Origin of the sequence: Candidatus Poriferisocius sp. (assembly GCF_965214065.1) — a bacterium.
In the GTDB taxonomy this organism is placed as follows: domain Bacteria; phylum Actinomycetota; class Acidimicrobiia; order Acidimicrobiales; family Bin134; genus Poriferisocius.
In genome coordinates this window covers 856036-911674 of record NZ_CBDCAT010000028.1, presented here as the reverse complement: position 1 = coordinate 911674, position 55639 = coordinate 856036, and the positions used below count along the sequence as shown (strand labels likewise).

At 64.0% G+C, this 55639-nt stretch carries 62 protein-coding genes (3 of these 62 only partly in view); 10 read left to right on the top strand and 52 right to left on the bottom strand.

All coding sequences use genetic code 11. The features are described from left to right. A protein-coding gene (gene rfbB / locus ACOOGG_RS15675; RefSeq protein ID WP_420436710.1) for a dTDP-glucose 4,6-dehydratase crosses the window boundary here: on the bottom strand, window position 1 shows a 1-nt sliver of it. Its footprint begins 962 nt before the window's first position; a 1-nt sliver of its 963-nt coding sequence is all that appears in the window; only part of the start codon is in view: it crosses the left edge, with 1 base visible at window position 1; its stop codon lies beyond the left edge, outside the window. Continuing rightward, a protein-coding gene (locus ACOOGG_RS15670; RefSeq protein ID WP_420436708.1) for a dTDP-4-dehydrorhamnose 3,5-epimerase family protein crosses the window boundary here: on the bottom strand, window positions 1-570 show its 5' portion. 3 nt of this gene lie to the left of the window's left edge; the window shows 570 of its 573 coding nt (coding positions 1-570); its start codon is at window positions 568-570; its stop codon lies beyond the left edge, outside the window. The genes rfbB and ACOOGG_RS15670 overlap by 4 nt, the downstream gene beginning before the upstream one ends. Before the next feature lie 5 nt (window positions 571-575). Then, window positions 576-1658 carry a glucose-1-phosphate thymidylyltransferase gene (locus tag ACOOGG_RS15665; protein WP_420436706.1) on the bottom strand — a complete coding sequence of 361 codons (1083 nt, stop codon included), beginning with the start codon at window positions 1656-1658 and terminating at the stop codon, window positions 576-578. A gap of 213 nt (window positions 1659-1871) precedes the next feature. After that, window positions 1872-3716 carry a hypothetical protein gene (locus ACOOGG_RS15660; RefSeq protein ID WP_420436704.1) on the bottom strand — a complete coding sequence of 615 codons (1845 nt, stop codon included), beginning with the start codon at window positions 3714-3716 and terminating at the stop codon, window positions 1872-1874. An 85-nt stretch (window positions 3717-3801) separates the two neighbouring features. Continuing rightward, entirely contained in the window at window positions 3802-4047 is a 246-nt protein-coding gene (locus tag ACOOGG_RS15655; RefSeq protein ID WP_420436702.1) for a NifU family protein, read from the bottom strand. Continuing rightward, on the bottom strand, window positions 4047-4862 hold the full coding sequence (locus ACOOGG_RS15650; protein ID WP_420436700.1) for an SDR family NAD(P)-dependent oxidoreductase: 816 nt from the start codon (window positions 4860-4862) through the stop codon (window positions 4047-4049). Before ACOOGG_RS15650 ends, ACOOGG_RS15655 begins: the two co-directional genes overlap by 1 nt. Before the next feature lie 12 nt (window positions 4863-4874). Next, complete coding sequence (locus tag ACOOGG_RS15645; RefSeq protein WP_420436698.1) at window positions 4875-5945, bottom strand: zinc-dependent alcohol dehydrogenase; 1071 nt, start codon at window positions 5943-5945, stop codon at window positions 4875-4877. 31 nt (window positions 5946-5976) lie between these two features. Further along, a complete protein-coding gene (locus tag ACOOGG_RS15640; RefSeq protein ID WP_420436696.1) occupies window positions 5977-7179 on the bottom strand; it encodes a thiolase family protein in 1203 nt (400 codons plus the stop codon). A 34-nt stretch (window positions 7180-7213) separates the two neighbouring features. Next, window positions 7214-7603, bottom strand: a complete 390-nt coding sequence (locus tag ACOOGG_RS15635) for a Zn-ribbon domain-containing OB-fold protein (RefSeq protein ID WP_420436694.1) — start codon at window positions 7601-7603, stop codon at window positions 7214-7216. Window positions 7604-7671: 68 nt separating this feature from the next. Beyond that, a complete protein-coding gene (locus tag ACOOGG_RS15630) occupies window positions 7672-8160 on the bottom strand; it encodes a nuclear transport factor 2 family protein (protein WP_420436692.1) in 489 nt (162 codons plus the stop codon). Further along, on the bottom strand, window positions 8157-8717 hold the full coding sequence (locus ACOOGG_RS15625; protein WP_420436690.1) for a nitroreductase family protein: 561 nt from the start codon (window positions 8715-8717) through the stop codon (window positions 8157-8159). The genes ACOOGG_RS15630 and ACOOGG_RS15625 overlap by 4 nt, the downstream gene beginning before the upstream one ends. A 26-nt stretch (window positions 8718-8743) precedes the next feature. After that, window positions 8744-9412: a hypothetical protein gene (locus ACOOGG_RS15620; RefSeq protein ID WP_420436688.1), complete on the bottom strand. Its 669-nt coding sequence runs from the start codon at window positions 9410-9412 to the stop codon at window positions 8744-8746. Window positions 9413-9565: 153 nt separating this feature from the next. Next, complete coding sequence (gene dnaE / locus ACOOGG_RS15615) at window positions 9566-13093, bottom strand: DNA polymerase III subunit alpha (RefSeq protein WP_420436686.1); 3528 nt, start codon at window positions 13091-13093, stop codon at window positions 9566-9568. Between the two features lie 150 nt (window positions 13094-13243). Further along, window positions 13244-13747: a proteasome activator gene (locus ACOOGG_RS15610; RefSeq protein WP_420436684.1), complete on the bottom strand. Its 504-nt coding sequence runs from the start codon at window positions 13745-13747 to the stop codon at window positions 13244-13246. A 44-nt stretch (window positions 13748-13791) separates the two neighbouring features. Beyond that, the gene (locus tag ACOOGG_RS15605) at window positions 13792-14979 is read right to left on the bottom strand and encodes an alkaline phosphatase family protein (RefSeq protein ID WP_420436682.1); all 1188 of its coding nucleotides are present in this window, start codon (window positions 14977-14979) and stop codon (window positions 13792-13794) included. A 61-nt stretch (window positions 14980-15040) separates the two neighbouring features. Between ACOOGG_RS15605 and ACOOGG_RS15600 the strand changes: the two genes are divergently transcribed. After that, window positions 15041-15484: an RrF2 family transcriptional regulator gene (locus ACOOGG_RS15600; protein ID WP_420436680.1), complete on the top strand. Its 444-nt coding sequence runs from the start codon at window positions 15041-15043 to the stop codon at window positions 15482-15484. A 50-nt stretch (window positions 15485-15534) separates the two neighbouring features. Here the strand turns inward: ACOOGG_RS15600 and ACOOGG_RS15595 are convergent, their stop codons facing one another. From ACOOGG_RS15595 to ACOOGG_RS15585, 3 genes are read right to left on the bottom strand one after another with little or no spacing between them, the layout of a single operon-like run. Further along, complete coding sequence (locus ACOOGG_RS15595) at window positions 15535-16488, bottom strand: RluA family pseudouridine synthase (RefSeq protein WP_420436678.1); 954 nt, start codon at window positions 16486-16488, stop codon at window positions 15535-15537. Next, complete coding sequence (lspA, locus tag ACOOGG_RS15590) at window positions 16469-17029, bottom strand: signal peptidase II (RefSeq protein WP_420436676.1); 561 nt, start codon at window positions 17027-17029, stop codon at window positions 16469-16471. Before lspA ends, ACOOGG_RS15595 begins: the two co-directional genes overlap by 20 nt. Further along, a complete protein-coding gene (locus ACOOGG_RS15585) occupies window positions 17019-17477 on the bottom strand; it encodes a molecular chaperone DnaK (protein ID WP_420436674.1) in 459 nt (152 codons plus the stop codon). The genes lspA and ACOOGG_RS15585 overlap by 11 nt, the downstream gene beginning before the upstream one ends. 109 nt (window positions 17478-17586) lie before the next feature. Between ACOOGG_RS15585 and ileS the strand changes: the two genes are divergently transcribed. Then, window positions 17587-20772 carry an isoleucine--tRNA ligase gene (gene ileS / locus ACOOGG_RS15580; protein ID WP_420436672.1) on the top strand — a complete coding sequence of 1062 codons (3186 nt, stop codon included), beginning with the start codon at window positions 17587-17589 and terminating at the stop codon, window positions 20770-20772. Window positions 20773-20786: 14 nt separating this feature from the next. Here ileS and ACOOGG_RS15575 read toward each other — a convergent pair whose 3' ends face one another. The 18 genes from ACOOGG_RS15575 to ACOOGG_RS15490 all read right to left on the bottom strand — a co-directional run bounded on the left by ACOOGG_RS15575 (window position 20787) and on the right by ACOOGG_RS15490 (window position 38256). After that, entirely contained in the window at window positions 20787-21305 is a 519-nt protein-coding gene (locus tag ACOOGG_RS15575; protein WP_420436670.1) for a cell division protein SepF, read from the bottom strand. A gap of 115 nt (window positions 21306-21420) precedes the next feature. Continuing rightward, window positions 21421-22080 (bottom strand): YggS family pyridoxal phosphate-dependent enzyme, encoded by a 660-nt coding sequence (locus ACOOGG_RS15570; protein WP_420436668.1) that lies wholly within the window; start codon window positions 22078-22080, stop codon window positions 21421-21423. Between the two features lie 30 nt (window positions 22081-22110). Beyond that, window positions 22111-23196: a cell division protein FtsZ gene (ftsZ, locus tag ACOOGG_RS15565; RefSeq protein ID WP_420436666.1), complete on the bottom strand. Its 1086-nt coding sequence runs from the start codon at window positions 23194-23196 to the stop codon at window positions 22111-22113. 106 nt (window positions 23197-23302) lie between these two features. Continuing rightward, a complete protein-coding gene (locus ACOOGG_RS15560; RefSeq protein ID WP_420436664.1) occupies window positions 23303-24106 on the bottom strand; it encodes a cell division protein FtsQ/DivIB in 804 nt (267 codons plus the stop codon). Window position 24107: 1 nt separating this feature from the next. After that, on the bottom strand, window positions 24108-25055 hold the full coding sequence (gene murB / locus ACOOGG_RS15555) for a UDP-N-acetylmuramate dehydrogenase (protein WP_420436662.1): 948 nt from the start codon (window positions 25053-25055) through the stop codon (window positions 24108-24110). Further along, window positions 25052-26473 (bottom strand): UDP-N-acetylmuramate--L-alanine ligase, encoded by a 1422-nt coding sequence (gene murC, locus ACOOGG_RS15550; RefSeq protein ID WP_420436660.1) that lies wholly within the window; start codon window positions 26471-26473, stop codon window positions 25052-25054. Before murC ends, murB begins: the two co-directional genes overlap by 4 nt. Next, a complete protein-coding gene (murG, locus tag ACOOGG_RS15545) occupies window positions 26430-27563 on the bottom strand; it encodes an undecaprenyldiphospho-muramoylpentapeptide beta-N-acetylglucosaminyltransferase (protein ID WP_420436658.1) in 1134 nt (377 codons plus the stop codon). Before murG ends, murC begins: the two co-directional genes overlap by 44 nt. 59 nt (window positions 27564-27622) lie before the next feature. Continuing rightward, a complete protein-coding gene (ftsW, locus tag ACOOGG_RS15540) occupies window positions 27623-28789 on the bottom strand; it encodes a putative lipid II flippase FtsW (protein ID WP_420436656.1) in 1167 nt (388 codons plus the stop codon). Further along, window positions 28786-30108, bottom strand: coding sequence for a UDP-N-acetylmuramoyl-L-alanine--D-glutamate ligase (murD, locus tag ACOOGG_RS15535; RefSeq protein ID WP_420436654.1), 1323 nt, complete (start codon window positions 30106-30108; stop codon window positions 28786-28788). Before murD ends, ftsW begins: the two co-directional genes overlap by 4 nt. After that, the gene (gene mraY / locus ACOOGG_RS15530) at window positions 30105-31136 is read right to left on the bottom strand and encodes a phospho-N-acetylmuramoyl-pentapeptide-transferase (RefSeq protein ID WP_420436652.1); all 1032 of its coding nucleotides are present in this window, start codon (window positions 31134-31136) and stop codon (window positions 30105-30107) included. The genes murD and mraY overlap by 4 nt, the downstream gene beginning before the upstream one ends. Before the next feature lie 37 nt (window positions 31137-31173). Then, window positions 31174-32592, bottom strand: coding sequence for a UDP-N-acetylmuramoyl-L-alanyl-D-glutamate--2,6-diaminopimelate ligase (locus ACOOGG_RS15525; RefSeq protein ID WP_420436650.1), 1419 nt, complete (start codon window positions 32590-32592; stop codon window positions 31174-31176). After that, window positions 32589-34613 carry a peptidoglycan D,D-transpeptidase FtsI family protein gene (locus tag ACOOGG_RS15520; protein WP_420436648.1) on the bottom strand — a complete coding sequence of 675 codons (2025 nt, stop codon included), beginning with the start codon at window positions 34611-34613 and terminating at the stop codon, window positions 32589-32591. Before ACOOGG_RS15520 ends, ACOOGG_RS15525 begins: the two co-directional genes overlap by 4 nt. Continuing rightward, complete coding sequence (locus ACOOGG_RS15515) at window positions 34610-34891, bottom strand: hypothetical protein (RefSeq protein ID WP_420436646.1); 282 nt, start codon at window positions 34889-34891, stop codon at window positions 34610-34612. The genes ACOOGG_RS15520 and ACOOGG_RS15515 overlap by 4 nt, the downstream gene beginning before the upstream one ends. A gap of 98 nt (window positions 34892-34989) precedes the next feature. Further along, window positions 34990-35970: a 16S rRNA (cytosine(1402)-N(4))-methyltransferase RsmH gene (gene rsmH / locus ACOOGG_RS15510; RefSeq protein ID WP_420436644.1), complete on the bottom strand. Its 981-nt coding sequence runs from the start codon at window positions 35968-35970 to the stop codon at window positions 34990-34992. Window positions 35971-36235: 265 nt separating this feature from the next. Beyond that, a complete protein-coding gene (locus ACOOGG_RS15505) occupies window positions 36236-36643 on the bottom strand; it encodes a division/cell wall cluster transcriptional repressor MraZ (protein WP_420436642.1) in 408 nt (135 codons plus the stop codon). 173 nt (window positions 36644-36816) lie between these two features. Next, the gene (locus tag ACOOGG_RS15500) at window positions 36817-37485 is read right to left on the bottom strand and encodes a lipoyl protein ligase domain-containing protein (RefSeq protein ID WP_420436640.1); all 669 of its coding nucleotides are present in this window, start codon (window positions 37483-37485) and stop codon (window positions 36817-36819) included. A 13-nt stretch (window positions 37486-37498) separates the two neighbouring features. Continuing rightward, on the bottom strand, window positions 37499-38008 hold the full coding sequence (locus ACOOGG_RS15495; protein ID WP_420436638.1) for an HNH endonuclease: 510 nt from the start codon (window positions 38006-38008) through the stop codon (window positions 37499-37501). Window positions 38009-38049: 41 nt separating this feature from the next. Next, window positions 38050-38256 carry a hypothetical protein gene (locus ACOOGG_RS15490; protein WP_420436636.1) on the bottom strand — a complete coding sequence of 69 codons (207 nt, stop codon included), beginning with the start codon at window positions 38254-38256 and terminating at the stop codon, window positions 38050-38052. A 45-nt stretch (window positions 38257-38301) separates the two neighbouring features. On the opposite strand from ACOOGG_RS15490, the gene ACOOGG_RS15485 reads away from it, so the two are divergent. Both ACOOGG_RS15485 and ACOOGG_RS15480 read left to right on the top strand, forming a co-directional pair. Further along, window positions 38302-38877 carry an HhH-GPD-type base excision DNA repair protein gene (locus ACOOGG_RS15485; protein ID WP_420436634.1) on the top strand — a complete coding sequence of 192 codons (576 nt, stop codon included), beginning with the start codon at window positions 38302-38304 and terminating at the stop codon, window positions 38875-38877. Between the two features lie 411 nt (window positions 38878-39288). After that, window positions 39289-40224, top strand: a complete 936-nt coding sequence (locus ACOOGG_RS15480) for a hypothetical protein (RefSeq protein ID WP_420436632.1) — start codon at window positions 39289-39291, stop codon at window positions 40222-40224. 15 nt (window positions 40225-40239) lie between these two features. Here ACOOGG_RS15480 and ACOOGG_RS15475 read toward each other — a convergent pair whose 3' ends face one another. The 6 genes from ACOOGG_RS15475 to ACOOGG_RS15450 all read right to left on the bottom strand — a co-directional run bounded on the left by ACOOGG_RS15475 (window position 40240) and on the right by ACOOGG_RS15450 (window position 43497). Continuing rightward, on the bottom strand, window positions 40240-40500 hold the full coding sequence (locus ACOOGG_RS15475) for a DUF4160 domain-containing protein (protein WP_420436630.1): 261 nt from the start codon (window positions 40498-40500) through the stop codon (window positions 40240-40242). 11 nt (window positions 40501-40511) lie between these two features. Then, window positions 40512-40805, bottom strand: coding sequence for a DUF2442 domain-containing protein (locus ACOOGG_RS15470; RefSeq protein WP_420436628.1), 294 nt, complete (start codon window positions 40803-40805; stop codon window positions 40512-40514). Window positions 40806-40993: 188 nt separating this feature from the next. Next, window positions 40994-41590 carry an alpha/beta hydrolase family protein gene (locus tag ACOOGG_RS15465; protein WP_420436626.1) on the bottom strand — a complete coding sequence of 199 codons (597 nt, stop codon included), beginning with the start codon at window positions 41588-41590 and terminating at the stop codon, window positions 40994-40996. Between the two features lie 65 nt (window positions 41591-41655). Continuing rightward, the gene (locus ACOOGG_RS15460; RefSeq protein WP_420436624.1) at window positions 41656-41847 is read right to left on the bottom strand and encodes a hypothetical protein; all 192 of its coding nucleotides are present in this window, start codon (window positions 41845-41847) and stop codon (window positions 41656-41658) included. Window positions 41848-41867: 20 nt separating this feature from the next. Continuing rightward, window positions 41868-42320, bottom strand: a complete 453-nt coding sequence (locus tag ACOOGG_RS15455; protein WP_420436622.1) for a hypothetical protein — start codon at window positions 42318-42320, stop codon at window positions 41868-41870. A 61-nt stretch (window positions 42321-42381) separates the two neighbouring features. Next, a complete protein-coding gene (locus tag ACOOGG_RS15450) occupies window positions 42382-43497 on the bottom strand; it encodes an acyl-CoA dehydrogenase family protein (RefSeq protein ID WP_420436620.1) in 1116 nt (371 codons plus the stop codon). Between the two features lie 113 nt (window positions 43498-43610). Between ACOOGG_RS15450 and ACOOGG_RS15445 the strand changes: the two genes are divergently transcribed. The 4 genes from ACOOGG_RS15445 to sufU all read left to right on the top strand — a co-directional run bounded on the left by ACOOGG_RS15445 (window position 43611) and on the right by sufU (window position 46808). Then, on the top strand, window positions 43611-44219 hold the full coding sequence (locus tag ACOOGG_RS15445; RefSeq protein WP_420436618.1) for an MBL fold metallo-hydrolase: 609 nt from the start codon (window positions 43611-43613) through the stop codon (window positions 44217-44219). A gap of 71 nt (window positions 44220-44290) precedes the next feature. Further along, window positions 44291-45049 carry a Fe-S cluster assembly ATPase SufC gene (gene sufC, locus ACOOGG_RS15440; RefSeq protein WP_420436616.1) on the top strand — a complete coding sequence of 253 codons (759 nt, stop codon included), beginning with the start codon at window positions 44291-44293 and terminating at the stop codon, window positions 45047-45049. Further along, entirely contained in the window at window positions 45040-46272 is a 1233-nt protein-coding gene (locus ACOOGG_RS15435; RefSeq protein ID WP_420436614.1) for a SufS family cysteine desulfurase, read from the top strand. Before sufC (ACOOGG_RS15440) ends, ACOOGG_RS15435 begins: the two co-directional genes overlap by 10 nt. A gap of 65 nt (window positions 46273-46337) precedes the next feature. After that, a complete protein-coding gene (sufU, locus tag ACOOGG_RS15430; RefSeq protein ID WP_420436612.1) occupies window positions 46338-46808 on the top strand; it encodes a Fe-S cluster assembly sulfur transfer protein SufU in 471 nt (156 codons plus the stop codon). Between the two features lie 150 nt (window positions 46809-46958). Here the strand turns inward: sufU and ACOOGG_RS15425 are convergent, their stop codons facing one another. The 10 genes from ACOOGG_RS15425 to ACOOGG_RS15380 all read right to left on the bottom strand — a co-directional run bounded on the left by ACOOGG_RS15425 (window position 46959) and on the right by ACOOGG_RS15380 (window position 54814). After that, complete coding sequence (locus tag ACOOGG_RS15425; RefSeq protein WP_420436610.1) at window positions 46959-47258, bottom strand: 4a-hydroxytetrahydrobiopterin dehydratase; 300 nt, start codon at window positions 47256-47258, stop codon at window positions 46959-46961. Next, the gene (gene sufC, locus ACOOGG_RS15420; protein ID WP_420436608.1) at window positions 47249-48043 is read right to left on the bottom strand and encodes a Fe-S cluster assembly ATPase SufC; all 795 of its coding nucleotides are present in this window, start codon (window positions 48041-48043) and stop codon (window positions 47249-47251) included. Before sufC (ACOOGG_RS15420) ends, ACOOGG_RS15425 begins: the two co-directional genes overlap by 10 nt. Then, complete coding sequence (locus ACOOGG_RS15415) at window positions 48036-48377, bottom strand: non-heme iron oxygenase ferredoxin subunit (RefSeq protein WP_420436606.1); 342 nt, start codon at window positions 48375-48377, stop codon at window positions 48036-48038. The genes sufC (ACOOGG_RS15420) and ACOOGG_RS15415 overlap by 8 nt, the downstream gene beginning before the upstream one ends. Window positions 48378-48382: 5 nt before the next feature. Beyond that, the gene (gene sufD, locus ACOOGG_RS15410; protein ID WP_420436604.1) at window positions 48383-49645 is read right to left on the bottom strand and encodes a Fe-S cluster assembly protein SufD; all 1263 of its coding nucleotides are present in this window, start codon (window positions 49643-49645) and stop codon (window positions 48383-48385) included. After that, complete coding sequence (locus ACOOGG_RS15405) at window positions 49642-50013, bottom strand: hypothetical protein (protein ID WP_420436602.1); 372 nt, start codon at window positions 50011-50013, stop codon at window positions 49642-49644. Before ACOOGG_RS15405 ends, sufD begins: the two co-directional genes overlap by 4 nt. Beyond that, window positions 50013-51416: a Fe-S cluster assembly protein SufB gene (gene sufB, locus ACOOGG_RS15400; protein WP_420436600.1), complete on the bottom strand. Its 1404-nt coding sequence runs from the start codon at window positions 51414-51416 to the stop codon at window positions 50013-50015. Before sufB ends, ACOOGG_RS15405 begins: the two co-directional genes overlap by 1 nt. A 52-nt stretch (window positions 51417-51468) precedes the next feature. Then, the gene (locus ACOOGG_RS15395; protein ID WP_420436598.1) at window positions 51469-51987 is read right to left on the bottom strand and encodes a gamma carbonic anhydrase family protein; all 519 of its coding nucleotides are present in this window, start codon (window positions 51985-51987) and stop codon (window positions 51469-51471) included. Between the two features lie 6 nt (window positions 51988-51993). Then, window positions 51994-52491 carry a flavin reductase family protein gene (locus ACOOGG_RS15390; protein WP_420436596.1) on the bottom strand — a complete coding sequence of 166 codons (498 nt, stop codon included), beginning with the start codon at window positions 52489-52491 and terminating at the stop codon, window positions 51994-51996. A 65-nt stretch (window positions 52492-52556) separates the two neighbouring features. Then, window positions 52557-53942 (bottom strand): CapA family protein, encoded by a 1386-nt coding sequence (locus ACOOGG_RS15385; RefSeq protein ID WP_420436594.1) that lies wholly within the window; start codon window positions 53940-53942, stop codon window positions 52557-52559. Window positions 53943-54013: 71 nt separating this feature from the next. Continuing rightward, entirely contained in the window at window positions 54014-54814 is an 801-nt protein-coding gene (locus ACOOGG_RS15380; RefSeq protein ID WP_420436592.1) for a hypothetical protein, read from the bottom strand. Window positions 54815-54856: 42 nt separating this feature from the next. Here ACOOGG_RS15380 and ACOOGG_RS15375 point away from each other — a divergent pair, with 42 nt between their 5' ends. Next, window positions 54857-55345, top strand: coding sequence for a hypothetical protein (locus ACOOGG_RS15375; RefSeq protein WP_420436590.1), 489 nt, complete (start codon window positions 54857-54859; stop codon window positions 55343-55345). A gap of 27 nt (window positions 55346-55372) precedes the next feature. Beyond that, window positions 55373-55639: the 5' end (the start) of a fumarate hydratase gene (locus ACOOGG_RS15370; protein WP_420437627.1), read on the top strand. It continues 1368 nt past the right edge of the window; only the first 267 of its 1635 coding nucleotides appear in the window; it begins with the start codon at window positions 55373-55375; its stop codon lies off the right edge, out of view.

Sequence of the window (55639 nt, the reverse complement as noted above, 5' to 3'; positions counted from 1 at the left end):
TCTTGAGTCCGACCGCTCGAACCGGGGTATCAGGTGGTCGGGTATGTCCGAACGGCGGGGGTTGAACTGGTCCCGCACCGACAAGACGGGGATGTCCACCCCCCACTCGGCGCCGACCTCCGGGTCGTCCCAGGCCACTCCGAGTTCGTCGTCTGGATTGTAGTAGCCGTCCACTAGGTAGGTGATGGTCATGTCCGACAATGCGGCAAACCCGTGGGCCACTCCGGGCGGAATGTACACCCCCCGGTGGTGGTTGACTCCGTCGGCTTCGGTGCCTAGGGGCAGCGCCACGGTGTGCCCGTCGGTGGGCGAGCCAGATCGAAGGTCGTGAAGCACCACTCGGGCCTGTCCGACCGGCACATACCAGTAGTCCGCCTGATGGAGGTGGTAGTGCAGGCCCACCACAGAGCCAGCCCGTCGGTCGCCCCGATTGGCCTGGATCATCTCCCGGACCCCGGGAATCCACTCCCGCCGGTAGGTCTCTACAAACACACCCCGTTCGTCACCGTGGACATCGGGGGACACGATGAATGCGCCGGAAATCGCCTCACAGGGGACTATTTCGGCCACAACTCCTAGCCCAGTTCCAGATGGGAATGGTCGCCCAGCATGAGTCGGGAAGCCTGGCGGCGCTCCGGCGAGCGAGTCACCTGCACGTGCTGTCCGATCAAGGAGTCGGTTATTCGGCTTGTCCCCTCAATGCGGCAGCCTTCGAGGACTACCGAGTGATCCAGTTCGGCGTCGTTGATCACGCATTCTTCGCCGATGGAGGTGTAGGGCCCGATGAAGGTGTTCTCAATTAGGGTGTTCGCTCCAATGACCGCTGGTCCTCGCACTGTGGAATTGACGATCTTGGCCCCTTCTGACACAACCACCCGCCCCTCGACCCTGGAGGCATCGTCTACCGCGCCCTCCACCCGCCGAACCATGGTGTCGAGCACCAACCGATTGCACTCCAGCAGTGGATCTTTTTTGCCGGTGTCAATCCACCAGCCATCAAGAAGCTGGTGGCTCACCCGGTAGCCGTTTTGGATGAGCCAGTCGATGGCATCGGTGATCTCCAGTTCGCCTCGGGTCGATGGCTCGATGGCCGCCACCGCCTCATGGATTGCGGAGTCGAATATGTACACCCCCACCAGAGCCAGATTGGAGGGCGGGTCGGCAGGCTTCTCCACCAGGTTGACCACGTCGCCTTCGGGACCGAGCTCAGCCACTCCGAACGACGATGGATTGTCAACAGGGGTGAGCAGGATCTGCGCTTGGCTCAGGCTGGCGCCCTTTTCCCGACCCTGTTCAAACTGCTCGACGAACTGGCCCACCCCCTGCTCCAGCATGTTGTCGCCCAGATACATGACGAAGCAGTCGTCACCCAAGAAACCTCGGGCCACCAGCACGCAGTGGGCCAGCCCCAATGGAGCATCCTGGCGGATGTAGGTCACTCTTACCCCGAAGCGCGACCCGTCACCCACTGCGTCTTGGATCTCCTGCCAGGTGTCACCTACCACGATGGCCATGTCGGTAATCCCCGCGTCGGCCATATCCTCGATGCCGTAGAACAGCACCGGCTTGTTGGCGATGGGTACCAACTGCTTCGCCCGAGTGTGGGTCAGCGGGCGCAACCTCGTCCCCGCGCCCCCCGACAAGATGAGTCCCTTCATGCGCTGCCCAGTGTATGCACCATGGCGACATGTCCTTGGCCTGAGGGGATCGGCGACTCGGTCCCGCCACGGTCCTGGCGGCTTCCAAGTCCTCTACCTTTTCCGCATACGGTCCTGGCGGCTTCCAAGTCCTCTACCTTTTCCGCATACGGTCCTGGCGGCTTCCAAGTCCTCTACCTTTTCCGCATTCGGCATTGCCCGGGTTCTGATCTCTCAGGGCTTGGTCCGGCAGGTCTTCTCCGACACGCCTTCCACATTCCAACCGTGGGCGTTGCCTGCCTGCACATACAGCACCGCCTCCTTGTTTGGTTTGACGCCGTCGTTGGTGTGAGAGAGCGATGGGGTCTCAAACCACGGGTGGGCCTCATCCGATCGGATGCGATACCGAGTGGCGCTGTCCACCGGTGTCCAAGTCCAGGTATACGACGAGGAGGTAGCGACGCAGGAAATACTCGGATGACCAGCCGGGGCGGTACGGCAGGCTCTGCTGCCGGATGGCCCTGCGTCCCAGCCGTCGGCATTGCCGGCCTGCACATGCAGCACCGCTTCGGTATTGGGCTGCTGACTGGTCAAGGTCAGTGTATTTCCCTTGTGCACCTCCCAAGACCAGCCGTCAAGACTCACGCGATATGAGGATGCGCCTTCCGCTTCGTTCCACCGCCAGAAGTAGGACGTCGAAGTGGTCGAGCACCACACCCCCAGAGCGGTATCGCTGTCCGGGGGCACGGCAACCGCACGTTCGGGTCCGTGGAGCAAGACGCCGTACAGCATCGCTCCCGCCGTGGCCAGCGCCAGCGTTCCCACCAGCACCTTGGCCAAGACATTCCGGCTCAGCACCGGAGCGGCCGCCACCGCGGCAAAGGGCAAGATGGCCAGACCGTACCGACCTGGAATCGGCGCGTCGCGCGACAGAGTCCAGTAATTCGCCAGCATGGTCAGCAGCCCCATGCCCACCATGGCCGCGAACACGCCGCCCACCAAGGCGCGATGAGCCGACTTGGCCGCAGTGAAGGCCACCGCCGCCCCGAGCAACACCAGCAACCCGATGTCGGCGATCCCGGTCAGCGGCACAAGAGCGCTGCGGGGCAGAACATCGGGAATCCACTGGTCGCGAAATGGTGTAATCACGGCCCGGAGGTGATCATCCAGCGAATCCCAGCGGAAGCGGTCGAAGCGCTCGGAGGCATACAGGGGCAGATCTTCCTCATCGTCCAGCTTGCGGAAGTCCTGCCACAATCGCCAGCCCAGCACCGACGACGTCGCCGCGGCCGAAGACACGCCGGCTACCAGCAGACGTTCCCGAACCAGGTCTCGCTTCTGCCATACCCGGAACCCCAGATACACGACGAGGACGCCCACCGCCGCCGAGTTCGTCAACCTCAGCCAGACGGCAACCGCCGAAGCCATCGGCACCGCCCACCACGACCACCGCCCCGTCTCGTACTTCAACAGTGCCAACATCACCAACCCACCTCCCAATAGCGCGGTGGCGTCGGGGTTCACAAACGCCGACGCATGAACCACCATGGGCGACACCCCCAGCAGACCGACCAACGCCGCCCGGGCCCCCATTCCCACATTCGCCAATCCCAGCGCATACCACACCAGCGCCAGTCCCGCAGACAGCCACACTGCTCCCACCAGCCGATACGCCACTAGGGAGCTGTGCACCCCGGGAAGGCGCAACACCGCGTCCCCGGCCAAGCCAGTGGCCGCGTAGTACACGGGGGGGTGGAGGTACGCCGAGTTGTACCCGTTTGAATGCGAGCGGGTCGGGTCGGGCTGTGGATCGCCGCACCCGGGCAGCACCGGTGCGCCAGCCTCCCAACCGGGCAGATCAATCCCCCGACAGGCCACCACCTTCGTGGCCTCCAGCCCATATTGCTCACCGATCCGGACGCCAGCCGACGGCGCTTTCAGCGCATAATCGAAATGCTGGGGCTCATCCACCCGCGAGAACTGCGGGTGGTCCCTTACCTGCAATACGGCAATCCCGGCCGCCACCGCTATGACACAAGCCAATACCGCCACACTGGCGATCTTGGCCGAGGCGAACATGCCTCAGACCCGTCTGGTCAGGGCATCTAGATCGGCCACTGCGAAGTCGGACTCGAGAGTGCTCCCCGGGCCATTGGCAGCCGTCTCAGCCATCTCGAGGATCGTCGATGGTGACGGCGCTCACATCGGCCAGACGGGTGCTCACCATATCGAGGGCAATCTGCTCGAGGAACTCCCTGGGCATGACGCACTCCCGGCATTCGGCACCCTCAAGGATGAGGCGCAGTGACACCGTCCCCGCGCCAGCGGATACCAACTCCACGTCACCGCCATCGAGAGCCACTATGGATCGCAATTCGCCGACGGCCTCGTCTAACAGAGCTTGATCCATCACGGTGCCTCCTCGCTGGCGTCTTGTCCGAGGTTGGGGGGTCGGGTTCGAGATAAGAATGCCCCGGCGTCGGCCAGAATGAGCTGGCCGGTGGTGCAGCGGGCCAAGTCCGAAGCCAGGTACACCGACAGGCGGCCCAGCTCTTCGGGCAGGGTCTCCCGGCGCAGTGGCGTGGCGGCCACGATGGCCTCGTAGTGGTCGGCGGGGAAGGCTTCTCTTATCAATTCGGTGGGGGTGGTGCCAGGGGCGATGGCGTTTACCCGGATGTTGTGGGGGCCGAGTTCCACCGCCATTGACCAGGTGAGGTGGTTTATAGCCGCTTTGGCCGCGGCGTAGCTCGACATCATGGGCGACGGCCGGGTGGTCTCCCCTGAGCTGACATTGATGATCACCCCACCACCCTGCTCCATCATCACCAGGGCCTCGGCCCGGGCGCACAAGGCGGTCAGAATCAGATTTTGATCGACGAGATCCCGCCAAAAGGCGCCATCCATATCCACAAACCGAGTGGGGGAACGCCCTGCCATCATGCCGACGTTGTTCACCGCGATGTCCAGCCGCCCTCCCCAGGTCTCCGCATCGGCTACAAGTTGATCGATAGCGGCGTCGTCTCGCAGGTCGGCGACGAACGCCTTTGCAGTGCCCCCCTCGTCTGCGATGAGCGCCACCGTCTGTTTGGCAGTGTCGCCACGAACGTCGTTCACCGCTACTGAGGCGCCAGCCTGGGCCATCCAGCAGGCGATCTCCCGGCCGATGCCAGCACCCGACCCGGTGACCAGCGCCACCTTGCCGGAATGGTCGATCTCTACGCTCATCCTCGATTGGCTCTAGCCGTGCCGGAGCCCGACCCGTACGGCGTCGTGGTCGGCGGTGCGCTGGAGCAGGGCCATGGCATCGTCGATCTCATCCATGCCGAACACCTCGCCCAATAGCGGGCCGGTGGGGAACTCCCCAGTGTTCAAGATGTCCACCGCTTCCCTCATGGAGGTGGGGGTGGAGCCGCTGCCCCCCTGGATGGTGAGGCCCTTGTAAACGATCAGATCGGTGATCAGCTCCACCGAGGCCAGGTTCTTGAGCCCAGCCAGCAGCACCTTGCCCCCCGAGCGAACCAGCTCCACGCACAGCGGCACGGTGACGGTGGTCTCGGCGGCCAAGTCCACCGCCATGTCGGCCATGGCCCCGCCGGTGATCTCGCTCACCAGCGCCACAGGGTCGGTGGCGGTCACGTCGATGGTCACATCGGCGCCCAATTCCCGGGCCACCTCAAGGCGCAAACCGTCGGCGCCGGTACCGGTGACGATCACCGTCTCCGCGCCCCGGCGCTTGGCCTCTGCGGCGCACACCAGACCCATGTGGCCGGGTCCCTGCACCACCACGGTGTCGCCTTCAGCCACCGGCAGCAGCCCGAACCAGTTGCACACGCTGGCCAGCGGCTCGAACAGGGTCAGCTCGGCGGCATCAATATCGTCGGTCAGCTTCAGCAGGTGGGTTCCGGGCACAACGCCCATGTACTCCCCGTAGCCGCCCCAAAGCCCGTGGTCGTCTTCGAGGCCCAGGGTGTACCCATACACCTCGCCCAGGCCGAACGGGTTGTCCTCTGAGATCGGGGCCCGAACAACGAGATCCACCGCCACTCGGTCGCCCACCGCCACGCCCAAGTTGGCATCGTCGGCCAGCGCATGCACCCGCCCTACGATCTCATGGCCGGGCACCAGCGGCGCCTTCTCCCCGGGGACGTGCTTGTGGCCTTGGAGCTGGGACACGTCGCTGCCGCACATGCCCACGGCCTCCACCTTGAGCACCCCTCCTCCGGGCGGGGGCTCAGGCACAGGAAAATCGTCTCGTCGCAGATAGGTGCCGTCGCCGTTGAAGACCACGCCCCGACAGGTGCTGCTCATGGTGGTGGCCTCCTTCCGAGACGGCCTGAGATCAACTGATCCCGCTCTTCTCCAGAATGTGAACACCGCAGCTGGAGCCGAGGCCGATCACGTGGGCCAATCCCACGCTGGCCCCCTCCACCTGGCGGTCGCCAGCCTCGCCCCGCAGGTGGGTGGCCACCTCATAGACGTTGGCCACGCCGGTGGCGCCGATGGGATGGCCCTTGGAGATGAGGCCGCCGGAAACGTTCACCGGGGTCTGGCCATCGCGCCACGGGGCGCCCCGGTCGATGAAGTCGCCTGCTCCGCCAGGCTCACACAGCCCCAGATTGTCGTAGTGGATGAGCTCTGCGGTGGCGAAGCAGTCGTGCAACTCCACCAGGCTCAGATCCTCAGGACCCACCCCGGCCTGCTCGTATGCCGCCTGGGCCGCGTTGCGGGTGAGGGTGTTCACGTCGGGCTGCATGGCACCCGATTCCACGTAGGGATCGGTGGTCAGCACCGAGGCGGTGATCTTCACCGCCCGGGACTGCTGCTCTCGGCTCAAAGAAGCGAAGCGCTCCTCCCCCACCAATACACAAGCGGCGGCCCCGTCGCCGGTGGGGCAGCACATCAGCAGGGTGTTGGGGTACGACTGCATGGGCGAGCCCATGACCTCTTCGAGGGTGAACTCCTTCTGGTACTGGGCCAGCGGGTTCAGCGTGGAATGGGCGTGGTTCTTCTGAGCCACCTTGGCAAACTGCTCGAAGCCCACCCCGTCGTGGTCGTTGGCGTACTCCATGCCGGCCTGGGCGAATACCCCCGGCATAGTGTCAGTGCCCAAGATGCCATCGATGGGCATCACCGCGCCGTAGCGGCCTGACGGCTCGTACACGTTCTTTTCCTTGCGGGCGCCGCCGGCCAGAAGGCCCATCTTGCCCATCTGCTCCACGCCGATGGCCAGGCCCATGTCGGCCTCTCCAGCCCGGATGGCCATGATCACCGTGCGCAGGGCGGTGGCCCCGGTGGCGCAGGCGTTGGACACGTTGTACACCGGAATGCCGGTCTGGCCGATCTGCTTCTGAACCTGCTGGCCCATGCCGGCGTTGGCCTGGAACAGGGTCCCACAGGCCAGAAGGTCCATGTCGGTGATGGCCACCCCGCCGTCGTCCAGCGCACCCAGCGCCGCAGTGGAGGCCAAATCCACCGCATCCTGTTCGGGATAGCGCCCGAATGCCGTCATGTGCGTTCCGAGAACCCAAATGTCTTGTGCCATTGTTGGCCTCCTGTCGGTTGATTGGGTCAGATTGTCATGCCGGGGCGTAGCCGAATGCGACCGCCTCTTGGCCGTCGTCGTCGGTGCCCACGACATAGGTGTCGAGCTTCACCTTCATGCCGAGCGAGATCTTGGACGGATCAGGCTCGATGTTGATGAGGTTGGAGCGAACCGAGGTGCCGTCGTCGGTGAGCACTATGGCCGAGACGTAGGGCGTGGGGATGGTGGGGGCGGCCCGGTACACGATGCTGAAGGTCCGCAGCGTGCCGGTGTCGCTCACCCGAACCGCGTTGAATTCTCGGTGGCCGCAATGGGCGCAAGCGTTGCGCCGACCGAAGAAACGAGCACCGCAATTGGCGCATTCGCTGGCTTGCAGATGGGGCTCATCGCCCAAGACGAGATAGTCCACAAGTGGGATTTGCACGACGGGCAGACTACCTCAGCACTCGATGCAGCGGCCCAACTGCGCCGGGCGGGCGGGCCGAGAACGGACTATTGGGGGATGTCGAAGCCCTCGGGAAAGCCGCCGTCCATGTAGCCGGATGTCTCCACCTTCTTGACGATGCGAAATCCGTCGGGGGTCCGGGAAACGGTGTCGTGGTACCAGCCGCCCACGTAGAACAAGTGCAACTGAGATCCATTGGGGTCGAACTTGCCGTCTTCGTCAACGGGCATGCCCATCGGATTGTGGAACAGCGTTGTGCACTGGGCGGTGCTGCCGTCCCAACTGCGGATGTAGGTCTTGCCCACCATGTGCTGGGTCATGGGGAAGATGGACAGGGCCATCTGGAGCCAGCCCTTGACCGTGGGATAGTCGGCGTTGGCATCGTCCACGCCGGGGGCCGACGAGGAGTAGTCCAGATGGGCGTCGGGAGTGAATACCGTGTCCAGGAGGTCCCAGTCCTTCTCATCAATAGCGATGGTGTAGCGGACGATGGTGTCCTCGATGGCCAGGCGGTCGACGGGATCAGGCATGTTCATGGCGGGGAACCGTAGTAGATGACCTCATCCAAAGACCTACGGGGGCGGGTACTGGAAGTGCTGGGACGGTCTTGGGCGGGATAGCCCAGGGCCACGGTTCCCACTATGCGGCGGCCTTCCGGGATGCCGAGGCCCTCGACAACGGCCTCCTCATGCTCAAATGCTCCAAAGAAGCAGGAGCCCAAATCGGCTGCTGATGCTCCCAGCAGGAGACTGTGTACGGCCATACCGACGTCTACCCACCAATAGGGGACGGGCCAGGCTTCGGGGCCTTCTCCGAGGGCGGTGTGGGACTTGTCGGCCTCGGAATAGCGGTGGATGTACCGCCCGGGCTCCGTGAGCACCACCACCAGCACGGGGGCAGCCAGCAGCCCGGGCCAACCGAACTCGGCTCGCCGCTCGGGAGAGAGTGTCAGTTGCCAGTAGTGCTCAGGATCGGCGACCACACAGAACTCCACGGCTTGGGTGTTGCCCGCCGACGGAGACCGTCGGGCCTGATCGAGCAGCTCGGTCACCAAGCCATCGGGGAGCGGATCAGGGAGAAAATTGCGGCACATGGGCCGCCGAATGGGAGGTGAGTTGCTCAGGCGTACTTGAGCAGGTCTTCGGCCATGATCCAGCCGAAGGCGATCATGGTGTCGCCACCGCCGCGGTCCACTTTGTCGAACAGGGCAACCACGTCGGGGTCGATGCTGTCAGGCTTGGCCGTCTCGTAGTCGAGCAAACAGGCCTGGTTGTCGTCGCCCACCACCCGGAAGTCACGGTCGAGATACCGAGAGGCGCTTATGCTGAACCGCTTGGCCAGCCGGCGTCCCCAGGCCCGCTCCTCGCCTGAGGCCTTGTGCCCGGGCCGGGGAACGATGTCCACCAAGGGTTTGAAGGTGTCAAACCCACCGGGGTTGTCGAACTGGGTGCCCATCAGCACGTCTTCGTCCGGGAAGGCCATCAGCGCTCGATGAAGCTGGGCCTCGGTCAATTGTCGAAGAACGGTGCTGCGCTTGGAAGTGCGGGCCACCGACGCCAGCCCCACCAGCACGCTCGGCGTTCCACCGATGCGCTCCAGGGTGGAGAAGGAGAACCCCCGGAGCTTCCCGTTCTCCCGAGCGGTGGAGATCAGCACCCACTCTTCGGTTTGCTTGGAGAGCAACCCCACTGAAAACGGGTTAGGGCCGTCAGCGCACATATCTGCCATCTCGGCCAGCTCAGCGTCGGTGACCGCTGTGCAGTCCTTGGTTTCGACGTCGATAGCCATGTGCTGATCGTCCTCCTCGCTCGCTGATTTCCCACAGATTCCCCCCGTGGGTACCCCTATAGTCCATCAATCACCCAGGTAGGCGTGCAAACCCGCAGGAACACGAGGGTATTGCCGATGGCTTGGACGGCGGCAAAATGCCAGCTTGTCGGGCTACACGGCGATTGCGTTCTCGCCCAGCATCTCCCGCAGCTCACCGATCAACCCGCTTCCCGCGTCCACCCTGTAGGTCGGTGAAAGCTTGATACCCCTGTCGACGCCGAGCATCAGGATCACCTCCGATTTCCCAGGATGACCGGCGAGAGTCGACTTGAGGGAGTCAATACGATCGGGAGACAGAGAACAGGCCCCGAGGTTCAGCCTCAGGGTGGCCGATCCGTTGGCCGACGCAGGATCGATCGGCTCCACTCCGTAACAAATCAAGTTCGGCTCTTCGTCACGGCGGTCAAGGCGCCCTTCTACGACAACCACCAGATCGTCTTCCAGTTTGTGGCCGTGCTCTTCCATCGACCGGGGGAACAGCGTCACCTCCATGGTTCCGTACATATCCTCCAGATCGCATGAGGCCATCTGATCGCCCTTGCGGGTCCACCGCTTGCGCAGGTTGCTGACCACCCCGCCGACTTTCACCGAAGTGCCCTCCTCGACTTCGGTCAGTTGGTCGATCCGGTGCGTGGCCTTTCGGGATAGCACGCCCTCCATGCCCATGATGGGGTGGTCGGACACATAGAGCCCCAGCATCTCCTTTTCGGCAGCCAGCCTCCGGGTCTTGTCGAATTCGACATCGGGGATCTCAATGCGCTCTTCGAAGCTCTCTTCTGTGCCCTCGCCGAACAGGCTCATGATTCCCTGGCTGCGTTCCCGCTGTTGCTGGATACAGCGGCGGACGATCGTTTCGGATACGTTCAGCAGGCCTTGGCGGGGATGGTCCATCGAGTCGAAGCAGCCCGCCTTTATAAGGGCTTCGACAACGCCCTTGTTGAGCACGATCGGATCAACCCGGGAGCAGAAGTCGTAGAAGTCGGCGAACGGGCCATTCTCGTGCCGTTCGTCGAGGATCATCTGCGCCGTGCCCGTGCCCATGTGCCGGATGGCCGACAGCCCGAAGGAGATGCACTGCTCGCCCTCGGGGGATGCGAGGGCGGCGAATTCTGACTCCGACAAGTTCACATCGGGCAATGCCACCTTGATCTTCATCTGGCGGCATTCGGCCAGGTACACGGCGGCTTTCTCCAGCTTGTTCTTCACGCTGGTAAGCAAAGCGGCCATGTACTCCACTGGGTACTGCGCCTTGAGGTAAGCACACTGGTAGGCAATCAGCCCGTAGCCATAGGAGTGGCTCTTGCCGAAGGCATAGTCGGCGAACTGCTCGATGATATTGAACAGCTCAGTACCCAACTCCTCGCCATAGCCGCTCTTTTCGCACCCGGCCACAAAGGAGTCCCGCTCTTTGGCCATCAACACGCGGTCCTTCTTGCCGCAGGCCTTGCGGAGGTTGTCGGCGTCAGCCAGGGAATAGCCCGCGAACCGCTGGGCCACCCGCATGACGCTTTCCTGATAGATCATCAACCCGTAGGTATCACCCAGGATGTCGGCGGCGTCATCGTGGAATACCTGCACCGGTTTTCGGTCGTTCTTGCGGTCGGCGTAGTCGTTGTGCATGTTGGCCGCCATTGGCCCCGGCCGGTACAGAGCCACCAGCGCGGCCACATCGTCGAAGCAGGTGGGCTTGAGTGACCGGATGAGCGACCGCATCGGTCCGCTTTCCAACTGGAACACCCCAATGGTGTCGCCCCGGGACAGAAGCTTATAGGTGGCCTCGTCATCCAGTGGCACGTTGTCGATGTCGACCTGCACGCCGCGCGATTGCTCAATCAGCCCGACGGCGTCTTCGAGCACGTCCAGATTCCGCAGGCCCAAGAAGTCCATCTTGAGCAGGCCCAGGTCCTCCACGGCGTGCATCTCGTACTGAGTGACGATGGGAGCCTCTTCCAGGGTTTGGCCTGGCGATGCCTTGCGCTGGATGGGTAGATACTCAGTGAGCGGCTCCTTGGTGATGACCACTGCGGCGGCGTGGATGCTGTCCTGGCGGCGCAGGCCCTCCAAGCCCCGGGCCACATCCACCACCTTCGCGGCGTCCTCATCGCTCTCGTACATCTCCCGAAGCTCAGCCGCCGCGGTATAGCCGTCGGCGTACTCGTCGGTCTTCTCCAGGCAGGCCCACAGCGGTGTATCGCGGCCCAGCACCAGCGGGGGCATGGCTTTGGCCAGCTTGTCGCCCAATGCGTAGGGGTAGCTCAGCACCCGGGCGCTGTCGCGCACCGCGGCCCGGGCCTTGATGGTGGAGAAGGTGATGATCTGGGCCACATGGTCCTCCCCGTACTTCTGGGAGACGTAGCGGATGATCTCGTCGCGGTAGCGGGAGTCGAAGTCCATGTCGATGTCAGGCATGGAGATTCGGGATGGGTTGAGAAAGCGCTCGAACAGGAGGTCGTAGCGGATCGGGTCGAGGTCGGTGATCTGAAGGCTGTAGGCCACGGCACACCCGGCTGCACTGCCCCGGCCGGGACCCACGCGGATGCCCCGCTCTCGGGCGTAGCGGATCAAGTCCCAGGTGATCAGGAAATAAGAGGAGAAGCCCATGTCGGAGATGACCTTGAGCTCGAAGGCCAGCCGGTCGGCCACCTCTTCGGACAACGGACTCCCCCACCGGGCCTTGGCCCCCTCCAGAGTCAGGGCTTGGAGGTACTCGTCGGCGCTCTCGTGCTCGTCGGGAATGGGGAAGTCGGGCAGTTGCGGCTTCCCGAATTCGATCTCCACATTGGCCCGCTCTGCGATCCACAGCGTGTTATCGCAGGCCGGGCTGAGGTCGGAGAACAGATGGCGCATCTCCGCCGCCGTCTTGAGGTAGTGCTCACTGCCGTCGAACTTCAAGCGGTCGGTGTCGCTGACCAGCGAGCCGGTTTGCACACACAGCAGAGCATCGTGGGCCTCGGCATCGTCCCGGTGGGTGTAGTGGCTGTCGTTGGTGGCCAACAAGGGGGCATCGATCTGGCGGGCCAGCCGGATCAGATCGGGATTGGTGCGCTTCTGTTCGGGGATGCCGTGGTCCTGGATCTCCACGAACAGGTTGTCTCTGCCGAAGATGTCTTGGAGGCGGGCCGCCTTGGCCACGGCGTCGTCGTAGTCGTTGCGCAGCAGGGCCTGGAGCACGTGACCGCCCAGGCAGCCGGTGGAGGCGATCAACCCCTCGCTGTGCTCGGCTAGCAGTTCCCAATCCAGCCGGGGCTTGTAGTAATAGCCCTCGAGGAATGCCCGACTGGAGAGCTGGATCAGGTTCTTGTAGCCGGTGTTGTTCTCGGCCAGAAGAGTGAGGTGGTAATAGAGCTTTTGCCCTCCCTCAGTGCTGCCCCCGCTGTCGTCGAGCTTGCCCCGCCGAGGCGGCCGTTCGCTCCGGTTCTCGTGGGCCATGTAAGCCTCAGTGCCGATGACTGGCTTAATGCCCTCGTTACGGCATGCCCGGTAGAAGTCGATGGCCCCGTACAAGTTTCCGTGATCGGTCATCCCCAGCGCGGGCTGCCCGTCGGAGGCGGCCGCTCTTACCAGCTCCCCCACCCGGGAGGCGCCGTCAAGGATGGAGTACTCGGTGTGTACATGGAGGTGGGTAAAGGAACTGGACACGGTGCCCCTGTGGAAGATCTGTGGCCTGCTTGTGGATAACTACAGGCTTGTGGTTTGGCCTACCCCGACCATACCAAGGCCCGGTGACACTTGCAGATCCCCAACCGATTCAGTCTATTTTCCCTGGTAGTCAGGTACTAGAGGGATGCGCTAGAGATACGTGCCCGGGGTCCGGTCGGGTCCGGGGGCCAGGGTCCCGGGGGGAAGCTCGGCTCGGATGTTGGCCAGCTGTTGCTGCGCGGAGACCTGCTGGGCGAACAGCGCGGCCTGGATGCCCTGGATGAGGCCCTCCAGCCAGCCCACCAACTGGGCCTTGGCCACTTGGAGCTCGGCCTGGCTGGGGGGGTGGTCCTCGGGAAACGGCAGAATCAGGCGATCCAGCTCCTCGTTCAGATCGGGAGACAGCGCAGACCCCAACTCGTCGATGGAGGTGGCGTATATTTCCCGCAGCCGGTCGCGGCTGGATTCGTCCAACGAGGCCTGACGGACCTCGTCCAAGAGCTGCTTCATCATCGTGCCGACCCTCATCACCTTGGCTGGCTGCTCGATGGCCTCCTTGGCCGCCTCCGGCTCAGTTGGCCCGCTGTCGGTATGCGCCCCATCGTGAACAACCTCGGCGGGCTCGGTGGGCATCGGCTGACGGGTGTCGGACATTGCTGGCAATCTACCCTCTTCTATCGAGACTCGGACAACGCTGTTCAGCCTCGGGTTCCATAGGCGGCCAGACAGGGGACCAGCATTTCAGCTGAGGTCAGCGAGCCGTGGCGGGCGATCAGCTGGAACTGCGGCTTGGACTCGTTGCCGGGAAGATTCTGGGCTGACGGCTTGGGCTCGGTGAACGCCACCGGGTCGCGGGGCACCAAGGCCACGTCGCCCATCCGCGACTGGGCTTCCGGGCTCGCATAGGGGCCGAGCCATCCTTCGTCCAGTACCTGCTGCCTCCCGGCCACCAGGCCATAGCGGCCGTAGCGTTCGGTGGCCGCGTCCAGGAGCTCGCCTGACCGGCCGGACCGAGCGTGCAACCAGCGGAACCGGGCCTCACCCGAGACCGCCGACGACAGAGCAAGCACGTCGCGGGCCAGCTCGACGATGGCATCGCCCACCATGACCTGGCCGTGGTCGGACACCACCAGCAGGGCGACCTCTGGCGGCAGCGCAGCGAGGAGTTGCCCCACCAAGTGGTCCACTTCGGCGTACTCGGCGTCCAGGTAAGGACCGAATCCGTACTCGTGGGCCACCCGGTCGGGTCCGTCGTAGTAGGCATACACCAGCGGCGCACCGCCGTCCACCAGCATCTGCACCTCTACCGCAATGGAACTGGTCAGCTTGTAGCCCCGGTGGTCGACTCCGTCGAGATGTGCCCGGGTGAAGCCGGTCCCGCGGAACTCGCTTCGGCCCACTACGGGCACTCGCCGCCCGAAGAAGGCGGGGCGGCTTTGCACCTGCTCCGGTACGATGCTCTTGCGGGCATCTGCCTTCTTCGGCCCCGCCGTCCACCGCAGGGCGTTCAAGACCTGCCCCTGGATGTGGATCTGATAGCCGATCAAGCCGTGCTCACCGGGGGCTGCGCCAGTGGTCAGCGAGGTCAGCGCGGTGGTGGTGGTGGTGGGCGCCACCGTGGTGATTGGGCCGCCCTCCATGCCCGACAGCACCGGGGCCAGCCGGGTCCGCTCCTGAAGCTGCTCCCAGCCCATGCCGTCCACCAGCAAGAGCACCACGCCTTTGGCCTCGCGGGCCGGGGCGGGCAGCCATCCCGTGGCGTCCGGCGGGCCGAGCAGGGCGGGCACCACGTTGCTAAGGCAGGCCGCCCGGTAGTCGGGCAGCACCGGGAAGCTGGTCGCAGGATCGCCGGTGGCAAACCTGTCGTTGTCGCGGTGACTCTCCATCCGGCCTTCAACCTAATCCGCACAACCCGGCAGAGAAGATTGAGAAGTAGTGTGATGGGTCGTGAGAGTATCGACGCGGGGGGACTACGCCAGCCGGGCGCTGCTGTCGCTGGCCCTGCACGCCGATGAGGCCGGCCCCACCTCCGTGCGCGACATCGCCGAGCGCACTGGGCTCCCCCAGCCTTACCTGGAGCAGATCCTCCAAGCCCTGAAGGGTGCCGGGCTGGTCCGCTCCAAACGGGGGGCGGGTGGCGGCTACGCCTTGGCCCGCCCAGCGGATGAGATCAAGCTGAGCGAAATCGTCAGCGCGGTGGACGGTCCCATCGTGCTGGGCGATTTCGGGGAGCCCCACCAAGACGGGGCATGCGACCACGAGGGCCAGTGCGTGTTGCTGGCCATCTGGACCCACGCAGGCGACATCATGCACGACCTGCTCAGCAATTACACCCTCGCCGACATCGCCAAGACCGCCAACGGCCTGCTCCCCTGGCCCGGGTCCGGCTGACGACTTCCCAACGGCCTGCTCCCCTGGCCCGGGTCCGGCTGATCTCCCAACTACCTACGGAGTAGCCGGTAGAGCCGGGTGAGATCCTCGGGAAGCTCGGCCTCGAAATGGAGCTGCTCGCCGGTGCCGGGATGGTTGAAAGCCAGCCTACGGGCGTGCAGGGCAGGTCGGCTCATACCGAATACGGTCGGGCCGCCGTAGAGATAGTCGCCCAGAACCGGGTGGCCGATGGCGGCTAAATGCACTCTGATCTGATGGGTACGACCTGTTTCCAATTCCAGCTCCAAACAGGCTGTGTCGTGAGAAACCGCTTCGTCTGAGGACTCGGCGCTTACCGGCATTCGAGCCGTCACTCGATAGTGGGTTCGGGCCGGGCGACCGTCGGCAGCCACGGCCATCTTTATGGGGTGCCGGGTTGAGCGGCCCACGGGGGCGTCGATCACCCCACGGTCATCGGCCGGCATCCCCGCTACGAGGGCGATATAGCCCCGGTGCACCTCCCGGCGACCCAACGCCGCGGTAAGCGCCTCATAGCCATCCGAAGTGCGAGCCACCATGAGCAGTCCCGAAGTACCTCGGTCGAGCCGATGGATAATACCGGGGCGCTCCGGTGCACCCACCTCGGCGATCTCTGGAAATCGAGCCAGCAAGCCGTTGACCAACGTCCCGGTTGCATGGCCTGATCCAGGATGGACCACCAGATCAGCCGGCTTGTTCACCACAATTACCTGTTGGTCGGCATACACCACTTCGATCTCCACCGAGGGATCGGGCTTTAGCGCCGGCTGGCCCACCGCCGGGGCCTCCGACAGCGTGATCCGGTCGCCAGTCGCCATCCGCCGCGACCGCGCGGCCGCTGGGACACCGTTGACCGCCACCTTCTGTTCATCAACCAACCGGGCGGCCTCGGCTCGGCTGCATTCCCAAACCAGCGCCACCACCCGGTCGAGGCGCTCACCGGCCAGCGCCTCGGGAACAACCTCGTCAGGAATCATCGAGCTCATTGGGCCCACCGGGTTCATCGGAAGCTTGGGGCTTGCCATAGCGGGGAGCGATCAGAACCAGGGCGATTCCAGCCACCACGATGGCGGAGTCGGCCGCATTGAACACCGGCCACCACTGGAGGTCGATGAAGTCGACCACGGCCCCACCCAGAAAGCCGTCACCGGCCCGCACCGCCCTGTCGGCCAGATTGCCAATGGCACCACCCAACACCATGCCCAGAAGCACCGGCGGCAGGGACAGGCGGCGGCCTCCCCAGCTGGCCCATGCCACCACGATCACGAACAACAAGGCCACCAGCGCGATCACGGTGTCCCAGTCTTGGGCCAAGCCGAAGGCGGCTCCGGAGTTGTGGACCAAGTGCAGCCGCAAGGTCCATACCAAGTCGATGCTCTGGTCGTCCAATACCTCCAGCGCCCACCATTTGGTCAGCTGGTCGATGGCGACAACCAGCGCCGCCACTCCCAGCAGTACCAGGTTGTGGCGGCGGCCAAACCGATGCTCTTCCTCAGCCGTGGCGGTTAGCGGCGCGTCAGAACCCACCGGCTTTGTGCTCAACCCGCTCGGCCGCCCACGGGATGGCGTTGAGCCGCTGGCGGGGAATCGGCTTTCCCGACACCTGGCATACGCCGTAGGTGCCGTCTTCGATCCGGGCCAGAGCGGCGTCGATCTGGTCGACCGCGGCCCGGGCATGGGCGCTGAGCGCCAAGTCTCGCTCCCGCTCCACCGCCAGTGTGTCGCCCTCGCCCGACTCCTCGTCGAACTGGACATCTCCGGGTTCCCGCTCCTCCACCAATGAGTCGGCCTCAGCCTTTAGCCGGGTGGCCGAGGTGATGTAGCGGCCACGCTCTTCCACCAGGAGACGGCGCTGCTTCTCCAGGTACTTATCGTCGAAGAGCGGCTTTTTGGCCGCGGACTTCTTCGCCGTGGACTTGCTGTCTCCGGCCTTGCTCTTTGCTGACTGTTTTGATGCGGTCTTCTTCGCAGCCATCGCAGGCGGGAGTGTAGCCGCCGCTGCCGCCAATTACTTCCAAATGGTCCAGGGGGGCTTAACAATGTCTGAACCCGGCCTAGGACGAGTTATTTTGTGATTTCCCGCCATGCTTGGAGACCCGTTGTCCCATCCGACCTCCCCCTACGCCAAAGTCGACCCCAGGCCCTCCTTCCCGGAGATCGAGCGCCGGGTGCTGAATTCGTGGGACGAGGACAAGACCTTCGCCCATTCGGTGCAAGTCCGGCCCGCGGGCGCCGACGGCGACAACGAGTACGTGTTCTACGACGGCCCCCCATTCGCCAACGGACTCCCCCACCACGGCCACCTGCTCACCGGCTACGTGAAGGACGTGATCCCCCGCTACCACACCATGCGGGGCCGCCGGGTTGAGCGCCGCTTCGGATGGGACTGCCACGGCCTGCCCGCCGAGATGGAGGCCGAGAAGGAACTGGAGGTGTCGGGCCGGGCCGCCATCACCGACTACGGCGTTGACCGCTTCAACGACTACTGCCGCCAATCGGTGCAGCGTTACACCCGGGAGTGGGAGACCACCGTGACCCGCCAGGCTCGCTGGGTGGATTTCGAGAACGACTACAAGACCATGGATCTGCCCTATATGGAATCGGTCATGTGGGCATTCAAGACGCTGTGGGACAAGGGCCTGGTCTATGAGGCCTACCGGGTGATGCCCTATTCGTGGGCCGCAGAGACGCCGCTGTCCAACTTCGAGATCCGCCTGGACGACGCCACTCGACCCCGACAGGACCCTGCCATCACCGTGGCCTTCGATCTGGTGCCCGAGCCCGGCGACCCTGGGTCGCTGCGCATACTGGCCTGGACCACCACCCCGTGGACCCTTCCGTCCAATCTGATGCTAGTGGTGGGCCCTGAGGTGGAATACGCCATCGTGGAGCACGACGAGGGCCATGTCGTTTTGGCTGCGGAGACGCTGGAGGCCTATGGGACCGAGTTGGGCCAGGGCCGGGTGGTGGGCACCGTGGCCGGGACAGAGTTGATGGGACGGCGCTACCAGCCCCTGTTCGACTACTTCGCCCCCCTTGCCTCAGACGGCGCCTTCCGGGTGGTAGGGGCAGACTTCGTGGACACCGCCGAGGGCACCGGAGTCGTGCACGCTGCTCCTGGCTTCGGTGAAGATGATCAGTTGGTAGCCGAGGCCAACGGGGTGCCTGTAGTGGTGCCGGTGGACGACCAGGGCTGCTTCACCGCCGAAGTGTCCGACTGGTCCGGAACGAACGTTTTTGAGGCGAACAATGGCATCATCGCCCGGCTCAAGGAGCAGGGGCGGATCCTGCGCCATGCAACTTACGAGCACAACTACCCGCACTGCTGGCGCACCGACCAGCCGATCATTTACCGGGCGCTCAGCTCGTGGTATGTGCGGGTCACCGAGATCCGCGACCGGATGCTGGCGCTGAACCAGCAGATCAACTGGGTGCCAGGCCATGTGCGCGACGGCCGGTTCGGCACCTGGCTGGAGGGGGCTCGCGACTGGTCGATCAGCCGGAACCGGTTCTGGGGCTCGCCCATCCCGGTGTGGCGTAGCGACAACCCCGAGTACCCCCGGGTCGACGTCTACGGCAGCCTGGATGAGATCGAGCGGGATTTCGGGGTGCGGCCCGTCGATTTGCACCGCCCGTTCATTGACGACGTGACCCGGCCCAATCCCGACGACCCCACCGGCGCGTCGACCATGCGGCGGGTCCCCGAGGTGTTGGACTGCTGGTTCGAGTCGGGGTCGATGCCCTTCGCCCAAGTTCACTACCCGTTCGAGAACAAGGAATGGTTCGAGCACCACTTCCCGGCAGACTTCATAGTGGAGTACATCAACCAGACTCGGGGTTGGTTCTACACCCTGCACGTCCTGGCCTCCGCCCTGTTCGACCGGCCGGCGTTCAACAACGTGATCTGCCACGGCATCCTGCTCGACGCCAAGGGTCGAAAGCTGTCCAAAAAGCTCAGGAACTACACCGAACCCGAGGAGATCTTCGAGACTAAGGGGGCTGACGCGCTGCGCTGGTACCTGATGGGCTCGCCCATCGTCAGAGGCGGCGACCTCCGCTTGGACGACTCGGGGATCGATGACGTGCTCCGTCAGGTGATCATCCCCATCTGGAACGCCTATTACTTCTTCGCGCTGTACGCCAATGCCGACGGCATCCAGGCCAAGACCCGAACCGGCTCCGAGGAGCTCTTGGACCGCTACATCCTGGCCAAGACCCGTCAATTGGCCGAGGCAGTCACCCAGCGGATGGACGCCTACGACCTGCCCGGCGCCGCCTCCGAGCTAGAAGGGTTCATCGACTCCCTGAACAACTGGTACATCCGCCGCAGCCGAGACCGGTTCTGGGCTCCGGCCCGCCCGTCTTCGGCCGACGACAAGCAGGACGCCTACGACACGCTGTACACCGTGCTCACCACCCTGACCCGGCTGCTCGCCCCGTTCCTGCCCCTGGTATCCGAGGAGATCCACCGGGGCCTCACCGGGGAGACAAGCGTCCACCTGTGCGATTGGCCCGACCCGTCCGAGCTGCCGGCCGACCCCCAGCTGGTGGCGGCCATGGACCGGGCGCGCGACGTGTGCTCCACCGGGCTGCGAGTGCGAGAGGACGAAGGGATTCGGGTTCGCCAGCCCCTGCTGACGCTTACCGTGGCCGGCCGGGAGGTGGAGGCCTTGGCACCGTTCACCCTTCTGATCGCTGATGAGGTGAACGTGAAAGAAGTCCTTTTCAGCGACGACCTGACGGCCTACGGGCAGTTCGTGCTCCGTCCCAACGGCCAAGTGTTGGGTCCCCGTCTGGGTCCAGACGTGCAGGAGGTGTTCGCCTCCGCCAAATCCGGCCGCTGGAAGCAGAATTCCGACGGAACTGTCACGGTTGCCGGACACACGCTGTCAGACGCCGAGTTCGAACTAGCCCTCAACCCAGTCGAGGGCACCACGGCCGCTGCATTGCGCACCAACGATGCCCTGGTGGCCCTGGACACGGCCGTCAGCCCCGAACTGGCTGCCGAGGGGATAGCCCGAGACGTGGTCCGGGCGATCCAAGCCGAACGCAAGAATCAAGACCTGGACGTCACCGATCGGATCACATTGACCTTGACCGCCGGATCGGAGATCATCGAAGCGGTCCGGTCCCACCAGGCTTACGTCTGCGACCAGGTCTTGGCATCCGCGTTGCCCGAGCTCGTCGTTTCCGGTGCGGAGCCAGTTCCCGTCGACTCCCCGACTATCGACGCGGGGCCACTGCTCATCGAACTGGCGAAAACCGAGTAATCACCGGTCTTCGCTCAGCACCTCTGATAGTCGGTCTGCTCCATCCGTCGCCGCTCTTCGGCGGACACCTCCACGTTGGAGGGGGTCAGCAAGTATACGTGGTCGGCGACCCGCTCCATGCGGCCGTCCAGCCCGTAGCAGAGGCCGCTGGAGAAGTCGATGAGCCTCCGGGCCACCTCCCGGCTGCCGTGCTGCAAGTTCACAATGACCGCCTGGCCCCCTCGGAAGCAGTCCCCCACATCTTTGGCATCGTCGAACGAGGTGGGAGTCACCACTGACGGTTTGGAAGAAACCGAGGGTATGGGACGGACAAAGCTGGTGTGGGGCTGCCCGGGCCTGGCCTCACCCTCAGTCGGCTCGCTCGAGGGTATCGGCCGGACCGAGCCGGTATCGCCTCCCGGCGAATACTGGTCATCGGACGTCGGCGCCACAAGGCGCATGTCGGGCTCCTGCTCCATGTAGCCCCCGGAGGGGAACTCCTCCTCAGTCCCGAACCCGAGCCAGAACTTTGTTTTCTGCCACACGGATGACATAGGCGCATCCCCCTCTCGGCAGTCGCTCACTTGACCCTGTCGATGGTACAGGAAGCAGCCCCCAATTCGGGGACAGAGGGCTCTGACCCCTCTTCCACAGGCAGCTCCGAAGTTCTCAGCGAGGGCGAGGGCCAAACAGCGCGGTGCCCACTCTGACCATGGTGGCCCCCTCCTCCACCGCGACCTCGATGTCGGCGGTCATCCCCATGGACAACTCAGCGAGGCCGAGATCGGCAGCCTGGGCCGCCAGCAGACGGAAGCCGGGTCGGGCGCCTTCTGGCGGGCCGGGCTGTCCCACCGCCATCAGACCGGCAACTTCGAGGCCAGCACCCTGGCAGCCGGCCACCAATTGCGCGGTCTCCTCCGGAGGGCATCCCCCGCGGTCTCCAATGCCGGCAACGTCCACTTGGACAAGTACGCGGGCACCCGGAGCCCTCCGGGCGATCTCAACAGCCGCTTCGGTGCGGTCCACGCTTTGCCACAGGTCCACGAGGTGAGCGATCTTGCGGATCTTGTTGCGCTGGAGCCGGCCGATGAAGTGCCAGCGGGGCAAATGCTCGGCCTCCAGCTGTTCCCCGAGGGCGCCTGCTTTTGCCAGCAGCTCTTGGGCATAGTTCTCGCCCACATCCAACAAGCCAGCACCCGCCGCGGCAAGCACCGCCTCGGGGCCGAAACCCTTGGTCACCGCCACCACCCGCACCCGGTCCCCCCCGACGCGAAGCAATCGCTCTCGCAGGAAACCCAGGCGCTGTGCGACCTCTGACGCACTGGTCACGACATCGGCCAACCCAAGCCGGCCATGGTGCTAACGCAGGAACGAGGGGATATCGAACTCGTCGTCGACATCAGAGGCCAAGAGATCGTCGTCGGCTCCACCGAACACATCGGCCACGTCCGACGTGCCCGAAGTCTCGGAAACCGACATCCGAGTGGCCCGCTCGCCTTCCCACCGGTCGAATCCGGCGGCGACCACCGTCACCCGTATGTAGTCGCCCATCGAATCGTCCACCACCGTGCCGAAAATGATATTGGCGTCGGGATGGGCGACTCCCTGGACGATCTCCGCAGCCTCGGTCACCTCGAAGATACCCAGATCTGGACCGCCCGAGATGCTCAGCAGGATCCCGCGAGCCCCTTCGATGGAGGCCTCCAGCAATGGGCTGGCGATGGCCTTGCGGGCCGCGCTGGCCGCCCGCCCTTCGCCGGAGGATACGCCGATGCCCATCAGCGCTGACCCGGCGTCCTGCATCACCATCCTCACATCGGCGAAGTCAGTGTTGATGAGCCCCGGTGTGGTGATCAGGTCGGTGATCCCCTGCACTCCATGCAGCAGCACTTCGTCGGCCTTGCGGAACGCGTCCACTACCGAGGTGTGGTCGTCGGAGATGGAGAGCAGCCGGTCATTGGGGATGACTATCTGGGTATCTACCTTGTCCCTGAGGGCCTGGATCCCGCCCTCGGCCTGCACCGAGCGGCGACGGCCCTCAAACCCGAATGGCCGGGTCACCACCGCGATGGTGAGCGCGCCGATGCTCTTAGAGATCTCTGCGATGACCGGGGCGGCACCGGTGCCGGTGCCGCCTCCCTCGCCCGCGGTGATGAACACCATATCGGCGCCGCTGAGCGCCTCTTCGATGTCCTTGCGGTGATCGGTCGCAGCCTGGGCGCCGACTTCGGGATCGCTGCCCGCGCCCAACCCTCGAGTCAGCTCTCGACCAATGTCGAGCTTTACCTCGGCTGAACTCATGAGCAGGGCCTGAGCATCGGTGTTGACGGCTACGAACTCGACGCCGCGCAAGCCGGATTCGATCATGCGGTCAACCGCGTTGACACCGCCGCCGCCCACACCAATGACCTTGATAACTGCCAAATAGTTCTGGGGTTCAATCATGGGGATTCCTCACTCCAAAGCTGAAACCTTCACTCTCAACAAACGGTTTATCTGAATGAGAGATTGAGGCTTTAGAACCTATTCCTCTAGTTGAGGTATATCTAGCTTAAGAGCATGCGTCCTTTGGGGTCAAGCTAGGAAGCTCCGGAACGCTGAGATCGATCTTCTGCAACTTTTCCAAGCAGTTTTCATCTACGACTTTGGCCAACATGGTGGCGAGCGCAATCGCTTTGCCGCGAGGGTCGTCTCGACCTCCCCAATAGACCTCCCCACCCCCAGGAAGATCCACCACCACCTGTCCGTTCACCCATGAAATCGACCCGATGTCATCCCCTTGAAGAGGTATCAGAGCTTCGCTGGCCTCCAGAAGGGGCAGGGCTGCACCTTGCAACCACCCCCCCGGCTGGGGAACCGGGCTGAACAGCACCACCGGCAAATTCGCAGGAGTCGGGGTCACTTGAAGCACCCTTCCCCGGCCATCGGCCAACGCCCATCCATCATTGACAGGGATCTGTGCAACCGTTTCTCGCTCTGTGACGTCGAAGGTGACCTTTCCCCCCCAAGTTCGGCTGGACCTAACTTGATCCACCCAGGGCAGAGCGGCGATGGCCTCACGGGGACCTGACAAGTCCAGCCCCAACAGCGGGGTTCCCACCTCTACCCCTGCGGCCTCCAAGATCTTGTCGGCGCCAGTGTGCGGCCCTCCGATGACCTCGATCTCGTCCACGTCCAGGAGAGGGCTCTGGGATATCCCGAAGCCGGCGGCCACCAAGACAACGGCAACTCCTACGGTGATCCATACCCGAAGCCGGCGACGGGACCGAACGTCATTGCGCCGAGCCTCGATCCGGGGATCAACCGGAGGGAGCTGATCCTTAAGTTCATCGTCAGGTGTCTGATCCGAAGACATCTCAGCCTGCCTGGTCACCCCATGGGCCTGGACCGAAACCGATGAGACGGGTCTCCGGCTTCAATGAGATGCCGAACCTAGCTTGGACTTGCGCGAAGACATCGCACATCAGCGCGAAGACGTCGTCCGCAGAGCCCTCCCGGTCGGCGATGAAGAAGTTGGCGTGCTTGTCTGAAACCGAGGCAGAGCCCACTCGGCGCCCTTTCAAGCCCGCGGCATCGATAATCCGTCCGGCGTGGTCGGCGTGGGGATTGGTGAACACTGAGCCTGCATTCTGACCTCCAGGCTGATTCTCGCGTCGCCACGCCACGATGTCGGCGATGAGGGCTTGCGAGTCTGCCTCGTCCCCTATGGCCAACCCCATTTCGGCCCACACCACCAAGTGGTGGTCCGCCAAAGCGGAGCTCCGGTAGTCCAGCTTCAACCGCTCGACATCCCACTGCTCCACACCGCCGCCCCCCAGATCGACCACTTCGGCCTGGATCAGGGATGCGGCCATGTCGGCGCCGTGGCCGCCAGCGTTCATACGAACCCCGCCTCCCAACGATCCCGGAACCCCGACCGCCCACTCGAATCCGGTCAAACCGGCGGCCGCGCTTCGGCGGGCCAATACTGGAAGCCCGGCCGCAGCCCCGGCCCTGAGCTGCAAGCCTTCGACCTCCACCCAGTCGTGTCCAGCGCCCAGCTCCACAGCCACGCCGTCGAATCCGGCTTCGGCCACCAGCAAGTTGGAGCCATTGCCCACTACCAACACATCGGTGCGGTGAGCGGCCAGCGTCTCGGCCACCCCAACCATGTCGACGCCAGCGGCGAAGGTCGCTCCAACCCGAGCTGCACCTCCCACTCGGTATGTGGTCTCGGGACCGACCGGATGCTCTCGGCATACCGCTTCTGCTCCTAGCACCGCAGCCAGATCCTCAGCCAGCTGGTCCCAGTCAGGGGTGCTCATCGCCGCCCGGCAAGCATGGAGATTACCCGTCCTGGCACGTCGGTCAGGTCACCGGCCCCCAGGGTCAAACACAGGTCACCGGGGCGCAGCACACCAACCAGATGGTCGGCGGCGTCATCGAGACGCTCCACATAGGACACATCCCAATCCGGGTGGGCGTCGGTCACCGCCTGCCAGATGAGCTTCCCGGAGACCCCGGGAATGGCCGATTCGCCTGCGGAGTACACGTCGGTGATGATTACCGCGTCGGCGGCCTCGAAGCAATGGGCGAACGCCGTCCACAGGTGCGAGGTCCGGGTGTAGCGGTGGGGCTGGAACACGCACACCACCCGATCCCAGCCCCCCTCAGATGCAGCCTTCAGCGCACAGGCCACTTCGGTGGGCAGGTGGGCATAGTCGTCGATGAAATCGACTCCGGCGGCTGTGCCCCTGCGCTCGAACCTCCGGGTCACCCCTTCGAACCCGGCCATAGCGTTGGCAGCATCCGACCAGTCCACACCCAGCTCGCGGGCCATAGCCAAAGCCCCCAGCGCGTTGAGGGCGTTGTGATCCCCAGGCATGGGCACGGTCACCGGCCCCGGCGGCACGTCGCGGCCGGTGACCTCGCCGACGATCATGTGCCGGTCGCGGCGCAGGGTTGTCCAGCGGTAGTCGGCATCAGGCCCAGTGCCATAGAAAACCCCGTCGCGGCTTTCAGAAGCCTTGACGGCACCGGCGTCGTCGGCGCACACCACCAACCCATCGGCAGCACCGGCGCAAAACCGGGCGAACTCCGCCTCCAATTCGGCCACCGGGCGGTCACGGCGCAGATGATCGGGCTCAACGCTGGTAACCACCGCCCGGCTCACGATCAGCTCGCCGAATGTTCCGTCGCTCTCGTCGGCCTCCACTACCAGCCATGGCCCTTCCGACCAACGGGCTCCAATGCTGCCGTCGGCCAAGACTGCACCCACGATGAATCCTGGGTCGGCACCCACCGCCATGAGTATGTGGGACAGCATGGCCGCGGTGGTGGTTTTGCCGTGGGTCCCCGCCACGGCCACGGTAGACCTCAGCGCGGTTATGGCCGTCAGGATCTCAGCCCGGCGATAAACGGGGATACCCGCCTGCCGAGCGGCGACTACCTCAGGATTATCGTCACCCACGGCGGTGGATCGGGCCACCAAATCGGCGTCGGGCATGTTGGCCACGTGATGGCCGACGAAAACGTCGACCCCGATCTCCCGCAGACGGTCGAGTACGGGCGAGCCAGCCAAATCGCTGCCGCTGACCCGGCACCCCAACCCGCGCAATACCACGGCAATGGCCGACATCCCTGCCCCGCCCACCCCCAAGAGGTGGACCCGGGCTGTCGGGCATAAGTCGACCATGGCCCTATTGTTGCTTCCCCCGGTAACCGTGGTGGTGACTGTGGGCATGCTGCTCCAAGAGGTCGGCCACTCGATTGTCGGCGTCTGGTCGACCGACACGGGCCGCCTCTTGTCCCATTGCCCCAAGAAGGCCGGGAACCTTCATCAGGCTGTCCACTTCTTCAACCATGCGGGTGCCGTCCATCTCGGCGTCGGGAACCATCACGGCCCCTCCGACGGCAGCCAGGTGGGCGGCGTTGGCCGACTGGTGATCGCCGGGCGCTCCGGGCAGGGGAACCAGCACTGACGGCAGCCCGATAACAGCCAACTCGGCCACGCTCGACGCCCCGGCTCGTCCCACTACCAGATCGGCGGCGGCATACACCTTCGGCATGTCCGTCTCGTACTCCACCGCCTTATAGTCCAGCGCCGCACGAGACAGATCGGGTCGCAAATGGGCCAGTTCCTGCCAATCCCGCCGACCTATCACATGGTGCACCGCCAGATCTTCCCGATCGGCCCAGTGGCGAACAGCTTCGAACGCGGCCCGGTTGATTCGGGACGCGCCCAGCGACCCGCTGGCCACCACTACAAGACGGCGTCCCTCACCCAACTCGAGGGAGGCCCGGGCCACCAACCGGTCATTATCCCGGTTGACTCTCAGGACCTCCTCGCGCACTGGATTGCCGGTAAGCACCGCCCGGGGCAGCTTGGTCCCGGGGAAAGACACCGCGGAAGCTCGAGCCCAACGCCCGGCCAAGCGATTGGCCAAACCAGGCACGGCATTCTGCTCAGACACGACCAACGGGATCTTGAGCAGTCGAGCCGCCAGAGCGCAGGGAACGCTGGCGTAGCCTCCCAACCCCAGCACAACCGCCGGCCGCAGGCGCCGTAGCAGCCCTATTGCCTGAACCACGGCCTGAGTCAGCCCCCCGGCCGACGACAAGTTCTGCCAGGAGAGCTGCCGCTTGATTCCCCGCCCGGGCAGCAGGGTCAATTCGAACCCGGCAGCCGGAACCAGATCTCGCTCCACCCCCCGGGACGAGCCTGCAAAGTGGATTGTCTCGGGCTCATAGCCGCGCCGAACCAGGGCACGAGCCACTGCCAATCCGGGGTGGACATGGCCCGCGGTCCCGCCTCCAGCAATTACTGCCCACACGGGCGAACTATCAGAAGACGGGCTCTTATTTTCTGACCCACCCGGCTGGGAAGGGAGGTTCACGGCTCCACTCGGATTTGTCGGGCAATGCTCAACAACAAACCGGCGCCCGCCATGTTCATCAACAGTGCGGAGCCACCGACCGACAAAAACGGCAGTGGAACCCCGGTGATTGGCAGCACTCCCACCACCGCGGCAATGTTCACGAACGCCTGGGTGCCCACCCACATGGTGATGCCCGCAGCCAATACTTGTCCGAACCGGTCAGGGCAGCGGAGGGCCACCCCGATCCCGCAGATCACAAACGCGGCGAACATCCCGATCATAAATACCGCGCCCAGCCAACCCATTTCCTCAGCCAGAACAGCGAAAATGAAATCGGTGTGAGCCTCGGGCAGGAATCCCCACTTGATTCGGCTCTCCCCCAATCCGACGCCAGTTGCGCCACCCGACGCGATGCCCACCCGAGACTGGATGGTCTGCCAGCCGGCGTCGAGCGGATCGGCCCACGGGTCCAACAGAGACAGGACTCGGTGGCGACGGTAGCCCGACCCCCAGGCGGCCAGCGCGGCCGCTCCTGCGCTGAGCAGCGACCAACCGGTCAGCGGGAGAAGGGGCACACCCGCCATGAACAGCGCGGCAAAGGCGATCAACCCGATGATCACCGCAGTGCCCAGATTCGGCTGGAGCAAGATGAACCCAGCCATAAGGCTGCACACCACCAGCACCGGTCGAATAGTGACACGGGCATCGTTCTCCTGGCCAGCCTTGTCGGCCAGCCAGGCAGCGGCGAACAGGGCCATGGCCAGCTTGGCCAGCTCGGAAGGCTGGAAGCTGATCGGGCCGAAGTAGATCCACCGGGTAGCCCCCTTGGCTGTCGTGCCGATCCCCGGCACGAGCACGGCTATCAGCAGCAGCATGGCGAGCGCCATCACGGCATTGGCGTACTTCCGCCAGAACCGATAATCCACTCGCATTACCAGGACCAGGGCAACCAGCCCCCCGATGCTCCACACGAGCTGACGCTGAAAGGTGAACCAGGTGGACTGGCCCACATAGAGGCCGGTGACCGACGAGACCGACAGCACCATGACGAGGCCGATGGCCGTGAGGGTTATGACCGATCCGAACAGCACATAAAATGGCGCGGTGGCCTGGCCCACGGGCGCCGACCGGAGTGCTGCCGCCCACGTTCGTCGTGGGAGCCGGGGAGTAATGGCGGTCATGGCGACCCTCCGATCATCTGTAGAACTACCTGGGCGAAATGGTCGCCCCGCTCCGCATAGGAGCCGTACCAGTCGAATGATGCGCAGCCCGGCGACAGCAGCACCGCGTCACCGAATCGGGCCCGCTCGGCCGCCAATCTCACGGCCTCGTCCATCGACTCTGCCGGTGCCGCCGGACACCGCCCGGCAAAAGCCCTCTCCACCTCGGATGCGGCCTCGCCGATGGCCACTACAGCGCGCACTCCGTCGGCGACTTCGGCCAACGGTCCCAAATCGAGGCCTTTGTTGCGCCCTCCGGCGATTAGAACCGCTGGTCCCGCTGACCGCACTGCGGCACACACTGCGTGGGGGGTGGTGGCTTTGGAGTCGTCGTAGTAGCGAACGCCGCCATGCTCGGCTACCAGCATCATCCGATGGGGCAGACCGGACCATTCCCTCATGACCGTCTTCACTCCCTGCAAATGGGCACCTCCGGCCATGGCCACCGCCGCGGCGGCTAGCTGGTTGGACAGTTCATGGGGCTGCGACCGGCGCAGCTCCGCGATGTCGGCCAGCTTTTCCGACCCTGCCCACAGCGCCCCTCCGCTCACCCGAAAGTCGCCTTCGCTGAGCCCATACGTCACTAACCGGCCTTTGCCAGGAGTGTGGGATACGACTATCGGATCGTCGCGGTTCACCACCGCGGTGGTGTGCTCGTCGGCCCGGCGCCATAATGCGGCCTTGGCCCTCCGATAGCTGTCCAGAGACGCATGGACGTCGAGATGGTCGGGGGCGAAGTTCAACCATGCCCCTACCGAGGGACGAAAGCACTGGCTGTGGCCCAGCCGGAATGAGGATGCTTCCACCACGAACGCAGCCGACTGGGGATCCCGGATAGCCTCCACCAGCGGGGTCTCCGTGTTTCCCGCCACGCTCGCCTCGATGCCGGAAGCCTCCAGCATGGCCGCGACAAGAACAGTCACCGTGGTCTTGCCGTTGGTACCGGTCACCGCCAGCGTCGGACGGGAATCCCATCGCTGGGCCAAATCGAACTCGGAGACCACCGGCGTGCCCGCGGCCATCGCAGCACTGAGCGCGGGATGGGACTCAGGCAGTCCCGGGGTGGGAACCACCGCTCGGGCATCAGCCACCAAGGCTAACCAGTCGTCAACCGCTGGTCGCTCCCGCAAATCGATTCCCAGTCCGGCGGCTTGGCTGCGAAGTTGGTCATCGGCAGCATCGTCGGTGGCAACCACCGGATGGCCCCGCTCGGTCAACTGGGCGCAAACCGCCTGGTTGGCAACGGCGAAGCCCACCAGCAGAATAGGTGCCCCGCTCAATCTGCTCCTCCGATGGAAACGAAGTCGGCGTAGAAGAGACCAAGGGCCACCGCGGTGGCGAACCCGGTCATGATCCAGAGCCGGATGATCACTGTGGTCTCCGGCCAGCCGCCAAGCTCGAAGTGGTGGTGGATGGGGGCCATGCGGAACAACCGGGTGCCGAACACGCGGAAGCTGAAAACTTGGATGATCACCGACAGCGTCTCCATCACGAACAAGCCGCCGATGATGGGCAACAGCAGGTGGGTGTTGGTAGCCAAAGCCAGTGCCGCCATGCCGGTACCAAGGGCCAGCGATCCGGTGTCGCCCATGAAAATGCGGGCCGGGGCGGCATTCCACCACATGAACCCCGCACTCGCGCCCAGCAGGGCCGCCGCGATAATGGCCAAGTCCAAGGCGTGGACGATGCCGTAGATCTCCTGGTTGCGGAAGGCCCAGAAGCCGATGATCACGAACGCGGCAAAGGCGAATATCGAGGCCCCCGCGGCCAGGCTGTCGAGGCCGTCGGTCAGGTTTACCGCGTTGCTGGTTGCCAATATCAGCAGCACCGCCCAGAGTCCCCATCCCCACGGCCCCAGATCGATGTTGAGGGAGTCGTATCGAGTGAAAGAGAGTTCGGTGCGCACTTCGGTGAGATGGATCATCAGCACTGCGAATCCCACTGCCACGATCAACAGGCCCAAGATCTTGGTCCGCTTGCCCAGGCCCAGGTTGCGCGCTCGGGAAACCTTGAGCCAATCGTCGACGAATCCGACAATTCCTGAACCGATGATGGCAAGCATCACGATCAAGCCGGTGCGGGTGAAGATGCCGTTATAGAGATCGCTGATGCCATATCCGGCCAGCGCGCCGACCACGATGGCCACTCCACCCATGGTGGGCGTGCCCGCCTTGCTGACATGGCCTTGAGGCCCGTCCAAGCGGATGGGCTGACCGAATGAGTGCTTGCGCAGGAATGTGATCAAAAAGCGGGTGCCGATCACCGAGACCACCCCGGCGATGGCGACGGCGAACAAGAGGCGGATCATCGGGTTTTCCCCCTGAAGACGGCGAATAAGAGGAGGATCATTGGACCTCGCTCTTGCTCGACAACAGCTCTCCGACGACGACTCGATCATCGAAGGGAACCACCCGGTCTCCTATCACCTGCGTGGTTTCATGGCCTTTCCCAGCTACCACCACCACATCGCCGTCAGATGCATCGGCCAGGCATTGGGCGATGGCCGCACGGCGATCGGGCTGGGTCGAGATGCCCCTCGAGTTCTTGGGCACTCCGCCCAATACGCCGGCGATTATGGCCTCAGGATCCTCAGAACGGGGGTTGTCGGAAGTCACTACGACCTGATCGGCCAGCGTGGCCGCCGCACGGCCCATCAGGGGCCGCTTGCCGGGGTCGCGGTCGCCGCCGCAGCCGAACACCACTCGCAGGCACCCCGATGCGGCTACCAACTCCCGAGCAGCAGCCAGCGCATGGACCAGACCGTCAGGGGTGTGGGCGTAGTCAACCACCACGGTGAACGGGTGATCCGACTCGACCACTTCGAAGCGGCCCGGCACCGGGGAAGCCGATTCCAACCCCGCCACTACGTCAGGCACCCCAGCGCCGAGCAGGAGGGCGGTTTCCGCCGCGGCCAACGCATTGGCCGCGTTGAATCGGCCGATCAGGGAGAGGTGGATGTCCTGGCCCCGCCATCTCAGGGTCAGTCCTCGGGTTCCCAGCCGTATCGACAGCCCTTCGGGGTCATAGCCCACAGTGGGAATGCGGGATTCCGACGCCAGCCGGGCACCGTGCTCGTCGCCTCGGTTGACCACCGCCCGGTCGGCAAGATCGGGAGAAAACAACCGGGCCTTGGCCGCGAAGTACTCGTCGGCGGTGTCGTGATAATCGAGGTGCTCGGGGGTGAGATTGGTGAACACCGCGGCGTCGAAGCGGACACCGTCCACTCGGTACTGGTGCAACGCATGGCTGGACACCTCCATTGCCACGGCATCCACACCGGCTGATCGCCAACAGGCCAGCTGGCGTTGCAAGTCGAGGGATTCCGGGGTGGTTCTCACTCCTGTCAACGTGCCTAGAACCTCGGTGCGAAGTCCGGCGGCAGCCAACACCGAACCCATGAGGCTGGTGACCGTGGTCTTGCCGTTGGTGCCGGTAACCCCGACCACGGTCATGGCACGAGACGGGTGGCCGTAGAAGGTCGAGCTAATCGGCCCCATGGCCTGGCGCACCGAAGAGGTCTGCACCTCGGGGCAGCCCAGTCCCAGCGGGAGCTCCACGACCAGGCCAGCTGCTCCCCGTTCGATGGCGTCGGCAGCAAACTGGTGGCCGTCGTATTCGGCCCCCGGCACGCAGAAGAACAAGTCGCCGGATTTCACAACCCGTGAGTCATGGGCCAGTCCGGTGATCGAGGCCTGACCTCGACATCTGATCACCCCAGGGGCGGTCTCCGCCAGCGTTTGCAGCGCCATGGCCGCGGTTGTCATTGCCCGTCCTTTGGTGGGAGTGCCTCATCGGGCACCGGTGCAGCCGCCTCTGACCCTTGGGATGCAACTGTCTGATCAGAGCCATCCAAAGTCGCCTCCGGCGTGGGCTCGGGAGTCGCCTCCGGCGTGGGCTCGGGGGTCGCCTCCGGCGTGGGCTCGGGAGTCGGCTGAGGCGTGGGCTCGGGGGTCGCCTCCGGCGTGGGCTCGGGAGTCGGCTGAGGCGTGGCTGCTGGAGTCAATCCTGGCCCGGACTCGGAGGCCGGGGCGGGGACCGGTGTGGGGGCGGGTCCCAGCTTGGGCGTGACGGTGACGATGTCGACCGGTGGAGCGATGCGAAGACGTTGCAGGGAGTATTTGGCCAGATCGGCAAACAGTGGGGCGGCGGCCTGGCTGGCGTAGTAGTTGATGACAGGTTCGTCAATCACCACAATCATCGATAGCTGGGGATCTTCTGCCGGATAGAAGCCGGCGAATGTGGCCGTGTAGCGGCTGAATCCCTCGCTGTCCTCGTAGCTGCCGCTCGACAGCAACTTCTTGCCGGTCCCGGTCTTGCCGGCGATGGAGTAGCCCTCGACTTGGGCATTCCGTCCGGTCCCCTCCCGCACAACCGTGACCAGCATCTGGGTCATCTGGGCGGCTGTGCTCTCCGAAACAACTCTCACCGGCTCGCCCCGCTCCAACGGGACTTCCTGGCCATCAGCTCCGATCGCTGAGCGGACCAGGGTGGGCGGCACCCGCACGCCGCCGTTGGCCAGGGTGTTGTACGTCATCAGCACCTGCAACGGGGAGGCCAGAATGCCCTGACCCAATGCGAAGCTTCCCACGTCGGTGCCGCTCCAGTTCAAAAGCTGGGGCACCAAACCGGATGACTCTCCCTTGAATCCCAGTCCCGTCGCCGATCCCAGCCCGAACCGAGCCAGGTACGCGGACAAGCGGGTGGAACCAAGCACCAGAGCCCATTCCACGGTGCCGGTGTTGGACGAGCGGCCCAGGATCTCCTCCATGCTGTAGAGAACGGTGCCGTACTCGGTGTGGTCGGTGAACTCCTGATCGTAGAGCTGAAGCCAGTGGTTAACTTCGCGTACATGGTGCGGTGCACCCAGTCCTTCCTCGATCACACCGGAGAACACCACGCTCTTCGTCACCGATCCGGGCTCATAGGACCAAGTCACCGCTCGGTTCTCGCCCAGCGAGACCGCATTGCCCTCTTGGTCCCGTCCCACAGAGGCCATGGCCAGAATCTCGCCGGTCGTGGGAACCATGATGATAACGGTGCCGCTGGCCGCATCGACTTCCTCGATTTGACGCTTCAGCGCCCGCTCAGCCTCAAACTGCAAGGAGCGGTCGATGGTCAAGTACAGATCGGCACCCGGGTCCTCAGGCTTGATCTTCCGAGCGCCGGTGGGGATCGTACGTCCATCGTGGCTGCTCTCCAGCACCATTTCCCCAGGCACTCCGCCCAACAAGTAGTCGTACTGGTATTCGATGCCGCTGATGCCTTTGTGGTCCACGTCCACACTCCCCACTACGGCTTGTCCCAAGCGCTCGCCCGCTGGATTGAACCGGGCCGACTCCTCCAGCAGGAAGACACCGCTCAAACTAAGGGCGGCAACCTGGGTAGCCACGTCATCGGACACAGTGCGGGCCAGATAGGCATGCTGGTCGGGCTCGCTCAGCAGCTGGAAGAGCCGACCCTCATCCATCTCCAGCACGGGCGCCAGGGCGGTTGCCGCGGCTGCCGGATCGTCTACTTGGCTCGGGTCGGCCCATACGGTCATTTGGGGCACCGATATAGCCAGTTCCACTCCATGGCGATCTAGGATTCGACCTCGGTCAGCCGTCAGCTTGATGGTTCGTATCCGCTGCTGCTGGCCGTACTCCACATAAGCATCTGAGCGAAATAGCTGAAGATCAGCGAGCCGAACGCTGAGAACCAGCCCCACCAGGGTGAACACCACCATGATCGCGGCCCCGCGTCGCCGCAGGGAGCGAGACTGCACAGCCTTGTCCGAGATGTTCATCCCACTGCACCCTCAGCCAGTTCCACCGGCGACAGATAGACGCGGCTATCGGGTTCCACCATCCCCAATCGGTACAAGGCCTCTGCCCTGATGCGGTCGGGGGCCTCGGCCCGGGCCACGTATAGGCGCAGCTTCTCGTTCTCAACTTGGACTTCCTCGAGCTGTTCATTCATATCGTCAAGGGTGGTCTGGCGATCGACAATCACCGCGTGGAACAGGGCCAGGGCAAACAGGGCGACCACCGCAGTTGCCGCGATGACCCAGCCCACGAGGGACATCAAACTCCGGCGTGGACTCGGGGCCGGCTGGAGGTGTCGGCGGGGACGGGCGGCGGGCTCAGTCGGCGTTGGGCGAGGACGGGGTTGCGGTGAGGCCATCACACAGCCCCCTCCATTTGATCGAGACCCCGCCTGCAAAATGCTCGAAAGCGGGCGCTGGAAGCCCTGGGATTGTCGGCCATCTCCACTGGGCTGGGCCGCCGGCTGCCCCGGGGAACCAGGTCTATGGCGGGCGGGGCTTGATTGGCCGGTTGGGGCAGACCCCGAAAGCGGGCTTCATCGTTCAGTCCGGCGCGGCGGCGAAGTACTTGTTTGACGATGCGGTCCTCTCCGCTGTGGTAGCTCAGCACCACTCCCCGGCCTCTCGGACCCATTCGGTCGATGACTGCTTCCAGAGCGGGCTCTATCTGGTCGAGCTCGTCGTTGACTGCGATGCGAATTGCTTGGAAGGTCCGCTTGGCGGGGTGGCCACCCCGTCGGCGGGCGGGAGCGGGTATGGCATCGCGAACCACATCGGCCAGCGCTGTGGTGGTGGCAATCGGCCGGGCGGCGGCAATGGCGGCGGCAATGCGGCTTGCGTATCGCTCGTCTCCGTAGTCCCGCAGAATCTTGGCCACATCATCGGTCGACCAGTTGTTGACCACTTCGTCAGCAGACAGCCGCTGGCGGCAGTCCATTCTCATGTCCAGTGGCCCCTCGTTCCGATAGCTGAAACCACGCTCAGGCTTGTCCAGCTGGGGAGAGCTGACCCCGAAGTCGAAGAGTGACCCCACCACCTGGGATATGCCGAGCGAATCCAAGACATCGCCCAACTCGGCGAAGCTGGCGCGGCAAATAGTGGCCCCGCGGCCAGCCAATGCCCCGCTGGCAGCCTCCACCGCGGAGGGGTCACGGTCGAGGCCTACCAGCGAGAGATCGGGACGGGCGTTCAATAGCGCCCGGGCGTGTCCTCCCCCGCCAACGGTGGCGTCGAGCAAAACTCCCGACGGGACCGCGGACAGGTGTTCCACCACTTCGGCCACCATGACGGGGTGATGGACAAATCGACTATCGGTCGCTGTCGGCGTCCCCCCGCTCATTTTCATCCACCTCCTTGGTGACTCAGCTGTCGGCTGGTTGAGGGATCATTTTTTTGCGTCCGACCGGGTCGGACGCTAGAAATGGCGGTTATCGGCAGTCCTCCGCCTGGCGACCGCACTCCGGGATTTCTCCCCGGCGTGTCAGATGGCAAGCGGGCGGAGTAGGGGCCTTCCATCTCGTCAGACGGAGGACTGCCCATAACCGCTCTGATTCTCTTCATCTACATGGCGAAACCCGGCCCTTGTCTCAATACGTCAGACCACATCACAACCACCGATCCACATCGGCATCACCTAGACCTGCATGAAGCGACTCCCATTCCACCGCATCCCACACCTCGCCTCGGTTGAACACCCCGGCCAACACAACCTTGTTGCCCATGTCCAACTGCTCGCGCTTAGAGGTGGGCAGGCTCAGACGGCCCTGGGCATCCACGGTCACCGGCTCGAGGCTGGAGGAGAATCGACGCAAGTCGCCGCCGGTGGCCTCTCCGTCTCGTACCGCGGCTTCAAGTCGCTCCAGCGCACTGCGGGCTTCTTCGGCAGTCCAGATCCCAAGGCATCGCTGGTAGATCGCCACGTAGGCCCCTTCGGCCAACGCCGAGCGAAATGCCGGTGGCAGCGAGAGCCGACCCTTGTCGTCCAGGGAACGCCGATGCTCACCGGTGAGCATGTCCCCCTCCGACGGGTACCCGCTTATTCCCCTTTACTCCCACTACATCCCACATTATCCCCCTAAGCCCCACCAACGCAACCCAGTGGCGCAGTTTCGAGAGAGGAGTGCCACCACGGGCGGGATGGGAGACTGAGCCTGTCCGCCCGATTGCGAAGTTTAGCGGTGGGCAGTTAGCGAGGTAGGGATGCCAAAAAGGCGGCGAAGACCTCGTCGGACTGGGCCTCGACTGGACATGCCGCTGAAGCCATGGCATCTCGAAGTCCTTCCCTTTGGCCTCGTGGCACCGCGAGGCAGGCGACCAATTCCTCGGGATCCCAGCGTCTGTATATGAGCGTTTGAAACCGAGTCGTTGCCTGGGTGCGACGCTGGGAGACCCCGACCGCTTTTGCCCCGCCCACGAGCACTTCACCCGGCCCCCGGCTGGCAAAACATGCCAATTTCCCCCAAGAACCGGGCTGGTAGTGATCAACCACCCTCCCGCGGGCTAGACCCAAAGACGCCAAAGCAGCGACCCAAACCTGACCCAGCCAGATGGGCGCCCGGTTCACGTCGTCATCCCACAGCGGGTCGTCACGGCCGATCACAACATCGATCCACACCGAATCATCGGGGACCACCAGCACCGCTCCCCCACCACTGCGACGGCGCACCACACCGGCTTCCTGGGAACCTGGGCCTGCGGCGATCTCAGTGCGCTGTGCCGAGCCCAGCACCAGCGCGGTGTCGAGGGGCGACATCAGCCACACTTGCCGATCGGAGCGGGGATCGGGTTCCAATGCGTGCAAATCCCCCACCGTCCCGCTCAAGCGATGAGTTGTCCACCCACCTTCGGTCGGCACGGGTCTATGCGGTCTAAGCGACGGACTCAGCCGTTGGGTCTAGGTAGGGCAGCCAGTCGGCAGGCACATGTCCGACCGCGGAGGCCACCCAGGCCGATCGGGGCGGCTCAGCCGGCGGGCGCATCAGCCTCATCGGAGTTTCCGAGAGCAGCCGATCCCGCTTTGCCATGTTGCACCGGCGACAAGCGGCCACCACGTTCTCCCAGGAATGTGTACCGCCCCGGCTGCGGGGCCGGACGTGATCGATCGAGTCGGCATGGCGACCGCAGTACTGGCAGCGGTAACCGTCGCGGGCGAACACCCCTCGCCGACTGAGCCCGCCCGTGCGGAAGAACGGCACCTTTACGTAGTACCGCAACCGGACCACCGACGGGACCGGCAGGTCGAGCCGCTCGGATCGGAACCGCTCGCCGGAATCCAATACGACCTCGGCCTTCTCGGCCATCACCAGGATGACGGCGCGCCGGGGGGACACCACGCTCAGTGGCTCGAAAGAGGCATTCAGCACCAGCGCCCGACTCATGGTGAAAACCATAGTGAACCCGCCGGGCCGCTACGGGCGGTTTACCTGGATCGCTCCCATTCCTTGCACCACCGCAAGTAGGTGACCAAGTCGTCGGGGCGGGGTTGGGCGTGGGCATCGCCATACATGGTGACCATCCGAAACTTCAGATAGGCCGGATCGGGGAACGCCCTCAAACGCCATCCCACCCTCAGTGCGGTAAGCCAGATACCTGGGTGGACAAGCAACTTGGCGACGGATCGACCCACGGTTTCAGGCTACGTCTTGAGACAATTGATCAGTACGATGGGCAGATGGGAACACTTGCCGTCACCGGCGACCACGACGCCGATCAATTACTCATCGATGATCCATTCGCCCTGCTGCTGGCCATGATGCTAGACCAGCAGATCCCCATGGAGTGGGCATTCAAGTCGCCCCTGCGGTTGAAAGAGCGCATCCCCGACGACTTCTCGGCTGAGCGCCTGGCCGCCCTCGATCCCGACAAGGCCGAGGCCGTCTTCAAGGAAAAACCCGCTTTGCACCGGTTCCCCGGATCGATGGCCCGCCGTGCTCAGGAACTGTCCCGCCACCTCATGGACCACTACGACGGCGACGCCGCCCGAGTCTGGACCGAGGCCGCCACCGGCCAGGAACTCCTCAAGCGGCTCAAGGCTCTGCCCGGCTACGGCGACGAGAAGGCCAAGATCTTCCTGGCCGTTCTGGCCAAGCGCTTCGGCGTGACCCCCGTCGGCTGGGAAGCCGCCGCCGGCCCCTTCTCCGACCCCACCCCCCGCACCGTCGCCGACATCGACAGCCCCGAAGCCCTCGCCCAAGTCAGAGCCTGGAAGAAAGCCCAAAAGGCCAAAGGCAAAACCAAGCAAGACTGACCGCACCCAACCGATTCAGTCCGGTTACCCCCCGCATGACCAACCCAGCCGACATCCCCCCACCCCTCCCTTGGGACCAGCGCGCCAAAGGGGTCTTGCCCATGCCGGGAGGGTACACAGGCTACATCGATTCTCTCCGCCGTATCTGTGGTCATGTCGCCGGCGAACGCCCCCCACTCTCAGATTCTGAATTGGCCGGTTGGATTCAGGGGCACTTCGAGGTCAGCAGCGGCAGCGCCAACTCCCGCGTATCCTTCTTGAGGAAAGCCGGAGTTCTTGAGCTAACCGCTGGCCAAGCCCACCTCAGTGAATGGGCCAGCCGGTGGTATATGACAGACGACAACGGAATCTTGATCGGGCACCTGCACCGCAGAGTCCGTCACGAGTGCGGGGAGCGAGCTGCTCTCTATCTTGACAGTTCACCAACCAGGCTCAGGCCTCAAGCATCCTGAGCAACAACCATCCCCAGCGGCCACGCCGGCCCTGCCTGAACCCAGTTCCGACCCCGATGATGCCGACGTTTCTGATTCGCAGCCAACAGGAGACGAGACCTCTCCGGGCGCAGTTCTCGCCGCCGAGATTCGAGAGGCTGGTACCGACAGCAAGAATCCCGATCGCCTGGAATTCGCCGTCCGGGATGCCTTCCTGTTTCTAGGGTTCGACGCCGACAAGCTCGGCGGCCCTGGCAAGACCGACGTGCTAATCAAGGCGCAGCTGGGCAAGGACGCCTCATATTCGGCAACCATCGACGCCAAGACGGTCGGCGCCGGCTCTTTGAGCGACCACCAGGTGGACTGGGTCACGTTGGACGAGCACCGCAAGCAACACAACGCCGACCACTCCATGCTCATAGGGCCGAACCCTTCCGGCCAGCGCCTCATCAACCGGGCAGTCGGGCAGGTGGTGTCGGTGCTCTCTACTGGGCAACTTGCCGATCTGTGCTTGCAGCATTCTGACGCTCCGCTGGGCCTCGAGGACTATCGAGCACTATTTGAGACTGGAGGCGGGGTAGATACCACCCTAATCGCCAAGGCAGCCCAAGAATCGACTCGACTTCGGGAACTCGCCGCGGAGTTGCTGGCAACGCTGGCCGGTCAAGTCGGCGACACCGGCCCTCTGACCGCCCGCAATCTCTGGCTGCTTATGAGAAACCAGCCTCCGGGAGAAGAGGATTTACAGCGAAAGATCCAACATATGCTCGACACCTTGGCCAATCCTCTGGTTGGCGCAATCCAGGGCAATGCCGAAACGGGATACGCCCCTGCGGCTGCCCCAAGAGTCATCAAACAACGGCTCCACCAACTGGGGGACTGCCTGGCTTCAGTTGCTTCAGACCAAGACCGGTAACGCGTCGGATACCTATCAGTCGAGTGGAGCGATTTTCTCAGGGCTTGAGCCACTCCGTAACGCCATCCACGCAGCGACGAGCTCCTCTTCATGCAACTCGCTCCACTCTGCAATCATGCCTCGACATCGCCTGGGGAGCGATCCTTCGATGACGGATCGAGTTGCAATGTCGACAAGGGCGCTGTGCTCGCCATAGAGGGCATGGAAGTGAGGAGGATTGTGGTCGTTGGCAAACATGCGAATGACGATGCCGTAGAAGCGGCTGAGTTCCGGCACGGCTGGGAGGGCTAGTGCAAGAGCGGTTGCCAGGGCTTCGGGTGGATCTCTTCCAATGACCTGCCGGTGAGGTCAGTGTAGAGACCGTGCTGGGAGAGTTCGAGGCCGTCATTATCGCCCCAAGCCACCGCGCCGTACTCGCGAATACTCACGTTCTTGAAGAAATCAGGGTCTGACCAAGCAGCAAAATCGCCTCTGGACACCCATCGAGAGAGATCCACTTCCCCTTCAACGCCATCAGCGAACCGCAACCAGAGGCGGTAGCAGTCTCTTGCCTCGATCTCAACAACGCGTACACCTGCCACGCTCAAATCCTAACCCTCGTGTGCTCCAAACACTCAGAGGCCTCGGTAGGCTCACCCTCATTCATCTCGCTTCTGGCGTTTTCGCAGGTCACAGTCTCAATTTCCATGAGAATATTCTACCGATGGCAGTGACACATTCTTGCCTGTGCTGGGTCCGTGCAGGATCGCTTCGCCCGATGCTAAGCGCATCAGGGGATGAGGGTGATTTGAGAGTCGAGCCAGCCTAGGAGGATGGCGATGCAGCGGGGGTCGGAGTGGATGCGATGGCCAGCGCCGCTGATGATGCGCAGGCTGGCTTCGCCGTGGGCATCGGCGATGGCTCGGGCGTCGAGGGGCGACACCTCCCGGTCGTCGGAACCGTGCAGCACCAGCATGGGGCGGGGGGCGATCTCGGCGGCGCAACGGTCGACTCGGATCGACCGGTCGGTGTTTGCCCATAAGTCCACAGGCGCCCCCATGGTGGCCACACCCCTGACCCGGGAATCGTCCTGGGCGAGGCAGGCCGCGAGCGCTCCGCCGATGCCGAACCCTGCCAGCCAGACCCCTTCCACCTGATCAAGCCTGTCCATATGGGCAACCGCGCTGGCGATGTCGGCTGTCCACTCGGCCGGAGTGAGGTCTCCCTCGCTATCGCCGCATCCCCGGTAATTGAGCACCATGGCGGCCCACTCCATGTTCTGCGCGATTCGATCGGCCAAGGGGTAGAACCGCTTGGCCGCCCCCGAGCCACCGTTGCCCGCCGATGGGAAGCCGGGACAAAGCACTACTCCAGGCAGCGCTTTCATGCGGCGGCTCTCCGGCAGCGCCAAGTGCCCGGCCAGCTTTAGCCCGCCGGAAGTCTGCCAGTGAGTCACACCGTCCGGGGCCGGTAGCCCCGGTTTCGGGCTTCGGCCAAGGTGTCGGGTCCGAACACCAAGAACTTCTCCGATGCAACCAGTTCCTCGATGACCGACTCGTCGCTCACCTCATCCAAGTCGTACACCAACTGGGACCGCTTGTCCCCCACGTACCGGAAGCCCTCCAGCGACCTCGGCCTGTCCATTCCCCAACCGTACTGTTTCGCTAAGGGGATTCCTCGGCTGGAGGGCCGAGTGCTCCGATGGTTTTGAGGTACTGGCTCTCAAGGTCGAGCACCACGACGACGTCCAACGCATCGATGTCTCTTTCATCTTCCGACGCCTTGGCCAGCACGTAGTCCACCGAGTCGTCGTCGCGGGTCACCGCCTCTTGGTTGCGGCCCTCCGCCTCGGCGGCAGCCACATCGCCTCGCCCGTAGGTGGCAGAGCCCTGAAGCCGCAGATGATCTAACCGCCAGAGCAAGATGCCCTGCACGTCGTCGTAGCTCAACTTGGACGACAGCTCGTCGGGGAGACGGTCGGCCACAAAGTCCACCGCCTCAAACAGGTCGTACACCGCCCGTGCCCGGGTGTGGGCCAGCCGGGAGGACACCCGCATCACCGCATAGGCGGCCAGCCCGACTACCAAGACTGCAGCGAGGACGAGTAGGAGAGTCACACCAGTCGAGGCCCTAGTGGCCTACCGCTTCAACTTGCTGCCAGGAAGAAACGGCGCCCGATCAGATCCCGATGCGCTGAGCGAGAAGCTCGCGGTGATACGTGGGGTCGCCGAACAGCAGCTCCGATGACTTGGCCCGCTTGAAGTAGAGGTGGGCGGGATGCTCCCAGGTGAAGCCGATCCCACCGTGGATCTGGATGTTCTCCGCCGAGGCGTGGAAGTAGGCCTCCGAGCAGTAGGCCTTGGCCAAGCTGGCCACCGAGGGGAGCTCGTCGTTGAGCTCCGAGGCGCACCAGCCGGCGTAGTAAGCGGCCGACTTGGCCGATTCCACCTCCAGCAGCATGTCGGCGCACTTGTGCTTGATGGCCTGGAACGACCCGATGGGCCGACCGAACTGCACCCGGTCTTTGGCGTACTGCACCGACATGTCCAGACACATCTGGGCGCCGCCTACCTGCTCGGCGGCCAGGGCCACCGCAGCCAGGTCGAGAACCCGCTCCAGCACCGCCCAGCCCCCGCCCTCGGCGCCGATCGGCGTGACAGGGGTTTGGTCGAAGTCCAGGCGGGCCTGCTTGCGGGTCTGGTCCATGGTGGACAATGCCGTAGAGGCCAAGCCATCTGCGTCGCTGGGACACCAGAACAGGCTGACCCCACCAGCGGTGCGGGCGGCCACCACCACCACGTCGGCGGTGTGGCCGTCGATCACGAACATCTTGGTACCGCTGATCCGCCAGTCGCCGCCATCGGCGGTGGCCTCCACGGTGATGCCCGACTCATCCCAACGGCCGTTCTCCTCGGTGAAGGCCAGCGCGGCCACCGTCTCGCCGCCGGCGATACCAGGCAGCAACGCAGCCTTGGCCTCCTCATCGCCGCTGTGGATCAAGGCGTTGGCCGCCAGCACCACGCTGGAGAAGAACGGGGCACAAAGCAGCGCCCGGCCCATCTCCTCCAACACCACGATCAGCTCGATATAGCTGAAGCCACTGCCCCCGTATTCCTCGGGAATGATGAGCCCCTGCAATCCGAGCTGCTCGGCCATCTGATTCCAGACGGCATCGTCGTAGCCCTTCTCGGTGTCCATCTGCTCTCGGACCGCCGATTCCGGAGATTTATCTTCCAAGAACTGCCGGACGAAGCGCCGCAGCTCTTCTTGTTCCTCGCTGAAGGCAAAGTTCACGGCTCTGTTTCTACTAGACCACAACCCTGGTAGCCACGCTCGAACCTGTCACTTGGCCGATACATGGGGCACAATCGGGGTCACAACGTGACACACCCGCGAAAAGAGCAGCCATGACCCTGCACTGGCAAGACACCCAGGCCGAGATCCACAAAGTGGTAGTGGGTCCGATGGACAACAACGTATTCGTCGTCCGCTGCCGCGAAACCGGCGATGCAGTGCTGATCGACGCGGCTAACGAGCACGAGAAGCTGTTGGAGCTGTGCTCTTCCCTCGGGGTACGCACCGTGTTGGAAACCCACGGGCACTGGGACCACATCCAGGCCATCCCGGCGGTGCGCGACGCCGGGTACGAGGTGGGCGTCACCGCAGAGGACGCCGCCATGCTCGACTCCTACGACTACCTGCTCAAGGACGAGTCGGTCGTCGAGGTGGGCCGGCTCCGCCTGCACTGCATCCACACGCCGGGCCACACCCCGGGGTCGATGTCGTTCCGACTGGAGGGTTCGCCCATATTGTTCTCCGGCGACACCCTCTTTCCCGGTGGGCCCGGAGCCACCGGCTTCGAGGGCGGCGACTTCGATACCATCATCGATTCCATCGAACAGCGGATGTTCTCCCCGCTGCCGTCCGACACCGTGGTGCTCCCCGGCCACGGCGATCAGACCACCATCGGTACCGAGACTCCCCATCTCCAGGAGTGGATCGACCGGGGCTGGTAGACCCGGCCACCGGCTTGTTATGCGGCTTTCCGGTGATAGGGATAACAACTCCTCCGACGTAGACTGATCGGGTGAGCCAGCCCGAAGCCCCGCTATTTCAGGTCGAGAACCTGCACGTGGCCACGGCCGACGACGGCATCCCGATTCTGTCGGGTATCGACCTCACCGTTAGAGCGGGTGAGGTACACGCCCTGATGGGACCCAACGGCTCGGGCAAGTCAACTTTGGCCAACGCGCTTTTGGCCAGCCCCGAGTATGAGGTGACCGGGGGGCGGATCTGCTTCAAGGGCGACGACATCACCGACTGGCCCGCCGATGTCCGGGGCAAAGCCGGTCTTTTCCTCGCCTTCCAATACCCCCAAGAGTTCCCTGGCGTGTCGGTGATGAACTTTTTGCGACAGGCCTTGTCGGCCCGCAAAGGCATCGATTTGTCGGTACTCGAATTGAGGCTGGCGGTAATGGAATGGATGGAGCGGTTCGACATGGACCCCTCCTTTGCCGACCGCTATTTGAACGACGGGTTCTCCGGTGGAGAGAAGAAGCGCAATGAAGTGCTCCAGCTGGCCATCTTGGAGCCGGAGATGGCCATCTTGGACGAGACCGACTCCGGTCTGGACATCGATGCCCTCAAGATAGTGGCTAACGGAGTGCAAGAGGTGCGGGACTCCCGCTCTGAGATGGGGGTGCTAGCCATTACCCACTTCCGCCGGCTGCTCGACCACCTCAAACCCGACCACGTCCATATCCTGATGAATGGGAAGATCGCGGCCAGCGGCGGCTTCGAGTTGGCCGCCCAACTGGATGCTGAGGGATACGAGGCATGGCGCTAGACCAAGCCTCGATCCGAGCCGATTTCCCCATTATGTGCAGGCAAGTACACGGCCGCCGCCTGGTGTACCTCGACTCGGCGGCCACCTCGCACAAGCCCAAACCGGTGATCGACGCCTTAACCGACTATTACGAGCGCTACAACTCCAACGTCCATCGGGGCTCCTACCAGTTAGCGGTGGAGGCCACCGACGCGCTGGAGGAGGCTCGGGCCAAAGTCGCCGCGTTCATCGGCGCCTCTCGGGACTCAGAGATCATCTTCGCCAAGAACGCCACCGAGGCAATCAACCTGGTGGCTCGAACTTGGGGGCGGGCCAATCTAGGGCCGGGCGACCCGGTGGTGATCACCGAGCTTGAGCACCACGCAAACATCGTTCCCTGGCACATGCTGACCGCGGAGCTGGGCATCGAGCTGCGCTGGATTCCCATCGACGCCAACGGCCACCTAGACCTGACCGACCTCGATCGGCTGCTCGACGGCGCCCGACTAGTGAGCGTGGCCGCAGTTTCCAATGTGTTGGGCACCATCAATCCCATCCGGCAGCTGGCCGACGCCGCCCACGAAGCCGGCGCGCTGATGATGGTGGACGCCAGCCAGTACACCCCGCACCTGCCTACCGACGTGGCGGAGATGGGGGCCGACTTCGTGGCCTTTACCGGCCACAAAATGTGCGGACCCACCGGGATCGGGGTGCTATGGGCAAAGTCCGAACTGCTGGAGGCCATGCCACCGTTCTTGGGCGGGGGCGAGATGATCCTCAACGTGACCAAGGAAGGGTTCAGCACCGCTGAGGTCCCGTGGAAGTTCGAGGCCGGCACTCCACCTATCGCCGAGGCAGTAGGGCTGGGGGCCGCGGTGGACTACCTGGTCGGCTTGGGAATGGAGCAAGTACGCGAACACGAGGTGGCCCTCACCGGATATGCCCTGCGGACCCTGACCCAGCGCTATGGAGATGACATCACCATCCACGGGCCAACCGAGCCGGCTGAGCGGGGCGGAGTGTTGTCGTTCGAGTACAAGGGAATCCATCCTCACGACGTGGCCCAGGTATTGGACCGTTCCGGGGTGTGCGTGCGAGCGGGACACCACTGCGCCAAGCCGCTCATGCGGGTGCTGGGCTGCACCGCCACCAGCCGGGCATCGATGTACGTGTACAACGACGAATCAGACATTGATGCCTTAGCCGATGCGCTCAGCGATGCTGACGCCTTCTTCATTGAATAATATCGCTGCGAGCAGAATGACTGCATATCTTCGGGCTTTCAGCCGTAAACTGGTGATTCCCTGCCATGCCTGATCTTGAAGACCTCTACCGCGAGATCATCCTCGACCACTACCGCAATCCCCGCAACCGGGGAGAGCTGGACACCCCGCCTGCGGTGCGGGCCGAGGGGTTCAATCCCCTGTGCGGCGACGAGGTGATCGTCTACGTACGCTTGGCCAACGGGGTGATCGACGACATCAAGGTGGGCGGCCAAGGCTGTTCGATCAGCCAAGCCTCGGCATCGATGATGTCGGCCACCGTCATCGGTCGCACCACCGAGGAACTGCATAGGCTCAATCGGGCTTTCAAGTCCATGATGTCGATCGAGCCCGACCCGGACGACCTGCCCCCTATCAACGGCAACGGGGCCGATATCAAGCTCGGCGACCTCGAAGCCCTCAAGGGCGTAGTCAAGTTCCCCGTGCGAATCAAGTGTGCCACCCTGTCCTGGCACACCCTCACCCAAGCCCTCGAAGAAGCCCAAACCAGCGCCTAACTCGGCCACGCCTTTTCATATGGCGTCGATCCGGCCGATGCCCTCGCCGTTCTCGCCCGAGACAGCTTGTTGTGGCTTCAGCCAGCGACGATGAAGAACTTCGATACGAGCTAGAAGCAAAGTACTTCCAGCTCCAAGACATTCTGCTGGCTAGACCAGGGTGTTGACGCGGCGGGCGAACTCCAAATCCAATTCGGTGAGGCCGCCGGCGGCATGGTTGGTGATGGCTATTTCTACCGTGGACCAGACGTTGGACCACTCGGGGTGGTGGAAGAGGCGCTCGGAGATCAGGGCCACACGGGACATGAAGCCGAAGGCTTGGGAGAAGTCGGAGAAATTGAAGGTGGCGGCCAGCTTGTCGCCTTGGCGCTCCCATCCGGGCAGGTCTTCCAGGGCCGCGGCGATCTCCTCGTCGGTCAGCAGTCTCTTGGCATCGGCGTCTACGGCCATGGGTCTCCTCCTAGGTGTATTTCAACAGGGGCGACAGAGCGGTCATCAACCCAAGGATCGTAGCCAGTGTCCTCCAGCTGGGCGGCCAGTTCGGGGCCACCGGTCTCCCGGATCACGCCGTCGATGAGGATGTGGACCACATCGGCGTGGAGCACGGTCAGCAAGCGGCTGAAGTGGGTGATGGCCAGCACGCCCAGATTGTCCTGGTGGGTGGCTAGTTCAATGCGATGGCTCACCGCGGCCAAGGCGTCCACATCGAGGCCGCTGTCGAGCTCGTCCAAGATGGCGATCCGGGGGCGGAGCACACCGAGTTGCACTGCCTCGCTCCGCTTCATCTCGCCTCCGGAAAGGTCTACGTTCAATGACCGGTACAGCAAGTCAGGGTCGAAGCCGACAAGCTCAGCCTCGTCAGCTACTTGGGCTTCCACCGCGCTGCGGTCCCCTCCAGTTGCGGCCACTGCTTCTTCCAGCATGATCTCCAAGCCCACACCCGGCACCTCGGTGGGGTATTGCTGGGTGGAGAACAACCCAGCATGGGCCCGCTCCCACGGGGACATATCCACCAGATCGGAACCATTCAAGGTGATCGAACCCGCAGTGACCTCATAACCGGGACGACCCATGATGGCGTAGGCCAGGGTCGACTTGCCCGAGCCGTTGGGGCCCATGACGGCATGGACTTCGCCCGATGCCACCCGCAGATCCACACCATTCAGCACCATCTGGCCGCCGACCCGGACATGCAGGCCCGAGACAACCAGCTCACTCTTGGCCGAATTACCCATCTTGGCCGACCTCCAACCAAACCTGACCGTCCTCCACGCCCACGTCATAGACCGGAACAGGTCGAGTGGCGGGCAGAGTCTCAGCCTCACCAGTGGCCAAAGAGAACAAGCTGCCGTGCTTCCAGCACTCGATGGTGCCCTCGTCCGCGTCTACTTCGCCCTCAGCCAGGGAGTAGTCGGCATGGCTGCAAATGTCCCCCAATGCGTAAAGATCGTCTCCCAACCGGACAACCGCCACTTGGTGACCCAAGCCGCCAATCTCGACGTCAAACCGCCGGGCCTCGCCGTCGCCCACCTCGTCTAGCGGGCACAACACCACTCGATCCCCGGTCATGCCCTCTACCCGCTTCTCTCAATGGCGTGGTGATGGCTAAACCCTTCGATCTTGGACTGGAGCCGATCTCGTACCGCAGGTACTGCCTCGAGAACGGGAAATTGATCAAGCACTTCGTCGAAGAACCCGGTCACGATCAGGCGCTCGGCGGTCTCGGTGGGCACCCCTCGGCTCTCCAGGTAGAACAACTGCTCGCCGTCGATCGGGCCGACCGCGGAGGCGTGACTGCAATGCACCTCGTTGTTCTCGATCTCCAAGTTAGGCACCGACTCCGCCCAGGCGTCCTCCGAAAGCTTGATGTTCCGGTTGGTCTGGTAGGCGTTGGTGCCTCGGGCATCGGGCCGAACCCGGATCAGCCCCGTGTACACCGAACGGGATGAGTCGTCCACCGCACCTTTGAACAGCAGGCTGCTGGTGGTATCGGGAGCGGCGTGATCTTGGAAGGTGCGAAAGTCCAGTGTCTGCTCGCCGTCGCCGAAATACAGCGAGATGAGATCGCCGGTAGCCCCTCGACCTGACAGGTGCGTGTCCATCCGCATTCGGGCATACTCTCCGCCCAACGCGGCAGTAGAGGCTCGCAGGTGGGCCTGCGAACCGATGTGACTGACCTGCGAACCGATATGCCACACCTTGGGCCCGAGGTCTTGCATAGTCAGATATCCGACCCGGGCGGCGGACGCCACCCTGATCTCTACCACCGGGCTCACGAACGCGGCAACGTCGGCTGAGCCGTACAGCTCCAGCACCTCCACCGACGAGTTTGCTCCCGCGTCCACGATCAGTCGAGGGAACATCGCGGCTCCATCGGCGTCTAGCCAATGACGCACCACGATAGGCCCTTCCACGCTCACCCCTGGAGGCACCCGCACCAACACCGGCTCTATGGAAAACGCCGCATTCATGACGGCGAATAGGTCTACATCAACCGATGCGGCCATCTCGGCGTCGCTCTCGCCCAACGGTCGGACCTCCACCCCTTGGGTTGCGGCCTCGGGGTCCAATTCCACGCTGCACAACCGGCCGTTGCTGGTGTCGGCAGTCGCACAATTGCCGGGGGTGGCAGTCGGTGATAAGGCACCGGCGTCGGATGCCAGCCGATAACGGCTGAGGTCCAACTGGCCAATGGGGGTATACCGCCAGAGTTCTTCTTCCGCTGAGGGCATGGGCGCGGCGGCCACTTGCTCGGCAGCAGCCACTCTACGGCGGACCAGCCAATCAGGGCCGGGTAAGGCACCGGCCGCATCGGGAGTGAATTGGGTTTGGGTCACGAACGCCGACGGCGCTTTCGCCGCTTCGCCTTTCCGCCGCCGCCCGCTCTCAACCGTCGCCGGGACTTCTCCTTCTCAAGATCAGCCAACACTCGAGGGCCGGCTTCATTCACGATGTCCTCGGCGGCGTCCAACAGGGCGCCGATGCTGTCGTCGCTTCCCACGCTAGACGGCGCTTCGGGTGTGGGGGGGGTCACCAGAGTGCCGTGCGACCAGTTCACGTCCACCAGCCGTCGCTCAAAGGCCGAGCAGTCGTCGGGGCAGCGCCACGGGGCCTCAGGGGCCAAGTCTAAATCGCACTTCCGCACGGTCTCCCCATTGGGGTATGACCGGCTCTCGAAGTACTTGCAATCCTGCCGCATGGGCATCAGCCGACAGATCCCTCCATCTGCAATTCGATGAGCCGGCTCCACTCCACGGCGTACTCCATCGGCAGGGTGCGGGTAATGGGCTCAATGAAGCCATTGACGATCATGCCCATGGCCTGCTCTTGGGTCAGCCCCCGGCTCATCAGATAGAACAGCTGCTCATCAGCCACCTTGGAGACGGTGGCCTCGTGGCCAATCTCCGCGTCCCGTGTGCCCACCTCCATGTAGGGGTAGGTGTCGGACACGCTGTCCTCGTCCAAGATCAGCGCGTCGCACTGAACGTGGCTGCGACACCCGTAGGCGTCGTCTTCCACCCGGACCAGACCTCGGTAGCTGGTGCGACCGCCGCCGTTGGAGATCGACTTGGACACGATCTTGGAAGTGGTCTCGGGGGCGGCGTGGGTCATCTTGGCCCCGGCATCTTGATGCTGATCGGGGCCGGCGTAGGCCACCGACAGCACCTCACCAGAGGCCTTGGGGCCGACCATCACCACCGCTGGGTACTTCATGGTCAGCCGGGAGCCGATGTTGCCGTCGATCCACTCCATGTGGCCCTCGGCCTCGACCTTGGCCCGCTTGGTGACCAGGTTGTACACGTTGTTGGACCAGTTCTGGATGGTGGTGTAGGTGACCCGGGCCGATTTCTTGACCAAGATCTCCACCACCGCAGAATGCAGCGAATCGCTGGTGTACACCGGGGCCGAGCACCCCTCGATGTAGTGAACCTGCGAACCCTCGTCGGCAATGATCAGGGTCCGCTCGAACTGGCCCATGTTCTCGGCATTGATGCGGAAGTAGGCCTGAAGCGGCATCTCCACCGTCACCCCGGGGGGGACATAGATGAAGCTGCCCCCCGACCACACTGCGGAGTTCAGGGCCGAGAATTTGTTGTCACCCGGCGGGATGATGGTGCCGAAGTGCTCTTTCACCAGCTCGGGATACTCCTTGAGGGCGGTGTCCATGTCGCAGAACAGCACTCCCTGGCGCTCCAAGTCCTCCCGGTTGCGGTGATACACCACCTCGGACTCGTATTGGGCGGTCACCCCGGCCAGGTACTTGCGCTCGGCCTCGGGAATGCCCAGCTTCTCATAGGTGTCCTTTATCGAGTCCGGAACCTCATCCCAGTCGTCGGCCAGGCCCTCGGTGGGCTTGATGTAGTAGTAGATGTTGTCGAAATCGATTCCCGACATGTCGCCGCCCCACGAGGGCATGGGCCGCTTCTCGAACCGGGAAAGCGACTTCAAGCGGAAGTTCCGCATCCACTCGGGCTCGCTCTTCATCCACGACATCTCCTGGACGATGTCGGTGTTCAGCCCTCTTTTGGGCTTGAAGACGTAATCTTCCTCGTCGCTCCAACCGAGTTTGTATCGGCCGAGATCAAGGGCGAGGGCTTCCGACGACATATGAAAATCCTAGCGAAGGGTGCGACGTGGCTTACCTAAATACTACCGGCGATCAGCCCAACAAGCGCATCTCAGCCCGATATCGGTGGCCCCGGGCCACATAGCCCTGGGCGTCCTCTCGATTCTGACCCTCGGCCATGTGGCCCTCGCGCACTTTTGCCGGCACGCCGATGGCCAAGGCCAGCGGTGGAATCTTCATGTGGTTGGTGACCACTGCACTGGCCCCGACCAGCGCCCCCCGGCCTACAACCGCATCGTGGAGCACGACCGAAGCAACCCCGATCAGGGCTTCGTCCTCGATCGTGCAGCCTTCCAAGTGGGCCAAATGGCCGACGGTGACGTCATTGCCAACCACCGTGGGCAACTCATCAGTGTTGTGGATCACGGCATTGTCCTGGATGGAGGTGCGGGCTCCGATGGTTATTCCCGCACCGTCGCCCCGGAGCACCGCCCCCGGCCAAATCGTGGACTCGGCTCCCACACTCACTTGACCGATGATCACGGCCAGCGGGTGAATGAAAGCCTCCGGGTGGATGTCAGGCTCGATGTCTCCCAGTGCATAAACCGGCATCGTTCTTCAGCCCAGCAGATTAAACGAGCCGTATTTCCCGGCCAAGAACACCAGCGGTCCCACGTCGTCGCGCTGGACCGCAAGATCCAAGACCCGGCCTAGGACGATCCAGTGATCGCCGCCCTCCACCACCTTGTCGATCTCGCAGTCGATCCATGCCAGCGAGGACTGGAAGATTGGCGCGCCGGTGACCTTTGTCGACCACTCCAAACCGGCAAACTTGTCCTCGGCTTTGGAGGCGAACAGATTGGACATCTCTACTTGGTCTTCAGCCAGGATGTTCACCCCGAAATGGCCCGCAGCCTCGATGGCCGGCCAGCTGGTGGACGACTTGCCCGGCATGAACATAACCAGGGGCGGGTCGAGCGACACCGAGCCAAAAGAGCCAATCGCCAGCCCGGAGGGACCATCGGGTCCTGAGGCAGTCACCACGGACACCCCGGTGGGGAACTGTCCGAGCACTTGGCGGAACATGGCCGAGTCGAACGGGGGGCTGTCAGACACATGGACTCCTCGGGTAGGGACAAATTTTGCCCCCAATGGCATGGAGGTTAGTGCCTGCTTTCTGCCTACCCCGCGTCGGGAGTCCCAGACGTAGCGACCCAAACGTCCACGCCATAGCTGCGAAGCGTGGAGCTGGTCCGAGCCAACGACTGCTCAAGTTGACTAGTGAGCTCAGGGAAGGAATTGCCCGCCAGCGCGGCACCTACATCGATGATGGTAAAGGTTCGCCGGTCCACCCAGGTTGGCACCGCCCCTATTGACGCAACTCGGATGTCGCCGGATTCGCCTTCCACTAAGTCAACCTGCACGATTACACCGTCGGCAGACTCCAGTGGGCACGACCGGCATGACTGGGGCGACTGGTTGGACAAGAAATTCCCCAACCCGTAGATCACGTAGTTGCCGCCGATGAACTCCACCGGTTGAATCACATGGGCGTGGGTACCGACGATGAGGTCAATCTCGTCGCCGGCGAGAAGCTCCTTGGCCAGCGCCCTCTGCTGCTCGGTCGGCGCCACCCGGTACTCCGCTCCCCACTGGATGCTCAACACCACGAAGTCGGCCCCGGCCCCGATGGCCGCTCGGGCCTCGGCCAATATGTCATCAGTGGAAATGACGTTTACCGCCCAGGTTTGGTCATCGGGGAGAATCAGGCCGTTGAGGCCATAGGTGTAGGAAAGGTGGCCGATTGTGATGCCGTTCACCTCGTACAAAGTGGGGGTAGCGGCTTCCTGAGGGGTGCGGGCCATGCCCGCGTGGCCCAAATCCGCCTCGTCGAACAGGTTGAGAGTGGCGATGATCCCGCCGGTTCCCTGGTCCAATGAGTGGTTCGAGGCAGTGGAACAGCCGTCGTAGCCCACTTCAGCGATCGCGCTGGCCAGATCGCCTGGAGCGTTGAACAAGGGATATCCGGACAGGTTGCGGTTATCGGGCGAGAGCGGTGTTTCCAAGTGGCAGATGGCAAGGTCAGCGTCGCTCAGGGTGGCTCGCACCGGTTCGAACATGGGCCGATAGTCAAAGTCCAGATCGTCGTTCCCGTTGGCCTGCGCCTGGCGGAAAACCGGCGAGTGCGATAGCAGATCGCCGGTGAAGGCCAGCCGGGCCTGCCGAGGTGCTGGCATGGGCGTGGCGGTGGGGGCCGCCGTGGACTCCTGAGCGGGGGCCGGAGTGGAAACCTCGGTGGACTCCTGAACAGGCGCCGGCGTTGGTGCCGCTTCGGAGGAGGGGCTCGGCGTGGCATCGGGGTGCGGCGCGGCTGTTGAACGGGAAGCCGCGGTCGGAGTCGGGTGGGCAGTCGGAACCGGCTCGTCTGTTCCGGTCGCTATGGCGGGAACCGTCGGGGACGCCGGAAGCGGACCGGTGGCGAGGTCATCGCCGGCACAGCCGCCAGCCGCGGCAACGGTCGCCACCAATAGGGCGGCGGCCAATCCCCGCGATGCGGAGTGGAGCACAAGGCTCTGTCGACCTTGGTGCTGAGGCCCATCCGGTCCCTGTGCTGCGGGGCGGAGAATGTGTCTGCGGGTCAAATGGCTGCGCAGAACAACTCAGGGGTCACCGGGCAGTCGGTACTGGAAACCGCCTCGGCCACTGAGACCAGTCCGTCGGGACCGGCGACTCGGTCCACCAAGGCCAGCGGGACAACCTCTTCATCAGCCTCCCACGCCTCTACCATTCCCAAAGCCCTTTCGACCAACGAATCCCACATCCGACCCGGCAAAACCGTCCCCTTGCCGGCCACCAGCCACACTGGGACCTCGGCGGCTTGGGCCACCGCTGCGGCAGCCCGAGAACCTGAGACCGCCAAGAATCCGTCGGGGCCGACCGCGGCTGTCTCCAAGAGCACCAAGTCTGCTGATGCCGCGGCCGCTCCAAGCCCGCTCTCGGCGACTTCGTCTACCCAGCCATCCTGCTCCGACAGCCGCTGCGCCAAGTGGCACCCCTCCCCCACCACATCGACCACCAAAACCCGAAGATCCCCCCGTCGCCGAAGGGTGCCGCCCACCAGGTCGGGCCATCCGAGCACACAGACCGCGGCCTCGACGGGTAGCTGGCGCGAAAGCAGGCGGGCGGTTTTGTCCTCGGTAATCGCCTGCATGCATGCTCGGACCTCCGAGCGGGGGTCGGCCGCGGTGAGAACCCGGGAGGCCAACCACATGAGCGGACCAGAGGAGGGCTGGCGGGCAATCATGCGCCGGCAGGTGGTGACTAGCCCGGCAGGGTCATGGCCGAAACTCAACAGCGCTCCGGCCGTCTCCCGCACCAGCGATTCCTGACCCACCCCGGAAGACCGGGCCACGTAGCGCAAGTGCTCGATCGGATGCACGACATGAGGTTATGCCACCGTCCTGGGGTAACTTCGAATGCGATGTCCACCACCCTTGACACCGATGTCACTTTGAGACCGCTGTCCGGTGAACCTCGCCCTATCGGCGATTGGGTCACTGTCTTCCACCTGGTCATTGTCGTTCTCGACCCGTACACCTATGAGAGCTCGTGGATGATCGACACCGCCGGCCGCGTTCTGCGCAACTTCGTCGGCGCCGACTGCCGGGTAGCGTTCTTGGTCACCGCATCGCCCGACGAAGCCGAGAAGTTCCTAGGGCCGTGGACCGAGGAGATCCTTACCTTCGCCGACGAGGAACGCTCAGTGGTACGGGCCATGGGCCTGGAGTCGCTTCCCGCCATCGTCCATCTCGACCACCAGCTCAACCTGCGGGCCTCTGCCGAGGGCTGGAATCCCCCTGACTGGAGAGATTTTGTCTCCCAGCTCAGCGCGGCAATGAACTGGCATCCCCCGGTGATCCCCGACCCGGGTGACCCATCGCCGTTTGCTGGAACCCCGGCGTTGGGCTGATTGGAACCCCGTTGAATGAACGAGCGCATGGCCGATTTCGCCTACTCCGAACTGCTCCCCAAAGGGCCTGACACCACCACCGAATACCGCCTGCTGACCACGGATTACGTCTCTACGGTCACGCTCGGCCACCGCCATTTCCTCCAAGTCGACCCCGAGGGCATCCGCCTGCTCACCAGTGAGGCTATGCGGGACATTGCCCACCTGCTGCGACCCGGACACCTGTCCCAATTGGCCGCAATCTTGGATGACCCCGAGGCCTCGGCCAACGACCGATTTGTGGCCACCGAATTG

What these genes read in the sequence shown, in the direction of transcription:
- ACOOGG_RS15665 (WP_420436706.1), bottom strand. Translation starts at nt 1,658, where the DNA reads ATGAAGGGACTCATCTTGTCGGGGGGCGCGGGGACGAGGTTGCGCCCG.
- ACOOGG_RS15660 (WP_420436704.1), bottom strand. Translation starts at nt 3,716, where the DNA reads ATGTTCGCCTCGGCCAAGATCGCCAGTGTGGCGGTATTGGCTTGTGTC.
- ACOOGG_RS15655 (WP_420436702.1), bottom strand. Translation starts at nt 4,047, where the DNA reads ATGGATCAAGCTCTGTTAGACGAGGCCGTCGGCGAATTGCGATCCATA.
- ACOOGG_RS15650 (WP_420436700.1), bottom strand. Translation starts at nt 4,862, where the DNA reads ATGAGCGTAGAGATCGACCATTCCGGCAAGGTGGCGCTGGTCACCGGG.
- ACOOGG_RS15645 (WP_420436698.1), bottom strand. Translation starts at nt 5,945, where the DNA reads ATGAGCAGCACCTGTCGGGGCGTGGTCTTCAACGGCGACGGCACCTAT.
- ACOOGG_RS15640 (WP_420436696.1), bottom strand. Translation starts at nt 7,179, where the DNA reads ATGGCACAAGACATTTGGGTTCTCGGAACGCACATGACGGCATTCGGG.
- ACOOGG_RS15630 (WP_420436692.1), bottom strand. Translation starts at nt 8,160, where the DNA reads ATGAACATGCCTGATCCCGTCGACCGCCTGGCCATCGAGGACACCATC.
- ACOOGG_RS15625 (WP_420436690.1), bottom strand. Translation starts at nt 8,717, where the DNA reads ATGTGCCGCAATTTTCTCCCTGATCCGCTCCCCGATGGCTTGGTGACC.
- ACOOGG_RS15620 (WP_420436688.1), bottom strand. Translation starts at nt 9,412, where the DNA reads ATGGCTATCGACGTCGAAACCAAGGACTGCACAGCGGTCACCGACGCT.
- ACOOGG_RS15610 (WP_420436684.1), bottom strand. Translation starts at nt 13,747, where the DNA reads ATGTCCGACACCCGTCAGCCGATGCCCACCGAGCCCGCCGAGGTTGTT.
- ACOOGG_RS15605 (WP_420436682.1), bottom strand. Translation starts at nt 14,979, where the DNA reads ATGGAGAGTCACCGCGACAACGACAGGTTTGCCACCGGCGATCCTGCG.
- ACOOGG_RS15595 (WP_420436678.1), bottom strand. Translation starts at nt 16,488, where the DNA reads ATGAGCTCGATGATTCCTGACGAGGTTGTTCCCGAGGCGCTGGCCGGT.
- ACOOGG_RS15585 (WP_420436674.1), bottom strand. Translation starts at nt 17,477, where the DNA reads ATGGCTGCGAAGAAGACCGCATCAAAACAGTCAGCAAAGAGCAAGGCC.
- ileS (WP_420436672.1), top strand. Translation starts at nt 17,587, where the DNA reads ATGCTTGGAGACCCGTTGTCCCATCCGACCTCCCCCTACGCCAAAGTC.
- ACOOGG_RS15575 (WP_420436670.1), bottom strand. Translation starts at nt 21,305, where the DNA reads ATGTCATCCGTGTGGCAGAAAACAAAGTTCTGGCTCGGGTTCGGGACT.
- ftsZ (WP_420436666.1), bottom strand. Translation starts at nt 23,196, where the DNA reads ATGATTGAACCCCAGAACTATTTGGCAGTTATCAAGGTCATTGGTGTG.
- ACOOGG_RS15560 (WP_420436664.1), bottom strand. Translation starts at nt 24,106, where the DNA reads ATGTCTTCGGATCAGACACCTGACGATGAACTTAAGGATCAGCTCCCT.
- murB (WP_420436662.1), bottom strand. Translation starts at nt 25,055, where the DNA reads ATGAGCACCCCTGACTGGGACCAGCTGGCTGAGGATCTGGCTGCGGTG.
- murC (WP_420436660.1), bottom strand. Translation starts at nt 26,473, where the DNA reads ATGCCCACAGTCACCACCACGGTTACCGGGGGAAGCAACAATAGGGCC.
- ftsW (WP_420436656.1), bottom strand. Translation starts at nt 28,789, where the DNA reads ATGACCGCCATTACTCCCCGGCTCCCACGACGAACGTGGGCGGCAGCA.
- mraY (WP_420436652.1), bottom strand. Translation starts at nt 31,136, where the DNA reads ATGATCCGCCTCTTGTTCGCCGTCGCCATCGCCGGGGTGGTCTCGGTG.
- ACOOGG_RS15525 (WP_420436650.1), bottom strand. Translation starts at nt 32,592, where the DNA reads ATGACAACCGCGGCCATGGCGCTGCAAACGCTGGCGGAGACCGCCCCT.
- ACOOGG_RS15520 (WP_420436648.1), bottom strand. Translation starts at nt 34,613, where the DNA reads ATGAACATCTCGGACAAGGCTGTGCAGTCTCGCTCCCTGCGGCGACGC.
- ACOOGG_RS15515 (WP_420436646.1), bottom strand. Translation starts at nt 34,891, where the DNA reads ATGTCCCTCGTGGGCTGGGTCATCGCGGCAACTGCGGTGGTCGCCCTG.
- rsmH (WP_420436644.1), bottom strand. Translation starts at nt 35,970, where the DNA reads ATGAGCGGGGGGACGCCGACAGCGACCGATAGTCGATTTGTCCATCAC.
- ACOOGG_RS15505 (WP_420436642.1), bottom strand. Translation starts at nt 36,643, where the DNA reads ATGCTCACCGGTGAGCATCGGCGTTCCCTGGACGACAAGGGTCGGCTC.
- ACOOGG_RS15495 (WP_420436638.1), bottom strand. Translation starts at nt 38,008, where the DNA reads ATGAGTCGGGCGCTGGTGCTGAATGCCTCTTTCGAGCCACTGAGCGTG.
- ACOOGG_RS15485 (WP_420436634.1), top strand. Translation starts at nt 38,302, where the DNA reads ATGGGAACACTTGCCGTCACCGGCGACCACGACGCCGATCAATTACTC.
- ACOOGG_RS15465 (WP_420436626.1), bottom strand. Translation starts at nt 41,590, where the DNA reads ATGAAAGCGCTGCCTGGAGTAGTGCTTTGTCCCGGCTTCCCATCGGCG.
- ACOOGG_RS15460 (WP_420436624.1), bottom strand. Translation starts at nt 41,847, where the DNA reads ATGGACAGGCCGAGGTCGCTGGAGGGCTTCCGGTACGTGGGGGACAAG.
- ACOOGG_RS15445 (WP_420436618.1), top strand. Translation starts at nt 43,611, where the DNA reads ATGACCCTGCACTGGCAAGACACCCAGGCCGAGATCCACAAAGTGGTA.
- ACOOGG_RS15435 (WP_420436614.1), top strand. Translation starts at nt 45,040, where the DNA reads ATGGCGCTAGACCAAGCCTCGATCCGAGCCGATTTCCCCATTATGTGC.
- sufU (WP_420436612.1), top strand. Translation starts at nt 46,338, where the DNA reads ATGCCTGATCTTGAAGACCTCTACCGCGAGATCATCCTCGACCACTAC.
- ACOOGG_RS15425 (WP_420436610.1), bottom strand. Translation starts at nt 47,258, where the DNA reads ATGGCCGTAGACGCCGATGCCAAGAGACTGCTGACCGACGAGGAGATC.
- sufC (WP_420436608.1), bottom strand. Translation starts at nt 48,043, where the DNA reads ATGGGTAATTCGGCCAAGAGTGAGCTGGTTGTCTCGGGCCTGCATGTC.
- ACOOGG_RS15415 (WP_420436606.1), bottom strand. Translation starts at nt 48,377, where the DNA reads ATGACCGGGGATCGAGTGGTGTTGTGCCCGCTAGACGAGGTGGGCGAC.
- ACOOGG_RS15405 (WP_420436602.1), bottom strand. Translation starts at nt 50,013, where the DNA reads ATGCCCATGCGGCAGGATTGCAAGTACTTCGAGAGCCGGTCATACCCC.
- sufB (WP_420436600.1), bottom strand. Translation starts at nt 51,416, where the DNA reads ATGTCGTCGGAAGCCCTCGCCCTTGATCTCGGCCGATACAAACTCGGT.
- ACOOGG_RS15395 (WP_420436598.1), bottom strand. Translation starts at nt 51,987, where the DNA reads ATGCCGGTTTATGCACTGGGAGACATCGAGCCTGACATCCACCCGGAG.
- ACOOGG_RS15375 (WP_420436590.1), top strand. Translation starts at nt 54,857, where the DNA reads ATGTCCACCACCCTTGACACCGATGTCACTTTGAGACCGCTGTCCGGT.